48 protein-coding genes, 1 pseudogene and 1 riboswitch (1 of these 50 only partly in view) are annotated in these 56,982 nt (G+C 72.4%); of the genes and pseudogenes, 19 read left to right on the forward strand and 30 right to left on the reverse strand.

All coding sequences use genetic code 11. From position 1 onward, the window contains the following. Positions 1–59: 59 nt before the first annotated feature. The 5 genes from G3I60_RS34540 to G3I60_RS45925 form a co-directional block, all read right to left on the reverse strand. Positions 60–308: a hypothetical protein gene (locus tag G3I60_RS34540; protein WP_138354456.1), complete on the reverse strand. Its 249-nt coding sequence runs from the start codon at positions 306–308 to the stop codon at positions 60–62. A gap of 162 nt (positions 309–470) precedes the next feature. Then, positions 471–1,217 carry a GntR family transcriptional regulator gene (locus tag G3I60_RS34545; protein WP_164297080.1) on the reverse strand — a complete coding sequence of 249 codons (747 nt, stop codon included), beginning with the start codon at positions 1,215–1,217 and terminating at the stop codon, positions 471–473. A 362-nt stretch (positions 1,218–1,579) separates the two neighbouring features. After that, positions 1,580–1,828, reverse strand: coding sequence for a hypothetical protein (locus G3I60_RS34550; RefSeq protein ID WP_164297078.1), 249 nt, complete (start codon positions 1,826–1,828; stop codon positions 1,580–1,582). Between the two features lie 34 nt (positions 1,829–1,862). Further along, positions 1,863–2,333 carry an Asp23/Gls24 family envelope stress response protein gene (locus tag G3I60_RS34555; RefSeq protein WP_164297082.1) on the reverse strand — a complete coding sequence of 157 codons (471 nt, stop codon included), beginning with the start codon at positions 2,331–2,333 and terminating at the stop codon, positions 1,863–1,865. 121 nt (positions 2,334–2,454) lie between these two features. Beyond that, positions 2,455–3,009, reverse strand: a complete 555-nt coding sequence (locus tag G3I60_RS45925; protein ID WP_343241787.1) for a CAP domain-containing protein — start codon at positions 3,007–3,009, stop codon at positions 2,455–2,457. Between the two features lie 108 nt (positions 3,010–3,117). Here G3I60_RS45925 and G3I60_RS34565 point away from each other — a divergent pair, with 108 nt between their 5' ends. Next, positions 3,118–3,567, forward strand: coding sequence for a DUF5990 family protein (locus tag G3I60_RS34565; protein ID WP_203674633.1), 450 nt, complete (start codon positions 3,118–3,120; stop codon positions 3,565–3,567). Between the two features lie 16 nt (positions 3,568–3,583). On the opposite strand, the gene G3I60_RS34570 is transcribed toward G3I60_RS34565, so the two are convergent. From G3I60_RS34570 to metE, 3 genes are all read right to left on the reverse strand, one after another. After that, positions 3,584–3,778 carry an antitoxin gene (locus G3I60_RS34570; protein ID WP_138354461.1) on the reverse strand — a complete coding sequence of 65 codons (195 nt, stop codon included), beginning with the start codon at positions 3,776–3,778 and terminating at the stop codon, positions 3,584–3,586. Between the two features lie 113 nt (positions 3,779–3,891). Then, positions 3,892–4,302, reverse strand: coding sequence for a hypothetical protein (locus tag G3I60_RS34575; RefSeq protein WP_138354462.1), 411 nt, complete (start codon positions 4,300–4,302; stop codon positions 3,892–3,894). 222 nt (positions 4,303–4,524) lie between these two features. Next, a complete protein-coding gene (gene metE, locus G3I60_RS34580; RefSeq protein ID WP_164608133.1) occupies positions 4,525–6,843 on the reverse strand; it encodes a 5-methyltetrahydropteroyltriglutamate--homocysteine S-methyltransferase in 2,319 nt (772 codons plus the stop codon). Between the two features lie 183 nt (positions 6,844–7,026). Next, positions 7,027–7,216, reverse strand: a riboswitch (cobalamin riboswitch). A 65-nt stretch (positions 7,217–7,281) separates the two neighbouring features. Between metE and G3I60_RS34585 the strand changes: the two are divergent. Beyond that, positions 7,282–7,527: pseudogene (locus G3I60_RS34585) on the forward strand (DUF4430 domain-containing protein); the annotation flags it as partial. 81 nt (positions 7,528–7,608) lie between these two features. Continuing rightward, positions 7,609–8,397 (forward strand): precorrin-6A synthase (deacetylating), encoded by a 789-nt coding sequence (cobF, locus tag G3I60_RS34590; RefSeq protein WP_164297090.1) that lies wholly within the window; start codon positions 7,609–7,611, stop codon positions 8,395–8,397. A gap of 12 nt (positions 8,398–8,409) precedes the next feature. Here cobF and G3I60_RS34595 read toward each other — a convergent pair whose 3' ends face one another. The 7 genes from G3I60_RS34595 to G3I60_RS34625 form a co-directional block, all read right to left on the reverse strand. Further along, positions 8,410–9,156: a cobalt-precorrin-6A reductase gene (locus tag G3I60_RS34595; protein WP_164297093.1), complete on the reverse strand. Its 747-nt coding sequence runs from the start codon at positions 9,154–9,156 to the stop codon at positions 8,410–8,412. A gap of 118 nt (positions 9,157–9,274) precedes the next feature. Next, positions 9,275–11,278 (reverse strand): ABC transporter permease, encoded by a 2,004-nt coding sequence (locus tag G3I60_RS34600; RefSeq protein WP_164608135.1) that lies wholly within the window; start codon positions 11,276–11,278, stop codon positions 9,275–9,277. 105 nt (positions 11,279–11,383) lie between these two features. Then, the gene (modA, locus tag G3I60_RS34605; RefSeq protein WP_164297097.1) at positions 11,384–12,196 is read right to left on the reverse strand and encodes a molybdate ABC transporter substrate-binding protein; all 813 of its coding nucleotides are present in this window, start codon (positions 12,194–12,196) and stop codon (positions 11,384–11,386) included. A 108-nt stretch (positions 12,197–12,304) separates the two neighbouring features. Next, on the reverse strand, positions 12,305–12,700 hold the full coding sequence (locus G3I60_RS34610; RefSeq protein ID WP_164297099.1) for a molybdopterin-binding protein: 396 nt from the start codon (positions 12,698–12,700) through the stop codon (positions 12,305–12,307). 98 nt (positions 12,701–12,798) lie between these two features. After that, positions 12,799–13,323 (reverse strand): hypothetical protein, encoded by a 525-nt coding sequence (locus G3I60_RS34615; RefSeq protein ID WP_164297101.1) that lies wholly within the window; start codon positions 13,321–13,323, stop codon positions 12,799–12,801. 6 nt (positions 13,324–13,329) lie between these two features. Continuing rightward, positions 13,330–13,830, reverse strand: a complete 501-nt coding sequence (locus tag G3I60_RS34620) for a molybdopterin-dependent oxidoreductase (RefSeq protein WP_164297103.1) — start codon at positions 13,828–13,830, stop codon at positions 13,330–13,332. 185 nt (positions 13,831–14,015) lie between these two features. After that, positions 14,016–14,453 carry a response regulator gene (locus G3I60_RS34625; protein WP_138354472.1) on the reverse strand — a complete coding sequence of 146 codons (438 nt, stop codon included), beginning with the start codon at positions 14,451–14,453 and terminating at the stop codon, positions 14,016–14,018. Positions 14,454–14,864: 411 nt separating this feature from the next. Here G3I60_RS34625 and G3I60_RS34630 point away from each other — a divergent pair, with 411 nt between their 5' ends. The 8 genes from G3I60_RS34630 to G3I60_RS34665 all read left to right on the forward strand — a co-directional run bounded on the left by G3I60_RS34630 (position 14,865) and on the right by G3I60_RS34665 (position 30,796). Beyond that, the gene (locus tag G3I60_RS34630; protein WP_239070621.1) at positions 14,865–16,391 is read left to right on the forward strand and encodes a CHASE3 domain-containing protein; all 1,527 of its coding nucleotides are present in this window, start codon (positions 14,865–14,867) and stop codon (positions 16,389–16,391) included. Positions 16,392–16,441: 50 nt separating this feature from the next. After that, entirely contained in the window at positions 16,442–17,650 is a 1,209-nt protein-coding gene (locus tag G3I60_RS34635; RefSeq protein ID WP_239070622.1) for a PP2C family protein-serine/threonine phosphatase, read from the forward strand. Positions 17,651–17,826: 176 nt separating this feature from the next. Continuing rightward, positions 17,827–18,681 carry a DUF4132 domain-containing protein gene (locus tag G3I60_RS34640; RefSeq protein WP_164297107.1) on the forward strand — a complete coding sequence of 285 codons (855 nt, stop codon included), beginning with the start codon at positions 17,827–17,829 and terminating at the stop codon, positions 18,679–18,681. After that, a complete protein-coding gene (locus G3I60_RS34645) occupies positions 18,678–23,648 on the forward strand; it encodes a hypothetical protein (protein ID WP_164297110.1) in 4,971 nt (1,656 codons plus the stop codon). Before G3I60_RS34640 ends, G3I60_RS34645 begins: the two co-directional genes overlap by 4 nt. Continuing rightward, positions 23,645–24,832 carry an AAA family ATPase gene (locus G3I60_RS34650; protein ID WP_164297112.1) on the forward strand — a complete coding sequence of 396 codons (1,188 nt, stop codon included), beginning with the start codon at positions 23,645–23,647 and terminating at the stop codon, positions 24,830–24,832. Before G3I60_RS34645 ends, G3I60_RS34650 begins: the two co-directional genes overlap by 4 nt. A 43-nt stretch (positions 24,833–24,875) precedes the next feature. Beyond that, a complete protein-coding gene (locus tag G3I60_RS34655; RefSeq protein WP_239070623.1) occupies positions 24,876–28,472 on the forward strand; it encodes a DUF5682 family protein in 3,597 nt (1,198 codons plus the stop codon). After that, positions 28,469–30,259 (forward strand): hypothetical protein, encoded by a 1,791-nt coding sequence (locus G3I60_RS34660; protein ID WP_164297114.1) that lies wholly within the window; start codon positions 28,469–28,471, stop codon positions 30,257–30,259. The genes G3I60_RS34655 and G3I60_RS34660 overlap by 4 nt, the downstream gene beginning before the upstream one ends. Positions 30,260–30,346: 87 nt before the next feature. Next, positions 30,347–30,796: a VOC family protein gene (locus G3I60_RS34665; RefSeq protein ID WP_164297116.1), complete on the forward strand. Its 450-nt coding sequence runs from the start codon at positions 30,347–30,349 to the stop codon at positions 30,794–30,796. Between the two features lie 45 nt (positions 30,797–30,841). Here G3I60_RS34665 and G3I60_RS34670 read toward each other — a convergent pair whose 3' ends face one another. From G3I60_RS34670 to G3I60_RS34695, 6 genes are all read right to left on the reverse strand, one after another. Beyond that, the gene (locus G3I60_RS34670; RefSeq protein WP_164297118.1) at positions 30,842–32,383 is read right to left on the reverse strand and encodes a cell wall metabolism sensor histidine kinase WalK; all 1,542 of its coding nucleotides are present in this window, start codon (positions 32,381–32,383) and stop codon (positions 30,842–30,844) included. Between the two features lie 6 nt (positions 32,384–32,389). After that, a complete protein-coding gene (locus G3I60_RS34675) occupies positions 32,390–33,121 on the reverse strand; it encodes a response regulator transcription factor (RefSeq protein ID WP_164297120.1) in 732 nt (243 codons plus the stop codon). A 96-nt stretch (positions 33,122–33,217) separates the two neighbouring features. Next, the gene (locus G3I60_RS44765) at positions 33,218–34,012 is read right to left on the reverse strand and encodes a hypothetical protein (RefSeq protein ID WP_203674635.1); all 795 of its coding nucleotides are present in this window, start codon (positions 34,010–34,012) and stop codon (positions 33,218–33,220) included. 98 nt (positions 34,013–34,110) lie between these two features. Next, on the reverse strand, positions 34,111–35,322 hold the full coding sequence (locus G3I60_RS34685; RefSeq protein WP_164297122.1) for an ABC transporter permease: 1,212 nt from the start codon (positions 35,320–35,322) through the stop codon (positions 34,111–34,113). Beyond that, the gene (locus G3I60_RS34690) at positions 35,319–36,254 is read right to left on the reverse strand and encodes an ABC transporter ATP-binding protein (RefSeq protein WP_164297124.1); all 936 of its coding nucleotides are present in this window, start codon (positions 36,252–36,254) and stop codon (positions 35,319–35,321) included. The genes G3I60_RS34685 and G3I60_RS34690 overlap by 4 nt, the downstream gene beginning before the upstream one ends. After that, the gene (locus G3I60_RS34695; protein WP_164297127.1) at positions 36,251–37,669 is read right to left on the reverse strand and encodes an efflux RND transporter periplasmic adaptor subunit; all 1,419 of its coding nucleotides are present in this window, start codon (positions 37,667–37,669) and stop codon (positions 36,251–36,253) included. Before G3I60_RS34695 ends, G3I60_RS34690 begins: the two co-directional genes overlap by 4 nt. Positions 37,670–37,968: 299 nt before the next feature. Here G3I60_RS34695 and G3I60_RS44770 point away from each other — a divergent pair, with 299 nt between their 5' ends. Continuing rightward, complete coding sequence (locus tag G3I60_RS44770; RefSeq protein ID WP_203674637.1) at positions 37,969–38,610, forward strand: hypothetical protein; 642 nt, start codon at positions 37,969–37,971, stop codon at positions 38,608–38,610. 92 nt (positions 38,611–38,702) lie between these two features. Further along, complete coding sequence (locus G3I60_RS34705; RefSeq protein ID WP_203674639.1) at positions 38,703–39,218, forward strand: hypothetical protein; 516 nt, start codon at positions 38,703–38,705, stop codon at positions 39,216–39,218. A 55-nt stretch (positions 39,219–39,273) separates the two neighbouring features. Here G3I60_RS34705 and G3I60_RS34710 read toward each other — a convergent pair whose 3' ends face one another. The 4 genes from G3I60_RS34710 to G3I60_RS34725 all read right to left on the reverse strand — a co-directional run bounded on the left by G3I60_RS34710 (position 39,274) and on the right by G3I60_RS34725 (position 42,052). Next, positions 39,274–39,570 (reverse strand): hypothetical protein, encoded by a 297-nt coding sequence (locus G3I60_RS34710; RefSeq protein ID WP_203674641.1) that lies wholly within the window; start codon positions 39,568–39,570, stop codon positions 39,274–39,276. A 168-nt stretch (positions 39,571–39,738) separates the two neighbouring features. Then, on the reverse strand, positions 39,739–40,185 hold the full coding sequence (locus G3I60_RS34715) for an ATP-binding protein (RefSeq protein WP_164297129.1): 447 nt from the start codon (positions 40,183–40,185) through the stop codon (positions 39,739–39,741). Positions 40,186–40,301: 116 nt separating this feature from the next. Then, positions 40,302–41,063 carry a L,D-transpeptidase gene (locus G3I60_RS34720; RefSeq protein ID WP_164297131.1) on the reverse strand — a complete coding sequence of 254 codons (762 nt, stop codon included), beginning with the start codon at positions 41,061–41,063 and terminating at the stop codon, positions 40,302–40,304. 110 nt (positions 41,064–41,173) lie between these two features. Next, positions 41,174–42,052 (reverse strand): RNA polymerase sigma factor SigF, encoded by an 879-nt coding sequence (locus G3I60_RS34725; RefSeq protein WP_138354487.1) that lies wholly within the window; start codon positions 42,050–42,052, stop codon positions 41,174–41,176. A 171-nt stretch (positions 42,053–42,223) separates the two neighbouring features. Here G3I60_RS34725 and G3I60_RS34730 point away from each other — a divergent pair, with 171 nt between their 5' ends. The 3 genes from G3I60_RS34730 (at position 42,224) to G3I60_RS34740 (ending at position 46,221) form a co-directional block, all read left to right on the forward strand. Continuing rightward, entirely contained in the window at positions 42,224–42,394 is a 171-nt protein-coding gene (locus G3I60_RS34730; RefSeq protein WP_138354488.1) for a hydrophobic protein, read from the forward strand. A gap of 208 nt (positions 42,395–42,602) precedes the next feature. Then, positions 42,603–44,636, forward strand: a complete 2,034-nt coding sequence (locus G3I60_RS34735; protein ID WP_239070618.1) for a hypothetical protein — start codon at positions 42,603–42,605, stop codon at positions 44,634–44,636. 49 nt (positions 44,637–44,685) lie between these two features. Next, positions 44,686–46,221 carry an ABC transporter substrate-binding protein gene (locus G3I60_RS34740; RefSeq protein ID WP_164297133.1) on the forward strand — a complete coding sequence of 512 codons (1,536 nt, stop codon included), beginning with the start codon at positions 44,686–44,688 and terminating at the stop codon, positions 46,219–46,221. A gap of 54 nt (positions 46,222–46,275) precedes the next feature. Here G3I60_RS34740 and G3I60_RS34745 read toward each other — a convergent pair whose 3' ends face one another. Together G3I60_RS34745 and G3I60_RS34750 are read right to left on the reverse strand one after the other, a co-directional pair. After that, positions 46,276–48,108, reverse strand: coding sequence for an alpha-L-fucosidase (locus G3I60_RS34745; RefSeq protein WP_164297135.1), 1,833 nt, complete (start codon positions 48,106–48,108; stop codon positions 46,276–46,278). 206 nt (positions 48,109–48,314) lie between these two features. Further along, positions 48,315–49,271, reverse strand: coding sequence for a LysR family transcriptional regulator (locus G3I60_RS34750; protein WP_164297137.1), 957 nt, complete (start codon positions 49,269–49,271; stop codon positions 48,315–48,317). Positions 49,272–49,383: 112 nt separating this feature from the next. Between G3I60_RS34750 and G3I60_RS34755 the strand changes: the two genes are divergently transcribed. Both G3I60_RS34755 and G3I60_RS34760 read left to right on the forward strand, forming a co-directional pair. Continuing rightward, entirely contained in the window at positions 49,384–50,079 is a 696-nt protein-coding gene (locus G3I60_RS34755) for a type 1 glutamine amidotransferase domain-containing protein (protein WP_164297139.1), read from the forward strand. 7 nt (positions 50,080–50,086) lie between these two features. Further along, positions 50,087–50,626, forward strand: coding sequence for a TetR/AcrR family transcriptional regulator (locus tag G3I60_RS34760; RefSeq protein ID WP_138354494.1), 540 nt, complete (start codon positions 50,087–50,089; stop codon positions 50,624–50,626). Between the two features lie 28 nt (positions 50,627–50,654). Here the strand turns inward: G3I60_RS34760 and G3I60_RS34765 are convergent, their stop codons facing one another. The 3 genes from G3I60_RS34765 to G3I60_RS34775 all read right to left on the reverse strand — a co-directional run bounded on the left by G3I60_RS34765 (position 50,655) and on the right by G3I60_RS34775 (position 55,468). Further along, on the reverse strand, positions 50,655–52,886 hold the full coding sequence (locus tag G3I60_RS34765; protein WP_239070619.1) for an AAA family ATPase: 2,232 nt from the start codon (positions 52,884–52,886) through the stop codon (positions 50,655–50,657). A 159-nt stretch (positions 52,887–53,045) separates the two neighbouring features. Then, on the reverse strand, positions 53,046–54,122 hold the full coding sequence (locus G3I60_RS34770) for a hemolysin family protein (protein ID WP_164297140.1): 1,077 nt from the start codon (positions 54,120–54,122) through the stop codon (positions 53,046–53,048). Continuing rightward, positions 54,119–55,468: a hemolysin family protein gene (locus G3I60_RS34775; RefSeq protein ID WP_164297142.1), complete on the reverse strand. Its 1,350-nt coding sequence runs from the start codon at positions 55,466–55,468 to the stop codon at positions 54,119–54,121. The genes G3I60_RS34770 and G3I60_RS34775 overlap by 4 nt, the downstream gene beginning before the upstream one ends. A 371-nt stretch (positions 55,469–55,839) precedes the next feature. Here G3I60_RS34775 and dnaE point away from each other — a divergent pair, with 371 nt between their 5' ends. After that, positions 55,840–56,982 carry the 5' portion of a DNA polymerase III subunit alpha gene (gene dnaE, locus G3I60_RS34780; RefSeq protein WP_138354497.1) on the forward strand. The gene runs 2,415 nt beyond the window's last position, so the window shows 1,143 of its 3,558 coding nt (coding positions 1–1,143); the start codon lies at positions 55,840–55,842; its stop codon lies beyond the right edge, outside the window.

The raw sequence follows: 56,982 nt of genomic DNA on the forward strand, positions 1-56,982 counted from the left end.
CTGAAATCAGCATCGCCTCGTCGGGGGCGGGAACGCGATAACCGAACATTTCGTCTCCTTTAAGGGGCGTCGGTGACGCCGCCCAACGCATCCAGGGGATCTGCCCACTCGATGACGCCGACCTGCCGGGTCCCGCGGGACTCGATGACGAGCACGGTCGTCCCGCGCGGCAGGGGCTCCTCGGACCAGGCGAGGAAGGTCTCGGTTCCTCCTCTGACGCGCACCAGGATCTCGCCGGGTCCGGCGGATCCACGCGTGGCGATCAGAAGTTCCCCCGTGCAGCCGATAACGGCCTCGTCCTGCGCCATTGCCGACTGCCCCTTCGTCGTAGTGGTCCTGGGATATCGACCATAGTCCTCATGCCGGCGGCGGCCTATCCTCGGGGACCCGGTGGGTCGCATACGGGGAGGTCCGAGCGGGTCGGGGCCCCTGCGGAGGGCGTCCGGGACGGAGCTCGTGGTGGCCGCCGGTCAGGTGCCGGGCAGGGCGAAGTCGTAGACGAGTTGGGCCGGGCCGGGTGGCAACTGGAGGTCGGTGACTTCCAGGACGCGGCCGTGCTGATCCGCGATGGTCCGGCGAATGGTCAGCTTCGCCTGGTCCGGGGCGGCGGGCCGGGGGTTGTGGACCGGGGTGAGATCGATGGTGTCGCGCCGGTGGGGGCGCAGATCGGCGTCGATCATCCACTGGTACAGGCCGCGCAGGTTGCCGCGGTGGGGCTCGGGCGAGGCGCGGCGGTGCTCGGCCAGTCGCGGTATCTCGGCGAGCGCGACCGGTGAGAAGTACGACGTCGCGTTCGCCAACTGGGCCCCGGGCGCCTGCTCGACCCGCTGGTGGACGAGGGTGGGGGTGCCGGGGGTGAGGCCGAGCAGGCAGGAGATGTCGACCGGGGCGGGCGCGGTGCGCAGAACGCCGAAGTCGTCGTCGATCCCTTCGGGCGTGACGGGCGCCGTATCGATCAACTGGCCCGGCAGCGCAACCGGGACGACCGCGGCGCGGGTGCCTCTGCGTCCGGTGGTGACCATGCGGCGGTCGCGCAGGAGCTGCAGGGCCTGGCGTACGGTCTGCCGGTTGACGCCGAAGCGGTCGGCCAGCAGACGCTCGGCGGGCAGTCGGTCTCCCGGGGCTATGCGGCCCTTGTCGAGCTCGGCCTGGAGCTGGTCGGCGATCCGCTGGTAGAGCGGACGTGCGGGCGGGGCGGAGCGGGAGGAACGGGGCACAGCGGGTGATCCCTTCCCATCGGGAGTGACGCATGGTGATCGCACATGTGAGATCCGTTCCCCATATCTATCATTGGTCTATACCTGTCGCGAGCATTACTCGTCAGTACGCCAGGTATTGGCGCGAACTCGCAGTTACCGGACCCGATCCGCGGCGCCTCGCGGTTTGTCAGTGATTGAGCATGGCGAAGCCGGACCCCCGCAAGGTGACCAGCACATTGCCGAGGGCGTAAGGGACGGTGCGCCTCCGGACGCAGGTCCGGCCGTGCGCACGTTCCGTAAGGTTCGCGGCTGGGGTTGAGAGCGCTTGCCGGCCGGGACGGCGCCGGGGAACCCCTCGGCGCCGGCCCGTACCGAACCGTTCAGCGCAGGCGGTCGCCGTCCCGGTCGCGGGTGCGGCTGCGGGTACCGGTGCCGCTGCGGTCGCGGCTGCGGTCGCTGCTGCGGCTCCGGAAGAACTCGTCGGGATCGAGGTCTCCGTCGATGAACTTCCCTGCCACGAAGCCGATGGCGCCGAGCGCCGCCACGAGCAGGAACGCACCGAACCCGCCGAACCACCCGGCGAACGCCAGGGCCATTCCCACGCCCAGGCCGACCAGTGCCGTGTTCATCGTCCGCCCACCGTCTCCCGCGCCGGTCCGCCGCTCACTGGACCCGCTGCTCCCGCTCGTCCTCGTCGTCCTCTTCGTCCGGCAGCTTGACGTCGCCGATCGCGATGTTGACCTCGACGACCTCGAGCCCGGTCATCCGCTCGACCGCGGCGATCACGTTCTCCCGCACCGCGTTGGCGACATCGACGATGGACACGCCGTAGTCGACGACGAGGTCGAGGTCGAGAGCGGTCTGCGTCTCGCCGACCTCCGCCTTCACCCCGCGGGTGACGGACTTGGCGCTGCCCGGCACCCGGTCGCGCACGGCACCGAAGGTACGGGAGAAGCCGGTGCCCAGGGCGTGCACGCCCACGACATCGCGGGCGGCCAGACCGGCGATCTTCTCCACCACGCCGTCGGCGATGGTGGTCCGGCCGCGTGATCCCGCATCGCCGCGCGGTGGCGTCTTGCTCCCGGGGTTGGGGCGATCCGGTTCGGGCTTGGTCCGCGCTGTGCTGTCGCTCATGATGAGTCGTCCCTTCGTTGGGCTGCTCTACGTCCCACGCTAAGCACGGGTCACCGCCACCGCGCGCGGAGAACGGTCGGGGGACAGCCGGGGGGCGTCGCTCCGGGGGTGCCGGACCCGGTCAGCGGGCGGCGAAGTCCTGGGTCCACCATGGACCGTTCGGGCGCATGCTCACGCCGACCCCGATCTCCTTGAACGCGCAGTTCAGAATGGTGGAACGGTGGGCGGCGCTCTTCATCCACGCGGCCATGGCCGCCCGCGGGTCCTTGGCGCCCTTGGCGATGTTCTCGCCCCACCGCGTCCACGGGTACCCGGCGGAGGTCAGCCGGGCGCCGGGGTCCTTGCCGTCGGGTGTCGCGTGCTCGTAGTAGTCACGGGCGGCCATGTCGTCGGAGTGCGCCTGGGCGGCCGCCGCGAGTTTCCCGTTCGCCGTGACAGGCCCGCAACCGTGTTTCAGGCGTTCCACGTTGACGATCCCCACGACCTGCTGGGCCCGCCGGTCCGTGCCGGCCAGGGCGGTACCCGTGACGGCCGGGCGCGGGGCCGCCGCAGCGCTGTGACTCCCCACCGCGACGACGATGAGGCCCGCGGCCACCAGCCACGCCGAGGTGTGTGACCGGCGCCGCCGGGGCGGTTCGACGGGAGGCGACGGCGGGGACCCGGAGTCGGGGTTCACGGGGCGTACCTTCCGGGGTCTGTCAGTGGCTCGCCGTACGGTGGACACGTCGTGTCCGGGACGCACGGACGAGGATCCGGTGAGGGCCGAGGACTGAGGGCTGAGGCGATGGCAGAGGTACTCGTGCGGATCGTGGGCCGGGAGCTGCCCGGGGCCGCCTGTGGCGACCACAAGGACGTCCACGTCGGGATCCAGCGGGGGTCGGTACCGGACGCCGTGGTGTCGGCGGACGCCGCTGAGGTGGTCTTCGAGACCGCCGTCACCCTGCTCACCGCGCCGGACGGAACGGCCGACTTCCGCGGGCCCCATGTCCAGGGCCGCCGCGGCGGCCGGTTCCTCTATCTGACGTGGGGCGAACAGCCGCCCGGCGGAGCGTTCGCGATGTTCCGCCGGGCCAAGCTCCACCTGGGCGACATTCCGGCCGAGAACCTGGCGGCCGCCCGCGACGGAGGGGGCTGCCTCCGGGCGGACCTGGGACTGACCGACGGCTTCGGCCTGCCCCTGTGCGCCTCGGTTCACCCGCCCCGGGTGACCTGGAGCGTGGTCGCCGGTCGCTGACAGGTGCGCCGGCCGGCTACTTGCCCGCCTCGTCGGTGGGCGGACGCGTGCCGCCGATCTGCTCGTTCAGTTTCTCCTGAGCCATGTCGACCTGGCCGCTGTACTTGTTCTGGGTCTTCTGGTCGACGACGTCGCCGGCCTTCTCGACACCCTGCTTCGCCTGATCCTCGTGACCCTTGAGCATGCCTTTGATCTTGTCGAGCATGGACATGTCGGACCTCCTCGCGTGATGGACAACACCTTCAGGATCTACGCAGAGGACAGGGTTCGCATTACGGGCGATCTACGGCGGGCCGGCCGGCCCGCCCGGCCCGGCTCCGGCGCTCAGGCCGAGTGGACCGCCACCGCCAGCACCAGCAGGACGGTGACGACCGCGCAGATGCCGTGGGCGACGACCGCCGTCACGGGAAAGTGCCGCTCGGCGGTCCGCTCGGCGTGCGCATGGCGCCCGGGGCTGGGCAGCCAGCGGAACAGCATCATCAGGCCCAGGGACGCCACGACGAGCACGACGCCGCAGGCCGCCCACGCGGAAGCCATCAGGTCGCCGAAGAGGAAGACCGTCCACGCGGCCAGGCCGACCACGGCCAGGAGGATGTGCCCCAGGATCAGCGAGACCGGTAACCGGGTGATGCCGGCCTCGCGCTGCCGCAGGCCACCGTGGCGCAGCCAGATCGTGAACAGGTACGCCCCCAGGGAGGCGGTGAGCAGCCAGACGCCCAGAGCAACAGAGCCCATTCCCCCGCACCTCGTTCGATCGCTGTCCCGTGCCGCGTCCACGACGGTCGGCGCGGCGCCGCGCCCCCATCAGAGCGCCCCTCCGGATGCGGCCCGGGACAAACATTCCTTGCTTAACCCGAAAGGATGAACCGGGACGGTCCCGCACGGACCGGCGGGCGGCACTGCGCTAGCGCGTGGCCGGGCCGGACACCAGGGGCGCCCGGCCCGGCCACGGCCGCGTCAGGAGGACGCGCCGGGCAGCGTGCTCCGGACCTCGCGGGCGGCGGTGACGAGGTTCTCCAGGGAGGTTCTGACCTCCGGCCAGCCGCGGGTCTTCAGACCGCAGTCCGGGTTGACCCACAGCCGCTCGGCGGGAATCGCCTCAAGGCCCTTGCGGAGCAGGGCCGCCGCCTCCGCCGCGCTGGGGATCCTGGGGGAGTGGATGTCGTAGACACCCGGACCGACCTCGCGCGGATAACCGGCGGTGGCCAGTTCGCCCGCGACCTGCATGTGGGAGCGGGCGGCCTCCAGGCTGATGACGTCGGCGTCGAGATCGTCGATGGCCTGGAGGATGTCACCGAACTCCGCGTAGCACATGTGGGTGTGGATCTGGGTGTCCGGACGGACCCCGCCGGCGGTGAGACGGAAGGCCTCGGTCGCCCAGCCGAGGTACTCGGCATGGCCGTCGGCGCGCAGCGGCAGCGTCTCGCGCAGCGCGGGCTCGTCCACCTGGATCACCGAACTGCCCGCCGCCTCCAGATCGTTGACCTCGTCGCGCAGGGCGAGCGCGACCTGGCGGGCGGTGTCGCCGAGCGGCTGGTCGTCACGGACGAAGGACCAGGCCAGCATGGTGACGGGCCCGGTGAGCATGCCCTTGACCGGGCGGGCGGTGAGGGACTGGGCGAACCGTGTCCAGCGGACCGTCATCGGCTCGGGGCGGGAGATGTCCCCGGCGAGGATCGGCGGCCGGACGTAACGGGTCCCGTAGGACTGGACCCAGCCGTGCTGGGTGGCGAGGTAGCCGGTCAGCTGCTCCGCGAAGTACTGCACCATGTCGTTGCGTTCGGGCTCGCCGTGCACCAGGACGTCGATGCCGGCCTTCTCCTGGAAGGAGAGGACCTCGCGGATCTCGGTCGCGATACGGGCGTCGTACGCGGCGGTGTCGATGCGCCCCGCCCGCAGATCGGCCCGTGCGGTGCGCAGTTCGGTGGTCTGCGGGAACGAACCGATCGTGGTCGTCGGCAGCAGCGGCAGCCCGAGGTGGGCGCGCTGGGCGGCGGCCCGCTCCTCGTAGGGCTGGGAGCGGCGGGCGTCGCTGTCGGTGACGGCCGCGGCGCGGGTCCTGACCGCCGGGTCGTTGGTGAGGGCGGAACCGGCCCGGGACGCCAGGTCGGCGCGGTTGGCGGCGAGTTCGGCCGCGATCGTGTCGGTGCCCTGGGACAGCCCGCGCGCCAGGGTGACGATCTCGGTGGTCTTCTGCCGGGCGAAGGCCAGCCAGCGGGCGATCTGCGGGTCGATGTCGCGCTCGGCCGTGGCGTCCAGCGGGACGTGCAGCAGGGAGCAGGAGGAGGCGACGTCGACCCGTTCGGCCAGCCCGAGGAGCGTGCCGAGGACGGACAGCGACTTCTCGTAGTCGTTGATCCAGATGTTGCGGCCGTTGACGACGCCCGCCAGCAGGCGCTTGCCGGGCAGCCCGCCGACGGCCGCGAGGTCGTCGAGGTTGCCCGCGGCGGGACCGGTGAAGTCCAGCGCCAGCCCGTCGATGGGCGCCTTGGCGAGGATCGGCAGGGCCTCGCCCAGCCGGTCGAAGTAGGACGCGACCAGCAGTTTCGGCCGGTCGGTGAGGCCGCCCAGCACTCGGTAGGTGCGTGCGGCGGCGTTGAGTTCACCCGGGGTGCGGTCCTGGACCAGGGCCGGCTCGTCGAGCTGCACCCACTCGGCTCCGGCGGCGAGCAGATCGCCGAGCACCTCGGCGTACACCGGCAGCAGCCGGTCGAGGAGCGTCAGCGGTTCGAAGTCCGCCGCGACGCCGGGGGCGGGCTTGGCGAGCAGCAGATAGGTGATCGGACCGACGAGCACCGGGCGCGCGGTGAGGCCGAGCGCGAGTGCTTCCTTCAGCTCGGCGACCTGCTTGGTGGAGTCGGCGCTGAAGACGGTGTCCGGGCCCAGTTCGGGCACCAGGTAGTGGTAGTTGGTGTCGAACCACTTGGTCATCTCGAGCGGCGCGACGTCCTGCGTGCCGCGGGCCATGGCGAAGTAGCCGTCCAGGGCGTCGGCGGCGACCGCGGCGCGGTGCCGCGCGGGAATCGCGCCGACCATGACGCTGGTGTCCAGGACGTGGTCGTAGTACGAGAAGTCGCCGGTCGGGACCTCCTGGATGCCGGCGTCCGCGAGCTGCCGCCAGTTGGTGCGGCGCAGCGCGGCGGCGGCGTCCCGCAGGGCGTCGGCGCTGACGTCGCGCTTCCAGTAGCCCTCGATCGCCTTCTTCAGCTCCCGGTTCCGGCCCTGCCGGGGGTAGCCGTGCACGGTGGAACGTGCGGTGTCGGACGTGCTGGTCATGGAACTCTCCTTCGCGAGTGTCTCCCATAGGACCCCGGGAGAATCGACGGCGCGAAGGGACCACAGACCGGACGGATCACGTCGCTGAAGCGCCGGAACGCCGCACGTGCCCGTCTGATGTGTACTCCGACCCGCCCTCGAGGTCTCCGGAATCACCGTGCGCCGTTGGGGGCGCGCGGGCAGTGGCAGGTCTTCGGACTCGCGGGCACGTCTCGTACGGACACGAGACACCTACTGGCCGTCGCTTCCCAGATCCCGGCTCGGGTCCCAGTGCGTATGACGGCGGTCGTTCCCACTCACCGCTGCGGGGCAGTCCCGGAATTCCACCGGGTTCCCTCTTACGACGCACCTGTCTGGCGGACAGGGCGAACCAGCTGCACCGTCCAGCCTATGGCCAAAAGGGCGGCCGGGTCAGCATTGTTCAGCCACCGGACGGTGAGCCCGAGCCGGGTCGCGACCCCGACCGCGGCGCTCGACGACGCGGCGAGACGGGCGCACTTCTCCTGGGACGGCACCTGGTACCCCTCGTTCGACGACTACGCGGTCAGTCGCACAGCCGCCGGCACGGCGCGTGCCAGTGAGTACCGGAACATCTCCGTCAACGGCACGCCGACCCCCGTGGGCGGCTGCCAGTTCCGTATCAGGACCGGTGACAAGGTCATCTTCACCCTGACCGCGTTCTGACCCCCGGCCCGCCGGGGGCGGCAGCCCGCAGGCCGCCCCCGGCGGCGTCACGCCCCGACCGCATGGTGCAGACTCGATGCCGTGAGGAAGATCTTTGTCATCGGTATCGGCGCGGGCGACCCGGACCATCTGACGCTGCAGGCGGTCAAGGCGCTCAATCAGGCCGACGTGTTCTTCGTCCTGGACAAGGGCGAGGAGAAGTCGGACCTGGTCCAGCTGCGCCACGACATCATCGAACAGCATGTGACGCGTCCGCACCGGCTGGTGTCGGCCCAGGACCCGGACCGGGACCGTACGGCGCCGTCACCGGTCTACGCGTCGGCCGTCGGTGACTGGCGCCATCGCCGGGCCGACATCTACGAGCACTTCATCACCTCGGAGCTGGCGGACGACGAGTGCGGCGCCTTCCTGGTGTGGGGCGACCCCGCCCTGTACGACAGCACTCTGGGCATCCTGGAGGAGGTGCTCGGCCGGGGGACGGTCGCGTTCGACTACGAGGTGATCCCCGGCATCAGCAGCGTCGCGGCGCTGGCCGCCAAGCACCGGACCGGGCTGAACCGGCCCGCGCGGCCCGTGCAGATCACCACCGGCAGGCAGCTGGCCGCGGGCTTCCCCGAGGGTGCCGACGACGTCGTCGTCATGCTCGACGCGCACCAGGCCTTCGCGCACCTTCCGGACGGCGGTGACGACGTCACGATCTACTGGGGCGCGTACCTGGGCACACCGGACGAGATCCTCGTCGCGGGACGGCTGCCCGACGTCTCGGAGCGCATCCAGACGCTGCGCGCCGAAGCCCGTGCCCGCAAGGGCTGGATCATGGACACCTATCTGCTGCGCAGGACGCCCGCCGGCGACCGGGACGACGCCTGACCCGGCTGCGGGCTACATCAGCACGGCGCGCACCCACGCGGCCGCTTCCTCCGGGGTCGCGGCCACGGGCACCCCGCCGGGCACCGGCGGGCGGCGGACGACGACGACCGGAATGCCGGCCTCGCGGGCGGCGGTGAGCTTCGCCTCGGTGGCCGGTCCGCCGCTGTCCTTGGTGACGAGGACGTCGATGCGGTGGCGGCGCAGCAGTTCCGTCTCCCCTTCGAGGGTGAAGGGCCCCCGGTCGAGCAGGACTTCGGAGTGCTCCGGAAGCGGTGGCTCCGGGGCGTCGACCGAGCGGACGAGGAACCACAGACCGGTCGGTCCGGCGAAGGCGGCCAGCCCCGACCGGCCGGTGGTCAGGAAGATCCGCCGGCCCAGTCCCGGGAGCAGCGCGGCGGCCTCGGCCAGGGATTCCGCGGGATGCCAGTGGTCGTCCGGGCCCGCCACCCAGCCGGGCCGCCGCAACGCGAGCAGCGGGAGCCGGGCGGACGCCGCCGCCTCCGCGGCGTGGAAGCTGATGGTGCCGGCGAACGGGTGGGTGGTGTCGATCAGCGCGTCCACCGCGTGCTCGGCCAGCCAGCGGCCCAGCGCCTCGGTGCCGCCGAACCCGCCGATCCGTACCTCGCCGGCGGGCAGCCGTGGTTCGGCCACCCGCCCCGCCAGCGAGCTGGTCACCCGCAGCGCGGGATCGGCGGCCAGCGCCGCCGCGAGCCGGCGCGCTTCCGTGGTGCCGCCCAGGATGAGCACATGTCGTGTCACGTTCGCCGTTCGCTTCCCTCGCGGGGCTGGTGGGCCCGCCGTGCCGCGGTGGGTCCGGCGGGGGACGGCGTCGCAGTTTATCCGTCATGCAGGGCACTGCCGGGCGGCGCGGTCGGCCTCAGAGGGTGACGAGGGTGACCTCGGTGGCCTTGACGCTCGTCCAGACCGAGGTCCCGTCGGTGAGGCCCAGTTCGGCGGCGGCCTGGTGGGTGATCTCGGCGACGAGATCGGGTGCCTGGTCGGAGGTGATGAGAAGGCGCAGCCGGCTGCCGGAGGAGGTGATCTCGCGGATCGTGCCGGGCCAGACGTTGCGGGGGCTGCCGGCGGGTCGGTCGCGGTGCACGGAGACCGCCTCCGGCGCGATGATCGCCAGCGCCCGTGCCCCTTCGGCGAGGGTGTCGGCGACGACGAGCTGTCCGCCGCCGGCCAGCGCGAGGCCGCTGGCGGTCGCCGTACCGGGCCACGCGTTGCGGCCGAGCATCCGGGCCACCCAGGGGGAGCGGGGGTGGCGGGTGACGTCGGCGGGCGACGCGTCCTGGAGGGCGCGGCCGTCTTCGAGGACGAGCACCCGGTCGTCGAGGGCGACCGCCTCGACGGGGTCGTGAGTGACGATCAGACAGACGCCGCCGAAGCCGTCGAGGTGGGTGCGCAGGGTGTGCCGGACATGGGCACGGGTGGTCTGGTCGAGGGCGGCCAGCGGTTCGTCGAGCAGCAGCAGCCGGGGCCGGGCGGCGAGTGCGCGGGCGAGGGCGACGCGTTGGGCCTGGCCGCCGGAGAGCTGCGCGGGCCTGCGGTGGGCGAGATGGCCGACGCCGAGCCGGTCGAGCCACTGCTGGGCGGTGCGGCGCGCCTCGGCGCGCGGGACGTGATGGGTGCGCAGACCGTAGGCGGTGTTGGACAGCGCCGTCAGATGCGGGAACAGCGCGCCGTCCTGAGGAACCCACGCGACACCGCGCTTGTGCGGTGGCAGGTCGGTGACGTCGGTGCCGCCGAGGCGCAGTTCGGCGTGCGCGCGGGGAGTGAGGCCGAGCAGGGCGCGCAGCAGCGTGGTCTTCCCGGCGCCGTTGGGACCGACGATGGCGATGGTGGTGCCGGGCTCCGCGTCCAGGGTCAGCTGGTTGAACCCGGTGACGTCGGTGTGCAGCGACCAACGGTCCGGTGCGGCCGAGGACTTCGGGCCGGGAGTTCCGTCCGAAGGGGAACCGTCCGCCGGAGATCCGCCCTTGAGGAGATTCGGCGCTGCGGGGGAGTCCGTCAACGGATCGGCCGGCGGTGGGCCGTCGTCCACGGGTCGCTTGGAGCTGCTCTCCCGGGTCACCGCCCCGCCGGCCCAGCGGCCGCGCAGCGCGATCAGTACGGCCATGGCGATGACGAGCAGCAGCAGGGAGACGGACGTGGCCGCTTCGGGCGAGTCCTGCAGCAGCAGGTAGACCTCGAGGGGCAGGGTCTGGGTGGTGCCGGGGAGGTTGCCCGCGAAGGTGATGGTCGCGCCGAACTCGCCCAGGGCGCGCGCCCAGGTCAGCGCGGCGCCCGCCACCAGGCCGGGGGCGACCATGGGCAGCGTGACGGTGAAGAACACCCGCACCGGCGGGGCGCCCAGTGAGGCGGCGGTCTCCTCGTAGCTGGGGCGTAGCCCCGCCAGGGTCCCTTCCAGGCTGATGACCAGGAACGGCATCGCCACGAAGGTCGCCGCGACCACCGCCCCGGAGGTGTGGAACGGCAGCACGATCCCGAACGTGTTCTCCAGCCACGGCCCGAGCAGCCCCCGCCGCCCGAAGCCGAGCAACAGCGCGACACCGCCCACGGTGGGCGGCAGCACCATCGGCAGCAGTACGAGGGAGCGCACCAGCGACTTGCCGGGGAAGTCGACCCGGGCCAGCAGCCATGCCAGTGGCACCCCGAGCACGAGCGACAGGCCCAGCGCCCAGAACGACACCAGCAGTGACAGCCTCAGCGCGGTGGTGACGTCAGGGCTGGTCAGATCGGTCCCGATAGCACCCCAGTTGGTGCGGTACAGGATGCCGACCAGCGGCATCAGCAGGAACGCGATCGCGATCAGTGCGGGCAGCGCCAGCGCGACCGGGGTGCGCGCGCCGCGTGCTCGGCTGCGGATGCGTCTCATCGGCGGTTCCTGGGATCGGGGCAGGCGAAGGCAGTGACAGGGCTGTCCGGTCCCCCGATCCGGACAGCCCTCACGACAGGGGGAGCAGCCGCTTCCCGCACAGGACTACGGCTGCTGGAAGCCCGCCGCCTGCAGGATCTTCTGCGCTTCGGGGGTGCTCAGCCATGCCACGAACGCGGCGGCGGCCTCGCTGTTCTTCGTGGTCTTCAAGGTAGCGGCCGGGTACGAAGCGACGGCGTTCTGCGCGTCGGGGATCTCGATGGCGTCGACCTTGTTCGTGGCGGTCGCGGCGTCCGTCGCGTAGACGATGCCGGCGTCGGCCTCGCCGAGCTCGACCTTGCTCAGGACGGCGCGGACGTTCGGCTCCTGCGAGACCGGCTTGACCACGATCTTCTGCGCGTCCAGGACCTGCTTGCTGTACCGGCCGACCGGGACGGTGGGCGCGGCGAGGACGACCTTGAACTTGGTGTCGGCCAGGTCCTTGAGGGCCGTGATCTTCAGCGGGTTGCCCTCACCGGTGGCGATCACCAGGCGGTTCTTGGCGATGATGGCCGGGGTGCCGGTGTCGGACTTCAGGCCGTCCATGGTCCTGGCGTCCGCGGTCACCAGGGCGTCGGCCGGCGCGCCCTGCTTGACCTGCGCGGCGAGTTCCTGCGAGCCGGCGAAGGAGAACTTCACCGTCGTGCCCGGGTGGCTCTTCTCGTACGCGGCGCCGGCGGTCTTGAACACATCGGTCAGCGAGGAGGCGGCGAGCACCGTCAGCGCGGCCTTGGGCGCTCCGGAGGTGCTGGCGGACGGGGTCGCCGTGGAACCGGCGTCCTTCTTGTCGTCACTGCCGCAGGCCGCCACGAGCGGAACGAACAGGGCGGCGGTCACGATCGCGGCAGCGGCGCGGCGTCTGTCGAAGGCAAAGGACATGAGGGTTGAACTCCCTGGTGACGTGGCTGTTCGGGCCGACCGGTGTCGCCCGAGCGGTTGGTGGAGGCCGCGTCGGGGACGGACGACGCCGCTGGTTGGAGCGGTGGGTCAGGTGCGGTCGATGTGCACGCTGGTGGACTTCACACGGGCGGTGGCCCGCATGCCGACCTCCAGGCCGAGTTCCTCGACGGCTTCACGGGTCAGCAGCGACACCAGCCGGTGCGGACCGGCCTGGATCTCCACCTGTGCGGCGACGTCGCCGAGCGTGACCGCGGTGACGATGCCGGGGAACGCGTTGCGGGCGGAGGTGCAGGAGGTGTCCTCCTCGCCGGTGCCTGTCTGGGCGATCTCGGTGGAGAACGCGGCCAGGTCCCGGCCGTCGATCAGTCGGCGGCCGCCTTCGTCGCGGTGGGTCGTCACCCGGCCGGCGTCCGCCCAGCGGCGCGCGGTATCCGGGCTCACACCCAGCACGCGCGCCGCCTGACCCATCGTGTAGGACTGCATGTGCGACACGGTAGGGGAAATTCCCTGGCATTTGCAATTCATGATGCGAATCTCCATGGCAACTGCCCCGCCCTTAGTGAAAGGTCCAATGGCGGTGGTCAGGCGGTGAGAAGCGCCAGTCCGATCCGGCTCTGGAAAACACTCCAGGTGGAGATCTCCGCGCCGTAGACGCCCGGCACGGGAATGTCGTCACTCATGGGATGGCAGAGGGCGACGACCACATATCCCCTCGGGGTGCCGCCCATGACCCCGACATTGAGGCCGGTGCGCTCGCAGATCAGCGGCGTCGCCCACAGGTCGGCGTCACCGGCGATCGGGCCGATCGTCACCCGGCGCCCGCTCAGGGCGAAGGGCTCGGCGACCGGGGGTCCGCCGCGGGCCGCGTCCCGCACGGACCGGGCGGCTGCGGCGTCCTCCTGGCGGAAGTACCCCGACCCGTCGTCCCCGGCCGACGCCGACGCGGTGTGCAGATATCGCCCGTCCGGCCCCAGGAGCGCGGCGGCGTAGGCCACGCCCGGCTCCTCGATGATGTCGGCCCGCAGGAATTCGTCCCACGCCTGGGTGGCCTTGTCGTTCTGCGCGGCGGCCCCGTCGCGGGGTCCGGCGCCGTTCTCCGGCGACACCCGGCCCTATCCCGTGGCCGCGGATGCGCCGGGAGGCGGGCAGGCCCCGACCCATACGCTGCTGATGGCGCTGATGTAGCGGGCCCCGCAGCGGTCGGAGGGCGCCACCAGCTTGCTGCCGGACTCGTCCAGCGCCCCGCCGTCCAGGAGCGTGGCCAGCAGGATGGGCGTGTCCCCGAAGTCGGCGTCGATCTCCGCCCAGGACAGCACCGTGTGGTGCCCGTCCCCGCCGGTGACCGTCAGCAGGAAACGCGAGCGGTCCTTACGCCGCCGGGCGTCGAAGGCGGGCTCCGCGGCGGTGACGACCTCCCGCAGCAGCGGCCCCTCGAAGCGGTGGTGCTGCGGCCCGTTCGTCGCGCAGTCGAAGACCACGTCGGCCCGGTGCTGCTCCCAGCCGTTCCGCAGATCGGCGACGGTCAGGGTGGCCGGCCGGTGCACCTCGCCGCGCAGGAGGAAGGACCGGGTGCGCGGCGGCGCGGCGCGCTGCGGCGTACTGGGTCGGCTCATCCGATTCCCCCTCCGGGCGGTGCACGCGGCGGCTGCTCACAACGTCCTGCCCAATCGTCCGTCCGGAGAATCGTAGATGCAACCTAAAAGTGCTCCTGTTCCTCGTGTATACGAGGTGGGAATGGTGTCTGGACCGGCAGGCGCGGTGTTTCCGCTACGGGAGGCCCGCGGGTGCCGCCTCCTTCTCAGTCGCGGGGCACGTGGGTGGCGATCTCGAGGAAGAAGGCGTCGATGCCCCGCACGGAGTGCAGGAAGTCGTCGAGGTTGACCGGCTTGGTGACGTACGCGTTGGCGTGGTGCTGGTAGGCGTCCGCGATGTCGTCCGGTGTGGACGAGGTCGTCAGGACGACCACGGGGATGGTGGCCAGGGACGGGTCGTCCTTGAGGACGGCCAGCAGTTCGCGGCCGTTCATCCGGGGCATGTTCAGATCCAGCACGATGAGATCGGGGCGGTCGTTGGCCGGGTCCCGCAGGTGTTCCAGGGCGGCGACACCGTCGTTGGCGCGGGCGATGGCCCGGGTCATCCCCTTTTCTGCGAGGGCTTCCTCGATGAGCATCGCATCGGCGGCGTCGTCCTCGACGAGCAGGATGCTGTAGGAGCGGGGAGAGGCGAGGGCGTTCACGGGTTCGCTCCTGCGGAGGTCGGCGGGACGGAACTGAGGGGGTGCCCGCGGCGGAGGGTCTCCGTGGCCGGGCGGTGGGGGAGTGCCGTCCCGCCCTGCTCGGCCGGTGCCGTCAACTGGGCAGGGCCGAATTGGACGGTGGACTCCTCGCGGCGCATGCGCCCACCCTACGGTCGTGTCGATGAGGCGACAATCATGGTCGGCGCGCTGGGTACGATGGCGCGGCTGTACCCCGGGGCGGGAGCGGTTGGCCCTGCCGCTGCCGCGGCGGGGCGGGGTGATCGAGGAGTCGCAGTGACAGGCCTTGCAGGGGCGCGCAGCCACGAGGATCCGGCCGAGCACCGACGCTCCGGAGCGGCTGGGGCCGGCCGGGCCGGCGGTCCCACCGCGGACTGGACGACGCGGCGCTGGCTGACGGCGGGCGCCTGCGCCGCGCTCGTGGTCCTCGCCGTCCTCGCGGCGACCGGGGTGTGGGTCTTCGCCCGCTCCACGGCGATCTCGGACCGGCTGGTGGACGGCAGCACCCCGGCGCTGGTGGCCTCGGTGCGGCTGGAAAGCGCGCTGGTCAACCAGGAGACGGGGGCGCGCGGCTACGGGCTGACCGGGGAACCGGGCTTCCTGGAGCCCTACCGCTCGGGCCTGCGACAACAGAAGGACGCCACCGCGCAGTTGCGGACCCTGCTGGCCGGTGATCCGTCAACGGCCGCCGACCTGGACGAGGTGCTCGCGCGCGCCGAGACCTGGCAGTCCCGGTTCGGCCGGCCGGTGGCCACCGCGCCGGCCGGCGCCCCGGTGGCCCTGGCCACCGAGCGGGCGGACGAAGGCCGGCAGGACTTCAACGCCATCCGCGTCAGCACCTCCCACCTGGAGAAGGACCTGGAGGCCGCCCGCGACCGGGCGCGCACCGAACTGCACCGCGTACGGTCCCAGCGCAACTGGATCTTCTCCCTCATCGCCGCGGTCATCCTGGCCCTGACCGTGCTGGTGTTCGCTGGGCTGCGCCGCGGTGTGACGCTGCCGCTGGGGCGGCTGTCCGAGGACGTCCGGCACGTCGCCGGGGGGAACTTCGGCCACCCGATCACGGCCAGCGGCCCGGCCGACCTGCGCCGGCTCGCGGTGGACATCGAAGGGATGCGAGGCCGGCTCGCCGACGAACTGGCCTTCTCCGACTCGGCCCGCGAGCGGCTGGACGTGCAGGCCGGCGAGCTGCGCCGCTCCAACGCCGAGCTGGAGCAGTTCGCCTACGTGGCCTCCCACGACCTGCAGGAGCCGCTGCGCAAGGTCGCCAGCTTCTGTCAGCTGCTGCAGCGCCGCTACGCCGACCAGCTCGACGACCGCGCCGTGCAGTACATCGACTTCGCCGTCGACGGCGCCAACCGCATGCAGACCCTCATCCACGACCTGCTGGCCTTCTCCCGGGTGGGGCGGCTGCACACCGACAACGAAACCGTCGACCTGGAGGAGCTGTTCTCGCGCACCACCGACGCGCTGAGCATCGCCATCGAGGAGTCCGGCGCGCAGGTCACCCGCGACCCGCTGCCCGCGGTGTCCGGCGACGCCACCCAACTGGGCATGCTGCTGCAGAACCTCGTCTCCAACGCACTGAAGTTCCGCTCCGCCGAACGGACACCGGCGGTGGAACTGAGCGCCCGGTTCGAGGACGGGCTGTGGCACTTCGCGGTCACCGACAACGGCATCGGCATCGGAGCCGAGTACGCCGAGCGGGTCTTCGTGATCTTCCAGCGGCTGCACACCCGGGAGGCCTATCCGGGCAACGGCATCGGGCTGGCCCTGTGCAAGAAGATCGTGGAGTTCCACGGCGGTACGATCGCGATCGACCCCGGACACGCCCCCGGCGCCCGCATCACCTTCACCCTCCCCGGACTGCCCCTTCCCCAGGCCGAGCCGGCCGCGGACACCGAGAGAGTCTCGCCATGAACGTGCAGGACGCTCACGGGAACGCCGGCGGGCACCGGACCGCGCCGACGATGCCGCCTGCTCTCCCCGCGCAGCGGGCGCCGGGCCGCTACGCCGTCCTGCTCATCGAGGACGACGCCGGTGACGCGGTGCTGGTCGAGGAGTATCTGGCCGACACCGGTCTGAGTGTCGACCTGGAGTGGGCCCAGACGCTCGCCGAGGGGCTGGCGCGGCTGAAGCGGCGGGCGCCGGACTGCATCCTGCTGGACCTCCATCTTCCCGACGCGTCGGGAACCGGCGCCGTCCACCAGCTGCAGACCGCCTGCCCGGCGGCGGCCGTCATCGTCCTCACCGGTATGGCCGAGAGCAGCGCCGGCGCCGAGGCCGTCGCCGCGGGAGCCCAGGACTACCTCGTCAAGGGCGCCGTCACCAGCGAACTCCTCGACCGGGCGCTGCGCTACGCCGTGCATCGCAAGCACGCCGAGCGCACCGCGACCGAGCTGCGCGAGAACCATCTGCGGGCGCAGGAGAACACCCGGCTGGAACGGGGTCTGCTGCCCACCCCCATGCTCACCACCCGGGCCGTGGTCCCCACCTGCTGCTACCTGCCAGGCCGCGAAGGCGCGCTGCTGGCCGGTGACTTCCTCGACGTCGTGGAGACCGCGGACGGCGTCGTCCACGCCGTCATCGGCGACGTCAGCGGCCATGGACCCGACGAGGCCGCCATCGGGGTGTGTCTGCGCATCGCCTGGCGCTCGCTCGTCCTGGGCGGCCACCGCGAGTCCGGCCTGCTGGCCCTGATGGAGCAGGTCCTCGTCGCGGAACGCCCCTACCCCGCGATGTTCGCCACCGTCGCGATGATCTCGCTCCACCCGGACGCCTGCCGGATCGATGTCACGCTGGCCGGTCACGACGAACCGCTCCTCGTCCAGCACGGCACGGCCCGCCCGCTGCCGTCCCGGCCGGGCCTCGCCCTGGGCATCGGTCCCGGCGGCGGCGGCCGGCACACCACCCGGACCGAACTCCCGGCCGCCGCCTCGCTGCTGCTGCACACCGACGGTCTGGTGGAGGGACACAGCGGGCCCGGGCACGAACGCCTGGGGACCGACGGCCTGCTGTCGATCATCGACAGCGCACCGCGGACGACCGGGCGGGCGCTGGTGGACCATCTGACCACCGTCACCCGGAAACTGGACGCCGGACGTCATCTGGACGACCTCGCCATCCTGTTGCTCAGCTGGGACTTCACCGCCCCGGAGGGCACCGGACGCACCGTCTGAACCCCTCGCGATCCGGTTGTCCACAGGCCCGCCGGTGCTGCCGGAGGCATTGTCCGAGCCTCCCCCTAGAGTCGCACCAACGTGATCGCGGCGGCGCTGCGACCGGGGGTGTGGCGTGCGGTGTGCCATAGGTGTGCCATGCCCCGGAACAGGCCGTCTGACCAAGGAGACAGCACATGGGGTGGGTTCCGGCCGGCGACTACGAAGTCGCCCTCGACGACGGGAAAGTGGTCTGCCGCAACGCGGCGGGGCGCCGGCTGAAGACGGTACCGCCGAAGCTGGCCGACGATCCGGCCGTGGTCGGACTGCGCCAGCTGGTGGAGTGGCTGGACCGGCACGAACGGCAGTGCGTCGCCGACGTGGAGCGGTGGATGGTGCGCTCGCTGCCCGTCCCGGTCGCCGCCGTCGCCCAGGTGTGGCAGGACACCGCCTGGCGGTCGGCCCTGCGCGACCTCGTCGTCATGGGGGAGAACGGCGACGTCGCCGGGTTCCTGCGGGACGCCGACCCCGTCCGGGGCCTCGGTCTGGTGGACCTGGACGGTGACACCGTGCGCATCAGCCCCGAGCTGGTCCGCATACCGCACCCCGTGCTGCTGGAAGACGTCGAAGAACTCCGGGAGTTCGCGGTCGAGCTCACCGTGAACCAGCGGGTGCAGCAGCTCTTCCGCGAGGTGTGGCGCCGCCCGGCGGGTCTGGACGCGGAGACCGCCTCGGTCGACGACTACGCGGGCGGCACCTTCAAGGAACTGCGGTTCCTGCACGGCCGTGCCACCCAGCTCGGGTACCGGGCGCGCGGCGGCCAGGCGGTCTGCCCGGTGGTCGAGGACGGCAGAACCGTCGAGGCGCGGATCTGGATCGGCGACTACGAGAGCTACGAGCAGACCGAGACCGGCTCGCTGACCTGGACCGACGGTGCGGGACGGGCGTTGACGGCCGGCCAGGTCGGCCCGGTCGCCTGGTCGGAAGGCATGCGCATGGCGGCGGCCCTGTACGCGGGACGCGACATCGAGGACGAGGAGCAGGCGGCATGAAGACCGACGACATCACCCGGGCCGCGGCGCTGCTCGACGCCGGCGCGATCCTGCGCCCCGGCACCGTCACCCGTGACGACGCCGACGCGCTCACCGCCCGCACCTACACGCACCCGGCGCTCGACGACCGGCGCGTGGTACGCCTGGTGGCGGGCACCCTCGGCGAGGCCGAGGATCTGGCGCTGGACTTCCTCGGGCTCGTCCGTGAACCCGATGCCCCCGAGGTGGGACAGGTCCGCCGCGAGACGCTGGGCTTCCCCGCCTGGGCGCTGGTCAACGACCCCGCCAACGGCCACCACGCCCTCGCCCTCGTCAAGGACATGGAGCGGCTCGCCCGCCAGGCGAAGTCCCGTGCCGGCGCGGCGAAGGACGGCTTCGAAGCTCTCGCCACCCGGCTCGGCCGGGCCGTACCGCACTTCCTGCCGACGTTCTACGAGCAGGCCGCCCGGGTCTTCCTCCAGCACGACAACAGCACCTACGCCGCGACCCTCTTCGGCAAGGCCCGTGCCGCCGAGCGCGTTCACGGCCTCGCGGTCGACGAGGACCGGCAGCGGGCGGTCTTCCTGGAGTTCGCCTTCGCCGGCGCGCTGACCGTGAAGGCGCTCAAGGACCATGTCCAGGACCTATCCCGGCGGCTCGACCCGGCCGAGGCGTGGGCGCAGTTCCGTCAGCTGGCCGTCGAACGGTGTGCGGCCGGGATGCCGCCGTACGCCGCCCTGCCGCAGGACGCCCGCGGGCTCATCAAGGCCGCGGGTCTCGACCGGGTGACCGAGGAGTCGGCGTTCGTCGCCGATCTGCTCGCCTCACCCAGCATCGTCCGCGCACCCGCATCGTTCTGGACCGCCTACCGCGCCACCCTCGTGGTGCTCGCCACCGGTGAACCCGCCGTCCGGGCCCGGCTGCTGGAGATCATGCCGACCGGCCTCGGGAGCGGCCGGTCCGCCGACGAGTCCTGGCTCGCGCTGCTCGCCGAGACGGGCGCCGACACCCTGCTCACCGAGGAGACCGGTACGGCGGGCGCCGATCCGGCGGACTGGCTCAGCCGCTGGGCCCTGCACCGCAAGCACGGTTCGTCCAGCTCCCAGCGGTGCCCGGCCACACTCGCGCTCGTGGAGCGGATGGCCGCCCGGCTGCGCTCCGACGGACGTCCGGTCGACCTCTTCCAGGGGCGCTGGCACGCGGGCGCCGACCTCGACCTGCTCGACGGCTGCCTGACCTGGGGTATTCCGCTCACCGAGCCGGCCCCTGGCGCCTCGGTCCATCTCCCGCTGGAGGGCTGGCTCTCCGACGACGTGCCCGGCCGCCGCGACCTGACCGCCGTCGCGGGCCGCCCCCGTTTCCGCGAGCTGCTGTACGACGCCCTGAGCGGCCTCAACGGTCACCGGGCGGAGACCTCCGTGCTCGAAGCGATCGCCGGCCACCCGGTCCTGAGCGACGTGCTCCACGACTGGCTCCGGGACCGCGCCGAGGAGTTCACCGGAGCGACCGGACTGCCCGGCTCGCGCGCGGCACTCAGCCGGATCGCACCGTTCCGCCCGGTGGCCGCCCAGGTCAACGCCTCGGCCGTCGCCCAGGTCGCCGGACACGACCTGGCCCCGATCCTCGCCGCCACCCTGCGCGCGGGCATCGTGGACGAGCTGGGCTGGCCGGCCCTGGAAGGGGCCTACCAACAGCTCAACGCCGGTCAGGCCGACCAGAACCACTGGATCGTGGTCGCCGAGGCGTGGCCCGCTCTCATCGTCGCGAACCGGCACCGGGCCGTCGTCGTCGGCCCCGAAGGGGTGCTGCTGGAACACGAGCTGCGCCTCCCGGCCGACCTCGACCAATGGCGGCGCCCGCACTTCCGCTACACGGACGGCGAACTGCTCGTCATCTGGCAAGAGGGCAGCAAACAGCGCGCCTACTGGTCGGCCCGCCCCTCCGAGGTGTTCACGCTCGGCGGGGAGCAGCTGCCGTACTGGTGGAACGCGCAGTCGGCCGGCACCCCGTCGCTGCCGTTGCCCGGCGGCGGCCGCGCCACCGGCGGCCGGACCCTGCACGCGGGTGACACGACCCTGCCGTCCTCCCGGCCCGTGCTGGGCGACGGGACCGGACACTGGCGCCAGGGCAAGCAGGGCCGCGAGCACATCTGGGTCGAGTACGATCCGGCCGGCGGCACGCACGGACGCGCCTCGCTGCCCGCTTTCCTGCAGTCCGGGATCCGGGAGGACGCCCGGCTCTCGCCCGCGGACTGCGAGGTCCTGCCGTTGCTCCCCGGCCTGGAGAACACGCCGTTCGGCACCGACGGCACCGTCCTGGGCCGCTGGGTACGGACCGAGGGCCGCGACCACGAGCGGCGGGTCACCGCCGGAACACCCGACGGGCGCACCGTCACCCTTCCCGTGGCCCCGGGCCAGGGCCACCACCCCGTACCGCTGGGCGTGCTGCGACTGCCGGGCGGAGCGGGCCCCGTCGCCGCCCTGGTCGGCAACATGATCCAGCTCCACCCGGCGGACGCCACATCCGACACGGGTGTGCTGGGCTCCGTCGCCGTCTCCGACCAGGGCGGGGAGTACGCGGCAGGCACCGGATACGTTCCGCCGCCGGCGTTCTGGCACGCTCTGCGCCCGCGCGACGAGCAGGGCTCGGCAGCCCTGCGCGCGGTCACCGACGCGGAGATCGCGTCCCTGCTCAGCGCGGCCATCACCGCTCTGGCGGAGCGCCGTGCCGCGGCCGCAGGACAGGAGAAGTACACCGGTCCGTCCGCGGACGAAGTGGCCAGGACGGCCGTCGCCGCGGCACTTCCCGCGCTGTCCGACCCGCGGTTGCTCACGGGAGTGACCGCGATCGTGCGGGCCGCCGTCAACCATGTGCTCGCCACCGCCTCGTTCGTCGCACCCGTGCAGCCCAAGCAGCCGAAGACACCGCAGACCGAGGGCATGTACGCCCAGCACCGGCCCCCACACGGCGACGACACGACGCTGCGGGCCGCCACCGCCGGCATCGCCACGCCCGGTGGCTACATGCGGTGGGGACAGGGCGAGGAGTGGACCGCCCTCCAGCAGATCCTGTCGGTCAATCACGTCCTGTCGGGGAAGCCCGCCGACGGCAGGCTGCTGCCCGAACCCACCCCGCTGCCGGTCCTCGGCGACGGCTGGAGCGGCGAGGCCCACACGGTGCCCGCTGTCGGGATGGTCTGGCTGCCCTTCCTGGACACCCTGCGGCAGCTCGCCTACCGCGCGGCTTCCCCCAGCACCTCCGACGAGCACCGGGAGGCGCTGCTCACGCTGCTCGAAGCGGTCTCCACCGGCCCTCTCGCCGACCCCTCGGGCGCCCTGCGCCAGGTCGTCCTGTGCGAGGAGGGCACCAAGCGGGAACGGGTCGGCCAGGTGCTGCGCCGCGGTGGCCGCACCGTGGTGATCCTCGGCCGGCAGAACGTCAACCGGGGCAACGGCCGCGTGCACTGGCTCGCCCTCGACCACGACCCGGAGGGGACGTTCGGCCGGATCGCCGACTTCACCCTCCACGAGGAGCAGCGCCACGAGCCGGCGTTCCCGCACGAGCGCCTGCTGCCGCTGATCCGACTCGTCCGTGAGCGGGGCGCCGTCCCGTGGCGGCCCGAGGCGGCCGTCGCGCTCGACACCGCCACCGGCATCGGGCCCGTCCAGGCGGCCCTGCTGGTCGCGGCCGGCACCGGCGAGATGGAGACGGCCGGGCTCTCCCTGCTCGGCCTCAAGACCCGCCAGGCGGAACGCGCGAACCACCGGCTGAACTCGCTCGGCCGTGCCAACCGGCTGGCGCTGCTGGACGCACTGCTCCCGGCCGACCCGGCCGGACTGTGGGCGACAGGACCGGACATCGAGGCAGCGGCCCGGGTCTGGGCCGAGCGCCTGGGGTCGCTGGTCCGGCTGCCGGAGGATCTGGCGGACGTGCTGCACGGCGTCGGCACGGACGCGGCGGAGGCCGTCCTCAACCCCGCGCGGACCGCGTGGCTGAGCCGCACCACCGCCATGCGCCGCGACAAGGACGGCGATCTCGTCCCCGACGATCCCTCCGCCCTCCCCAGCCGGGGAGACCTCACCGGTGCCGTCGCCGCGCTCAGCGGGCTCGCCTACGGGCTGCCGTACGGACACCCGCTGCGCGCCCGTCTGCCCGCCGGACTCGCCGCCGTCCGCCGGCGGCTGACCGACCCCGGACTCGTCCTCGACCTGGACGTGGAGTGGACCGAGAAGGGCACCCCGACCGCTGCCGCGCTGCGCACGGCGTACGGCCTGCCCGCGACCGGCGGAGCGGGACCGGACGGTCTCACCCGCGTCGGGGAGAGCCTCGTGCTGCGCCCCTGGTACGGCGACAACGAGATGACCCTGGTGCGCACGGCAGGCATCACCGGCGCCGACGATCCCGTCTTCGGGCTGCTCGAAGGGCTTCTCGGCTCCGGGCGGATCAGCACGCTCGCCTCGGTGCGGGCGCTGTTCGGCAGCGACCTGGAGCAGGCCGTCAACGCCGGAACCGGACCCGACGACTTCACCGGACACGCGCAGGACCCCACCCGGTCGGTGCCGGGACTGGTCGCCGAGGTGGCCGCCGCCCACGCGCTGAGCGAGGACGCGGCCGCGATCTATCTCCAGCTGCTGGCCCTGCCCGACCCGACGGACCGCGACTGCGCCCGGTGGACCGGCTGGAAGCCCGCCCGGCTGAAGAAGGCACGGGCCGAACTCGCCGCCACCGACCTGGTCCTGGAGGCCAAGCGGTCCCGCGCGGGCCGGACCCTGTTCCTGCCCTGCGGCTGGCACGAATTCAAGTCGTCCGCCCTGCCGGTGGAGACCTGGAAGGAAGGGCTCTACCCGCTGCGCGATCACGTACGGGCCGTGCCGCTGTTGTCGGTGCCCGCCCTGTTCGCCCTCGCCTGGGGGCGCGTGAAGGACGGCGACGCCCCCGCCTTCGAAGAACTCACCACCCGTGCCACCCGGAAGGGCCGCCGTCGATGACCACCGACATCCGCACCGAGACCGCATCCTCCGCAGCGCCGGGCCGCCAGGTCAGCCCGCCCGAGGACCGCCACGCCACCGAACTGGCCTTCCTCGCCGCCTACGACAGCGGCCCCCGGCCGCCCTCCTGGCGGCTGACCCCGCGCGCCGTCGTCACCTTCGTGATGGGCAGCAACGGCGAGTCCCTGCGGCTGCCGGAGAGCGCCGCGGCGCCCGAAGGGCTCCCGCGCCGACTGGTCGTCGAGCAGAAGTTCGTCGGCGACCGCGCTCTGGTGGAACGCTGCGTCGTCACCCTCGCAGGAGAGCGCGGGCTGCTGCTCGTCGGCGAGCCCGGCACCGCCAAGTCCATGCTCTCCGAGCTGCTCTCGGCCGCTGTGTGCGGCACCAGCGGCCTGGTGGTGCAGGGCACCGCGGGCACCACCGAGGACCAGCTCAAGTACGGCTGGAACTACGCGCTGCTGCTGGCCCAGGGCCCCACCCGGCAGGCCCTGGTGCCGTCCCCGGTGCTCACCGCCATGACCCGCGGCGCCGTCGCCCGGGTCGAGGAGATCACCCGCTGCCTGCCGGAGGTCCAGGACGCGCTGGTCTCGCTGCTGTCCGAACGGCGCATCGCCGTCCCGGAGCTGGCCGGCGGTGAGGACGCCCTCGCGCACGCCGCACCCGGCTTCACGCTCATCGCGACCGCCAACCTCCGCGACAAGGGCGTCTCCGAGATGTCCGCCGCCCTCAAACGCCGCTTCAACTTCGAGACTGTCGGCCCCATCGGCGATCTCGACGCCGAGACGGCCCTGGTGCGCCGCCAGGCCCACGCGGCCGTCACGCGGGCCGGCGCCCCCTTCCAAGTGGACGACGCGATCCTCGAAGCCCTCGTGACGGCCTTCCGCGATCTGCGGGACGGGCGGTCGGCCGAGGGCTGGGAGGTTGAACGCCCCTCCACCGTGATGAGCACCGCGGAGGCCGTGTCGGTGGCCGGTTCGCTCGCCCTGGCCGCCGCGTATTTCCCCGGCGACCGCGACGTGCTGTCCCTGCTCCCGGGCCATCTGCTCGGCGTCGTCCGCAAGGACGATCCGGCGGACGCCGCCCGGTTGCTGGGTTACTGGGACGGCGCGGTGCGCCGCCGGGCCGAGCAGGGCTCCGCGACCTGGCGCACGCTGTGGGACCTGCGCTCGGTCCTGGAGAGCTGACACCATGACCGTTCCGCCCACGACCGATTTCGTGCCGCCGCCCATGACTCCGCCCCTGACACCGTCCATGACTCCGGACGAGGCGGTAGCGGCCATGACCGGCCCCGCCGCCCCGTACCTCATCGGCGTCCGCCATCACGCGCCGTCGCTCGCCGCCGTCATGCCGGAACTGCTGGACGCCGCAAGGCCGGAGGTGCTGCTCGTCGAGCTGCCCGCGGACCTGCAGGAGTGGCTGCCCTGGCTCGCCCATGCCGACACCCTGGCTCCGGTCGCGCTGGCCGCCGTCCCCGCCGCCGGCGGCGGGGACGGGCGCGGCCCCGCCTTCTATCCGTTCGCCGACTTCTCTCCCGAACTCGCCGCCCTGCGCTGGGCCGCGGGCCACGGCGTTCCCGTCATCGCGTGCGACCTGCCGCTGTCCGACCCGGCCTGGCACGAACGCCGCGCGCCGGGCGGCCAGGGCAGCTCCGACGGCGAGGGGCCCGGGCTGCGGGACGCGCTGAACGCCCGCCTCACCGGGCGTCCCGGAGAGGATCTCTGGGACCGCCTCGTGGAGGCCGCCGCCCCCGGCTCCGCACCCGAGGCGCTGCGCCGCGCCGCCCTGCTCACCGGCTGGGCGCTGCGGCACGACGCCGAACGGGGCGGCGGAGTGGAGGCGTCGGACCTGGCCCGCGAGCGGTGGATGCGAGCCCGGATCGACGAGGTCCTGGCCGCCGGCCGCCGGGCCGCGGTCGTCGTGGGCGCCTTCCACACCCCGGCGCTGCTGAGCCCGGACACCGGCCCGGTCCCGCCGGCCGACCCGGCCCCCGACGGCCCGGCGTGGACGGTGTCGCTCATTCCGTACACCTATCCGCTGCTGGACGAGCGGTCCGGCTATCCGGCCGGCATCCGCGACCCCGAATGGCAGCACCTCGTCCTGCGGGCGGCGGGCAGCCCGGCCGCGATCGACGAGGCACTCCTCGGGACCGCGGTGCGGATCTGCGCCGAACTGCGCGCGCAGGACCACCCGTCGGGCCCGGCGGACGCCCGCGAGATCGTGCGGCTGGCGGGCGACCTCGCGAGGCTGCGCGGTCTGCCCGCGCCCGGCCGCGGGGAGCTCATCGAGGCCGTGCAGACGGTGCTCACCCAGGGCGAGCCCCTCGGGCGGGGGCGCGCTGTCGCCCGAGCGCTGGAACGGGTCCTGGTCGGCACCCGCTCCGGCCGGCCCGCCCCCGACGCGCCGCGCAGCGGTCTGGCACCGGCCGTCGAGGAGGAGGTCGCCCGCCTGGGCCTGCCGGGCCCCGGCGACGCGGGGACCACAGCCGCCCGCGATCTGCGGCTGGACCCGCTGCGCTCGGACCTCGACCGCCGCCGGGAACTGCTGCTGCGCCGGCTGACGGTCTGCGGCATCCCCTACGCCTCGGCGACGGCCGTGACGGGTGCGGGCGGCAGCGACGCCGTCACCACCCGGTGGGAGGTGCGCTGGACGCCGGCCACCGCCGCCATGCTGGCCGCTGCCGGTGTCCGCGGCGTCACCCCGGGCCAGGCCGCAGAGGGGCTGCTGCGCGAACGCCGCCGCGCAGAACACGACGCGGGCGGCCCCACCGCCGACCAGACCATCGACGGTCTGGCGGAGGCGGCCTCGTGCGGCCTGCCCGGGCTGGCGGACGAACGGCTCGAGGAACTGGGCCAGGGCGTGCCCGTCACCGGCACACTGCCCCAACTGCTCACCGCACTCGCGCTGCTGGATCGCATCAGGGCCGGCCACGTCGCCGGACTCAGCGTGGACGCGGATCGCGGTGAGCGAGCCACGGGGGTCAACGAACTGCTGACCGCCGCCGCGGTCCGCCAGGTCGACGGCCTCACCGGTTCCGACGATCCGGCGGACGCCCGCGCGCTGCTCGAACTCGCCCACCGCGCGGACGCTTTCGGCGGCATCCGGCTCACCGACTCCCTCACCCGGCTGGCCGCCGACGGCTCACCGCTCATGTCCGCCGCGGCCGGAGCCGTACGCGTTCTGCTCGGACACGAGGACGCGCACGCCTTCGGCACCCGCGCCGCGTCCTGGGTCGACGCGGCCGCGGACGCCGGCTCCCGGGGCGCCCTGACCGCCCGTCTCACCGGCCTGCTCACCGCGGCGGGCCCGCTCCTGGAGACCATGGCACCCGTCCTGGACCCCCTGCTGGGCCGGATCACGGACCTCGGCGACAGCGCCTTCCTGGACCGTCTGCCCGCGCTGCGCGGCGGCTTCGACACCCTCAGCCCGGCCGCCCGCGACCGGTTGCTGACGACCGTGGAGGCACGACTCGGGGACGACGCGGGCCACATCACCGACACGGACGGCATCGACCCGGCCGCGCTGGCGCGGTGGACCCGGGCCGATCTCACCGCCCGCGAGACGCTGGGCCGGCTGGGTCTGCTGCCCGCCGCGCTCCCGGCCCCGCCCGTCACCGAACCGGCCGAAGCCGCCGAACCCTCCGACCCGGCCGGGGCGGCGGATCCGGCAGCCCCAGCCGCCCCCTCGCCGCCGCTTCCTGCCGCCGAGGACCGGATCCTGGCCCCGGCCGACCGGTGGCGGCTGGTACTCGGCCGCCGCACCGATCAACTGCCGCCGTCAGCGGCGCCGTTGGCCACCGCCCTGGACGAGCTGTACGGCAGCGGTCGCGGCGAGGGCTCGCGCGGTGACCTCACCGGCAGTGCCGGGGGCAACCGCGGTGGCCGCCAGACCCCGTACCCGGGGGTCCGGGAATGGTCCGAGGAACTGGCCGCGCTGTTCGGTCCCGGCATCCGCGAGGAAGTGCTCGCGGCGGCGGCCGCGTCCGGGCGCCGCGATGTACTGACCGAACTCGATCCCAGCAGTGTCCGGCCCTCCGTGGATCTGCTCAAGACCGTCCTGCAGCACGCCGGCGGGCTGCCCGAGGCCCGGCTGGGCGCGCTCCGCCCGCTGGTGCGCCGGCTCGTCGAGGAACTCACCCGGCAACTCGCCACCCGACTGCGGCCCGCCATGACCGGCATGACGCTGCCCCGCCCCAGCCGGCGCCCCGGCGGACGGCTGGAACTGGCGCGCACCCTGCGCGCCAACCTCGCGACCGCACGCCGGGCCCCCGACGGCAGCGTCCAGGTCATCCCCGAGCGGCCCGTCTTCCGCTCCCGCGCTCGGCGTGCCGCCGACTGGCGGCTGGTCCTGGTCACCGATGTGTCGGGTTCGATGGAGTCCTCCACCATCTGGTCGGCCCTCACAGCCGCGGTGCTCGCCGGAGTACCCACCCTGTCCACCCACTTCCTGGCCTTCTCCACCGAGGTCATCGACCTCACCGACCAGGTGCACGACCCCCTCTCGCTGCTCCTCGAGGTCCGCGTCGGCGGCGGCACCCACATCGCCGCCGGACTGCGCCACGCGCGCACGCTGGTGACCGTGCCGTCCCGCACCCTCGTCGTCGTGATCAGCGACTTCGAGGAGGGCTATCCGCTCGGCGGACTGCTCTCCGAAGTCCGTTCCCTCGTCGGGGCCGGCTGCCATGTACTCGGCTGCGCGAGCCTGGACGACGCCGGACGTCCCCGGTACTCGACCGGTGTAGCCGGCCAGCTCGTCGCCGCCGGTATGCCGGTCGCCGCCCTCAGCCCGCTCGAACTCGCCCGCTGGGTAGGGGAGAAGATCGCATGAGCCAGGACCTCCCCGCCGTCGCACCCGCCGTGACCGCCGAGATCGTCGGTGCCCTCTCGCCCCGGCTGCGCAAACGCCTCGACGCCGCCGCGGTCAAGATCGCGGCCAGGCCCGCCGTCCGTGACGGCGACACGGTACGGATCGCGGTCGACGACGAGATCAGCCTGGAACTCCACGCCCCCGCCGGGGTGGTAACCACCCAGGGCGGGATCCGCTGCGGCTGTCTGCTCGCCCCGGACTGTCTGCACCGCGCGGCCGTCGCGTCCGCGGCGCCCGTGGCCGACGACGAACCGGCGCCTTCGCCCAAGGACACGGCCACGGACACGGACAGCGGGGCCGCTCCGGCCCCGGAAGCCGCTACCGAGGACGTTGCGACGCCCGAGCAACGGGCTGCCGCCGGCGCCCTGTGGGCGGCAGGGGCCGCCGTTCTCGACGCGGGTATCGAGGGTGCCGGGGCCGTCCTGCAGGCCGAGTTGCTGCGGGCGGCCCACGCGGCCCGGCTCGGTGGGCTGCCCCGCCCGGCCGCGGCGGCCGTCTCGGTCGTCAACGGGCTGCGCGCCGCGCGCTCCGCCGACCCGGCACACCGGCTGGGGGACCTGACCGCTGCGGTACGGGAACTGCTGGCCACCGCCCACCGGTTGCCCGACGCGAAGGACTCCGAACTGGCCGCCCTGCGCGGTACCGCCCGGCAGGCCTATGTGCCCGACGGATCCCTGCGGTTGTACGGGCTGTTCACCGAACCGCTGATCACCGCGGGCGGTTACGCCGGCGCCACCACCTGGGCCGCGGCCGCCGATGGCCGGCTCTACACCGTCTCGGACATCGCACCCGGCGGCCCCGGCCGGGCCGCCGCCGCGGCCGACCGCACCGTGCGGCTCGGCGACACCGCCCTCACCCACCGGGAGCTCTCCCACGCGGGGCTCGCCCTGTCGGGGGCCACCGTCTCGCCGACCGGCCGGCTCGGCGCGGGCGCGGCGGTCAAGGCGGTGCGGGCGGCGGGAGCCGCCTGGACGGCGGAACCCCTCGGGGCGCTGTGGGCGGTACCGGCCGCCGAGCAGGTCGCCCGCGCCCTCCGCGCCCGCGCCCCCGGCGCGGAGACCTCGCACGCGGGAGCCGATCTGCTCTTCCTCGACGTCACGATCCTGGGAGCAGCCCGCGAGACCGGCGGGGACTGCCTACTCGCCGCGTGCGACGATCTGACGCTCCGGCTCACCGCGGCCCATGACCACCCCGCACTGGCCCACCGGGACAACCTCCGGATGCTGGCAGCGCTCCCCGGTGCGCGACTGCGGATCGTCGGCCGCCTCGTCCCGGCGCCCCAGCCCCGGTTGCACCTGCTGGCGATCGCGCACCCCGCCGATCCCGAACGCCGCATCGACATGGGCCTGGACCGCCTCCAGCGCGCCGACCTCCCCACCCTGCCACCGCAGCCGACCGGGCCCGGCCCCGGCGCCGAACCGCTGGACCGGGCTCCGCTCCATCTCCTGCGCCGGCGTCTCGAACAGGCCGTCGCGGCAGGGCGGCGCATTCTCGCCGTTCCCGGATCGCTGTCGTCCGACGCCCACCGCCTGCGCCGTTCCGCCCTCCCCACCGCCGCCGACCTCTTGGCCGCACTGCAACAGGCCGCCACCGAACGCGCCCGCGACCCCTTCGGCCGTCTGCTCCCGGCCGACACGACCCACTTCGCCCGTGCCTGGCTGGGCGCCGCGCTGTACGCAGAAGTGGCGGAGAACTCACTCTGTGCCGCGGCCTGGCAGGCTCCCGATGCCGCAGCCGGGACAGGGTGAGCCCGTCGGCCGGTCACCGCATCCCATAACTGGTTACATCGAAGCGGGACCGGACATGTCCTGGTCCGCCCACTCAAGGAGGAACGTATGGCCTTGCACTGGAAACTCGTCATCGACTGCGCCGACCCCCACCGGCTCGCCGGTTTCTGGGCACAGGCACTGGGCTACGAGGTCGAGGACCACACCGCGCTCATCGAGCGGCTGCTGGGCGTCGGCGCGATCGCCGAGGCCGATCTGATCGATACCGAAGGGCGCCGGGGCTGGTCGACGCTGGCGGCCGTGCGCCACCCGGAGGACCCGTTCGATGCCGCCACCGGCATGGGCCTGGACCGGCGGGTGCTCTTCCAGGGCGTCCCGGAGCCCAAACAGGGCAAGAACCGGCTGCACATCGACCTGCACGTCGGTGCGGAGGCCCGCGAGGCGGAGGTCAAGCGGCTGGAAGGGCTCGGCGCCACCGTACTGAACGTCGTGTCCGAGCCGGGGGGCAGCCACGTCACCATGGCCGACCCGGAGGGCAACGAGTTCGACGTCCAGTAGCCGGAAGCCGGCCGCCGCGGGCCGGCCGTCGTACGGGTGCGGCCCTCAGAGCTCCGCGGCAGAGGGCAGCAGCACCCGGAAGACGGCTCCCTCGCCGGGGGAGGTCACCAGTTCCACCTCGCCGTGATGGGCCGACACCAGCGCGGAGGCGATCGCGAGGCCCAGCCCGGCGCCGCCGCCTTCCTGGCGGCTGCGGGAGGCGTCCACCCGGTAGAAGCGCTCGAAGACCCGGGCCGCCTGCTCGGGCGTCAGCCCGGGCCCCGAGTCGGCGACTTCGATGACGCCGTCGGCGCCGACGGTCCCCACCCCGATCCGGACCGCGGTGCCCGGCGGGGTGTGGGCGACGGCGTTCCCGACGAGGTTGGCGACGACCTGGCGCAGCCGTGCCTCGTCGCCCAGCACCAGCGCGGCGCCGGGGGGCGTCCCCGCCCCGCCGGGCCCGGTCAGGGAGACGGAGCGGGTCGGGTCGAGCGCCGTGGTGTCGTGCAGCGCGTCGACCGCGAGGGTGCGCAGATCCATCGGGGCGAGCTGGACGGGACGCTGTTCGTTCATCCGGACGAGCGTCAGCAGGTCCTCGACCAGGCCGCCCAGCCGTACCGCCTCGCTCTCGATGCGCGCCATCGTGCGCTTGACGTCCGCCTCGTCCGGCAGCGCGCCCATCCGGTAGAGCTCCGCGAAACCGCGGATACCGGCCAGTGGTGTGCGCAGTTCATGGCTGGCGTCGGCGACGAAGCGGCGCATCTGCTCCTCGGACCGGGCGCGGACCGCGAAGGCCGACTCGATCTGGGCCAGCATGCCGTTGAGCGCGCTCGACAGCCGCCCCGCCTCGGTGCGCGGGGAGGCCGCGGGCATCCGGTGCGACAGCGGGCGCCCCGCGGCGATCTCGGCGGCGGTGGCCTCGATTCGGCGCAGTGGCCGCAGCCCGGCGCGCACCGCGAACCAGCCCGCCAGCCCGAGCAGCGCCACCACGACCCCGCCGATCAGCAGGAACGCGTCGCTCAGATGGTCGACGGTCGAGGAGACCTCGTCCAATGAGGCCGCCACGACCACGCCGGACGGCAGAGCACTCGCGGTGGACGTCGCGGCACCGTTCTGCGCGGCGCCGGTCACCGGCACGATCAGCACCCGCCAGCTGCCGCCGCCGTGGTCACTGGGGATGTCGAACGGCTTGTTCAGGTGCGCCCGGAGCGCGGCGGCGTCCATCACGGGCCACAGCGGGCGCGGGTCGCCGGCGGCCACCGGCAGCCGGAACTGTTCGGAGACCTTGCCGTCGGCCGCCGCGAAGCCGACGACGTACTGGCTGGGCAGCCAGGAGCGGGTGCTTCCGGCGTGCGCATAACGCGGCTGGGGAGTGCCCTCGGTGCCCAGCCGGCGGGCCACGGTCTCGCCGTACCGCCCGAGTTGCTGGTCGACCCGCTGCACCAGCCGCCCCCGGACCGAGCCGAGCACGACCGTGTCGCTGACCGTCAGGCCGAGCGCGACCAGCGCCACGGAGAGCAGCACCAGCCGGGAGCGCAGGGACAGCGCGGACGGCCGCAGCACGGTCAGCCGCCGGGCCGCCTTCGTCAAACGGGCGCGCGCACGCATCGCGGCTCAGCCCTGCGGACGGCGCAGCACGTAGCCGATGCCGCGCACGGTGTGGATGAGCTTGGGTGCGCCGTCCGCCCCGGAGTCCACCTTGCGGCGCACGTACGAGATGTACGACTCGACGATGCTCAGGTCGCCGCCGAAGTCGTAGGCCCAGACGTGGTCGAGGATCTGGATCTTCGACACCACCCGGTCGGCGTTCGTCATCAGATAGGCGAGCAGCTTGAACTCGGTGGGGGAGAGCGACACGGGCCGGCCCGCGCGCAGCACCTGGTGGCCCACCGGGTCGAGTTCCAGATCGCCCGCCACCAGGCGCCCGTCGTCGGTGGGGCCGCCGGTGCGGCGCAGGATCGCGCGGATCCGCGCGATCAGCTCCTCCAGGCTGAACGGCTTGGTGACGTAGTCGTCGCCGCCCGCCGTCAGCCCGCTGATCTTGTCCTCCACGCCGTCCTTGGCGGTGAGGAAGAGCACCGGCAGACGGTCCGGTCCCGACGCGGTCCTGGCGTACGGGCCGGACTCCTCGCGCAGCCGCCGCACGACGGCGAATCCGGTCATGTCGGGCAGCATCACATCGAGCACCACCAGGTCCGGCCGCTCGCGGGCGACGGCCGCCAGCGCGTCCTCACCGGAGGCCGCGGAGACCACTTTGAACCCGACGAAGCGCAGCGACGCCGAGAGCAGTTCCCGGATGTTGGGCTCGTCGTCGACGACCAGCAGGCTGGCTTCAGGTGTGTCCATGGACTCTCGGCCCCTCGTGCGATGCGTACGGTTCTGCGGTTCCGGTCGTGCGGGGTCGGCCGATGCACCGTACGCCTTCCGGGCGTAAGGACGGAATCAGCCCCGGCCGGCCCCGAAGCCGCCGCCGCTCGCGCCGCCCTCGGTGACGGTGGTCGCGGCGATGTCGCCGGTGGAGGTCTGGCTGCCGCGCACCGTCACGGTCTGGCCGGGCTGCAGGTCGGACACCTTGCCGCTCTTGGCCTCGGTGACCTTCGTGGTGCCCGCGGTGGTGACCTTGACGATGTTGCCCTGGGCGTCGGTGACGTAGATCGTGCTGCCGTCGACGAGCTTCACCGTGCCGATGGTCAGACCGCCGCCCGCGGCCGGGCCACCGGTACCACCGGCCCCGCCCTGACCGCCGGTCTGGCCGCCCGCCTGGCCGCCGCCGAAGGTGCGGCCGCCGGTCCCGGTACGGCCCGCGGCGGCGCCCGCTCCGGCGTTGAAGCCGCTGCGCCCGGCCGCGGCCGGATTGTTCTGGACGTGGTTCTTCTCGACCAGCGCGCCGCCGGTGAAGGCCGCCGCGGCCACCACGCCGCCGGAGAGCAGCAGCGTCAGCCAGGGCAGGCTCCGCCGGGGCGGGGCGCTGAGTTCCGCCGAGATGTCCCGGGCGTCCGGCGGCTCGGCGAGGATGTCCTCGGGCCGGGCCGCCGGCCGGCCACCGGAGCTCTCGAGGATCTCCGCCCGGCCCGCCTCCGCGAAACCGTAGGGTTCCGCTGCCGAGGTGCCGGGGACCACCGGCAGACGGGTGGTGCCGTCCGGGTCGCTGAAGCCGGGGTCGTACTCGGTGTAGGTGTCGGACGGCGCCGGATCCTGGGCGTCGGCCTTCACGAGATCGGTGCGGCGTCGGGCCATGTCCGCTTCTCCTGTCCGTGCTGTCGAGGGGGAATGATCGAGGCGGGGTGGGCGAGTGGGGGAGCGATCGTCGCCGGGAAGGCGTCGCACCCGCCGTCTCACTCGTGCCGCAGGGCCTCGATGGGCCGCAGGCTCGCGGCGCGGTTGGCCGGGTAGCTGCCGAAGAACAGCCCGATCGCCACGGCGATGGCGAACGCGCCGACGACCGACTCCGGGATGACCACCGGTTTGATGCCGACGATCGTGAAGTGGGAGCCGATGAGCCCCACCGCCACCCCGAGCCCGCCGCCGACCAGCGACAGCAGTGTCGACTCGGCCAGGAACTGCCCCAGGATGACGCCCCGCGGGGCGCCGATCGCCTTGCGGATCCCGATCTCCCGGGTCCGCTCGGTCACCGTCACCAGCATGATGTTGGTGATGCCGATCCCGCCGACCAGCAGCGAGATCGCGGCCACCGCACCCAGCAGCACCGTGAAGGTCTTGTTGGTCGACGCCTGGGTGGTCAGCAGCGACTCCTGGCTGCTCACCCGGAAGTCGAGCGCCGACGGGTCCTTGAGGCCGTGCTGCCCCATCAGTACGGCGGTGATCTCGTTCTGCGCCGGGGTCGTGGCGTCGGCCGACTTCGCCTCGACCAGGATCTGGTTCAGCGAGCCGAAGCCGGTGAACGCGTTCTGCACGGTCGTCAGGGGGGCGATCACGACGTCGTCCGGGTCCTGGAATCCGGTGCCGCCCTTGGCCGCCAGCTCCCCGACCACGGTGAACGGTGTGCCGCCGAGCACCACCGACCTGCCGATCGGGCTGGCGGTCCCGAACAGGTCGGTCGCCGTGGTGGCACCGATCACCGCCACCTTGCGGGAGTTGAGCACATCGTCGGCGCTGAAGTAGTCGCCCTTGACGACCTTGCTGTTCGAGGCTTCGAAGTACGCCGGGTAGGTGCCCACGACCTGGCCGACCGTGTGCGAGGTGCCCTGGTACAGCGCCGTCTGGGAGGTGGTGACCTCCGGCGCGACGGCCTGGATGCTGGGTGCCTGGGCGGGGTCGGCGAGTGCCTTGGCGTCGGCGACCGTCAGCGGTTTCACGGTCGACGAGGCGCGCCCGCCGCCGAAGCCGGCGCCCGACGAGATGGTCAGGGAGTTGGTGCCCAGCTTCTCGATGGAGTCCTTCACCGCCTGCGAGGAGCCGTTGCCCACCGCGAGCAGCAGGATGACCGCGGCCACCCCGATCAGCACCCCGAGCATGGTCAGCGCGGACCGCACCTTGTTCGCCGCGAGTCCGCCGAAGGCGAAGCGCAGCGTCTCGAACGGGTTCACCGGCTGACTCCACCGGTCAGCGCCCGCGAGGAAGGCGAGGAAGACGAGGACTTCGGTGCGTGCGGTGCGTGCGGGGAGGCGGCCGCGAAGGCGGCGGGATCCCGCAGCGCGGGCGGCGGACCGTCCGCCGGCGCCTGCCGTACGTCCTCCACGACCTGGCCGTCGACCAGCCGCAGCACCCGCTTGGCGTGCCGGGCGACCTCGTCCTCGTGAGTGATCAGCACGACGGTGCGCCCCGAGGCGTTGAGCCGGTCGACGATGGCGAGCACCTCCTCGGTGCTGTGGCTGTCCAGGTTTCCGGTGGGCTCGTCCGCCAGCAGCATCGCCGGCGCCGTGACCAGCGCCCGCGCCACCGCCACCCGCTGCTGCTGCCCGCCGGACAGCTCATTGGGGCGGTGGTCCATCCGGTCGGCGAGACCCACCAGCTCCAGGGCCGCCACCGCGCGGCGGCGCCGCTCGGCCGTCTTCACCCCGGCGTACGCCAACGGCAGTTCCACCTGCGCGAGCGCGGACGTACGCGGCACCAGGTTGAAGGACTGGAAGACGAACCCGATCTTGCGGTTGCGGACCAGCGAGAGCTGGTGCTCGTCCAGGCCGCCCACGTCGATCCCGTCCAGCAGGTACCGGCCGGAGGTGGGCACGTCCAGACAGCCGAGGATGTTCATCAGCGTCGACTTGCCCGACCCCGAACTGCCCATCACGGCCACCATGTCGCCCTGTCGCACGACGAGGTCGACGCCGGGCGCCGTGCCGCTGTCCGGGTCCGGCGGGCCGCCGAGCGCGCGCACGACCGCGTCGCCGTGCCCGTACGTCTTGAGCAGCGACCGCACCTCGATCACCGGCGCGGGCCCCCAGGGGCCGTCCGCACGTGGTTCGGGCCCGCTCGCCGCCGCCTCGCGGCGGCGCAGCCGGAGCCCCAGAGCCGGGTTCATCCGCGGCCACCCCCGCCGCCGGTGCGGAACCCGCCGCCACCGGTACCGCCGCCACCGGTACCGCCACCGCCGGTGGCGCCGCCGGTGCGGGTCCGCCCGGCACCGCCGAGACCGCCGGGGAACGCGCCGCTCGGGAAACCGCTGGTCCCCGACGAGGAGACGGTGGTGATCTGGACCTGCTCGCCCTCGGTGAGGCCGGAGGCGATCTGGTCCTCGGTGTCGCCCTCCACACCGACCGTCACGCTCGTCCGCTGGGTGCTGCCGTCAGGCCTGACCACCGTCACCGTGCGGTTCGCGCCGGTGCCGGACACCGCCGCCGTCGGCACGTACAGCGCCCCGGAGGCCTCGCCCGTCACGACCTGGATGTTGGCGCTGAGCCCGGTGCGCAGGCCCTCGGTCGGGCTGGTGATGGAGAGGGTCGCCGCGTACTGCACGGCGCTTCCCGAACCGCTGCCGCCGCTCGAGCCTGACCCGCTGCTCACGGGCAGCGAACTGACTGAAAGCACCTTGGCGTTGAGCACCGTGCCCGACTCGGCGTTGAGGGTGACCGTGGCCGTCTGGCCGGGCTTCAGCTTGAGGGTGTCGGACTCCGAGAAGTTGGCCGTCACCTGCATACCGGTCGGATTGGTGATCACGACGAAGCCGGTGGGCGTGGTCGACGAACCGGTGGCGCTGCTGCTCCCCGACCCGGATCCCGACCCGGAGCCCGAGCCGGAACTGCCGGACGAGCCGCCCGCCGTGGAGTTGCCCGTGCCGGACACCGACTGTCCGGTCTTGCCGGACACCGAGGCCACGGTGCCGTCGACCGGGGACCTCAGCACCGTTCCGTCGACCGCGCGCTGCGCCGCGTCCACGGTGTTCTGCGCCTGGGTGAGCTGGGCCTGGGCCTGGGCGAGCTGGGCCGGATCCACGGTGGGCGTCGGGGTGGGGGCCGGTGTCGGGGTCGCGTTGCCCTGGGAGCGGCCCGAGCCGCCGGAGGACCCGCTGGACGACCCACCGCCGGAACCCGTCATGGTGGAACTCGGCTGGCCCTCCTCCACCTTGGTGAGGTCGGCCCGCGCCGCGATCAGCGACGCCTGGTCCTGGGCGAGTGCCTCTTCGGCCGCTGTCGCGTCCACCTTGGCGAGCACCTTGCCCTTGGCTATCTTGTCGCCGGGTTTGACGTCGACCTCGGTGAGCTGGCCGCCGGTGGTGAAGTTCACCCCGGCGTCACTGGGCGAGGTGAGCGACCCGGAACCGGAGACCGTCGCCAGCACCGTGCCCTTGGCGACCGTCACCGTCCGCGTGCCGGCCCGTGCGGGGGTGTCGCTGCCGCTGTTCACCGTCGCGTAGGCGCCACCGGCACCCGCGAGGACCACAACGCCGAGCGCCGAGTTGATCAGGACGGCCCTGCGCCGTCGTGGTAGCACCTTCATGGCGGCACATCCTGGCCGTCCGCACCTTTGAATTCCTGGGAGAAGTCTGGGAGTTCCCTGGGAGCCCGAACGACCTCATACCGCGCGATAGGGACGATATCCCACCGAACGGACCGCGATCCGCGCTTCCCCGGCCCCGCAGCGAGGCCGACTGCCAGGGAACTCACAGCCAGTCCCCTGGCGGCCCCCACCTGCGTGCGGTTCAGTCATGGGCCGCCGGCACCGCGGGTCCCCGGCCCGCGCCCGACCTGACGTCGCAGACCACCGACCCCGTCCAACGCTCCGAGGAGACAACGGCCATGACCTGGACCACCGACGGGCCGTCCACCGCTCGGCCGTCCACCGCGCGACCGGCCCTCCGGGCCGCCGCGGCGGCCGCCGTTCTCGCCTCCGGCGTCCTGCTGCTCGCCGCCTGCTCCTCCTCGGCCGCTTCGAGCGCCGCGGCCAAGCCGTCCGCCTCCGGGTCGGCGTCCGGGGCAGCCCGGATGGACGCCTACCGCCAGTGCCTCGCGCAGCACGGCGTCACCCTGCCGACGCGGCCGAGCGGCAGCGCGCGGCCGGGAGGCGGCAAGGGCACGCCGGGAGCCGGCGGGGGCAGCCGCCGGCCCGGTGGCGGTTTCGGCGGCTTCGGGGGTGGCGGCGCTTCCGCCGATCCGGCCCGGCAGCAGGCGATGCAGGCCTGCGCGTCCCTGCGACCGAAGACCGGCGGCCAGGGCGGGAACCGGGGCGGTTTCGGCGGCGACAGCACCGCGATGAAGGCCTTCACCAGCTGTCTGAAGGACCACGGCGTCGTGCTGCCCTCCGCGTCCCCGGGCAGCGGCGGCCCGCGCGGCTTCAACACCTCGGACCCCAAGACGGCCCAGGCCTACCAGACCTGCCGGGTCCTGCTCCCGCAGCGCCCCTCCGGTGCTCCCACCGGAAGCGCCGGCCCCTCCGCCTGACGCCGGGTGCGAGGCACCCGTCCCCCGCGCGGGGGACGGGGTCCGTTCCCGGGCATGATCCGGTGCGGCGGCCGTCGGGACAGTCTGGTCACATGGTCACTCACGAGATTCCCGCAGCCGTCCGCCGCAGCCCGCTTCCCGCCCGATGGGTGGTCGTCGCCGCGCAGGTCGCGGCACTGACCGCCGTCCCGTCCGGGATATGGCGGATCACGATGGGGTTCGGCATCCCGGTGGGCTTCGACACCACCGGCCTGGGAGCCCCCGGCTGGTTCAGCGTCGTGTGCGTCGTGATGGGCCTGGGCATCGAAGGACTGACGATGCTCACCCTGGGACTGGTCAGGCCCTGGGGCGAGACGGTTCCGCGCTGGATCCCGGTCGTGGGAGGCCGGCGGGTCCCGCCGCTCGCGGCGGTGATCCCGGCCGCGCTCGGCTCGATCGCCCTGATGCTGCTGTCGATCCCCAACGCGAAGGGCTTCGGAGGCGCGGAGCGAGCGCCGACGGGACTCGCCCTCGTGGTGATGGACGCCTGCTACGCGCCCCTGCTGCTGTGGGGTCCGCTGCTCGGCGTGGTCACGCTCTCCTACTACCGGCGCCGCCGCGGGCAGTAGGCGCGAGCATCGCCCCCGAGCCGCCCGGACCTGTCCCGGGCGGCCGCCCGGGTGCTCAGCCCTTCCGTACCGCGGCAAGCCCCTTCTGCAGGTCCTCGCCGTTCATCACCGGCTGGATCTCGATCCTCGCGCCGAGTTCCTCGAAGAGCGGTTCCGCGATGGAGGGCAGCAGCGAACTGTCCGTCATGTCGAAGACGAAGGTGCACGACCGGTCGCCCTCGCTGGGGCCGAAATAGGCCGCCTCGGGCTTGAGGAGCTCCGACAGCTGCTCCATGACCTGTCCCAGCCTGCCGCTCTTGAACGCCGCGTTCCCGGCCTGGGTGTCCAGATGCGCCCTCAGCATGACCCTCATAGGACTCGCTCCTTCCGTCCACCACGCCCGGCGCGGTCACGCCCGCGCTCACGGAGACCTGGTGACGTCGAGCTCAGCCTCTCCTCGGGTGATGGGGGCTGCAACATCTCATCGCCCGTCCGTGCCGACCCGGAAGGCCCGGCGGTGCCAGGGCGAGGGGACGCAGGCCTACGTGAGGTCGAACCGGGCGCTGACGCGCTTGCCCACCGGTACGAGTTCCATCGTCAGACCGTCGCAGAGCCGCAGCACGATCTCCATGCCGTGCCCGCCGATCCGCAGCGGATCGGGGGCGAAGACCCGCGGCAGGGTGCTGCCGCTGTCCCACACGGTGACGTGGACGGACTCGGCGTCGCCGGCCAGCTCCACCAGGTAGGGGCCGCCGGAATGCCGCTCCGCGTTGGTGGCCAGCTCGCTGACCACCAGCAGGATGTCCTGCATCTGTTCCGCGCCGACCGGGGCGTACCACTCGGCGGCGAGCTGGTGCAGGAAGTCGGCCGTCAGCCGGCGGGCGGCGCCGATGGTGCCGACCGAGCCGTCGTAGTGCGCGGCCCGGTGGTGGGTGGCGGCCTGCACCGGCGGCGGCATGGCCGGCGTACGCCGTTTGATCCCGATCATGTCGCTCCTGCCGCCGTGATGGCCCGCGGGCCCGAACACTGAGGCCTCTCCTACCCTGGGGACACCGACCTATACCTGCCAGTAGCAAACCGCCGGTCGGCAGAGCAGGCCGCCGGTCACCCGATCGCGATCACCGGGTGCTGCGCCGGGTCGGCCCAGCGCAGCACATTGGTGAGGACGCTCTGCGGAATCGCGACACAGCCCGCGGTGGGCCCGGCCTTCGGACCGAGCGCGTGCAGGAAGATCCCGGCGCCGCGGCCCGGAACCGCGGGGTTGGTGTTGAAGTTGATCACCAGCGCATTCCGGTACTGCACGGGGTAGTTGACGAGGTGCTCGCTGCCGTGGTCGCCGGCCTCCGTCAGCGGGAAGCCGCCCTGCGCGGCCTGGCGCATCCGGTTGTAGTAGCGGGAGTCCGGGTCCTCCACCCACCAGTCCGCCGCGGTGACCCGGTGGTACGGCATCCGGGTGCCGGGGTTGGCGTCGACGCCGAAGCCCTGGGTGAGGGTGTAGGTGCCGCTGGGTGTCGTGTACGTACCCTGCTTGCGCGTGGCGCCGTCGGTGATGCCGTGCGAGCCGACCCGCGCGCCGGTGGTCACGTACTTCTTGATCCAGATGGCGCCGGTCTGCTGCCAGGCGATGACGGTCGCGTACGAACCGTGGGCCTGCACGCTGATCACCTGGTGGGCGGAACCGACCGTCACCGGCACCGGGAAGCGGGGCGGGGGAGTGGCCGCACCGTGGGCCGGTACCGACCCGAGCAGGGTGCCGGTGACGGCCCAGACGGTGATCGCGGCCACCGCGGCGGCCCGCCGCGAGCGGGACCTGAGTGATATGACGCGTCGTCCGACAGCGGTCCCGCCGAGGTGTGTGAGTCCCATCGGATCACTCTAGAGCGACATCGGGGCGCCGGCGTCACGAGTTCGGCCGGCCGGGTCGGCGACGGTTCGACGGACGCGGCCCGGAAGGACATGTTCCGGCGGCACCCGGCTCAGCAGGTGCCGGCGAGCATGCCCTCGCGCAGCCTGGCCAGCACCGAGCTGAGCAGCCGGGAGACGTGCATCTGCGAGACACCGAGCTCCGCGCCGATCTGGGCCTGCGTCAACTCGTCGCCGAAGCGCATCTGCAGGATGCGGCGGTCGCGCTCGTTGAGCTGCGCCACCAGCGGCTTGAGCGTCTGCAGGTTCTCGACGCCCGCCATGGCGGGGTCGAGATCGCCGATCAGGTCGGCGAGGCCGCCGCCCCGCTCGTCGTCCTCGGAGGCGGGCATGTCCAGCGATCCGGCGGTGTAGCCGTTGCTGGCCATCAGGCCGTCGACGACCTCGTCGGTCGTCAGGTCCAGATGGGCGGCCAGCTCGGCGGTGGTGGGGGAGCGGTCCAGCCCGGCGGACAGCTCGTCGATGGCCTTCGCCAGCGACAGCCGCAGTTCCTGCAGCCGGCGCGGAACGTGCACGGCCCAACTGGTGTCGCGGAAGAACCGCTTGATCTCACCGATGATGTACGGCACCGCGAAGGTGGGGAACTCCACCTCGCGTGACAGGTCGAAGCGGTCGATGGCCTTGATCAGCCCGATGGTCCCGACCTGGACGATGTCCTCGAAGGGCTCGGACCGGTTGCGGAAGCGCCGGGCGGCGAACTTCACCAGGGCCATGTTCAGCTCGATCAGGGTGTTCCGCGCGTACTGGTACTCGTGCGTGCCCTCTTCGAGCACCTGCAGCTGATCGAAGAAGATCTTCGAGAGCGCCCGTGCGTCGGTCGGGGCGACCTTGCCGGCGTCCTCCACCCAGGGCAGCTCCGGCACCGTTTCCGGCGCCGTACCCGGCGCGACGGCGGTGCGCGATATGCCTTGTGCCCTGGCTGCTGCGCCCATGAGGTCGTATCTCCCTGTGATTCGCGTTCGCCGGTCCCGACGACACTCCGTCTGCCCGGGATCCCGCATCCCATGCCTGCCAAGGGCCCACGGCTTCTCCGAGAGAGGTCGGAAATCCGGAAGCATGAGCGGTTCACCTGAGGGCATGCGCTGGTCAGGAGGTTGATAACCATGGGTCCACTGCTTCTGGTCCTACTGCTCGCGCTGATTCTTTTCGGCGCCGGATTCGCCCTGAAGATCCTCTGGTGGGTCGCGGTGATCGTCCTGGTGGTCTGGCTGCTCGGCTTCGTGATGCGCGGTACCGGGGCATCCGGCAGCCGTGGCCGCTGGTACCGCTGGTAGCCGTGACGCACGAGGTGACCAACGAGTACCCGCACAGGTAGACGTACGGCAGGGGGCCCGGCAGTGACAACTGCCGGGCCCCCTGCCGTACTCGCCGTGCCCGGATGGGCACTGGGTGTATCCGGGAACGGTCAAAGCCCATGCCCCGCAAGGCTCTTCATGGCACGATGCTGTCTCCGCGATCACGCGCACCGCGAGGGGGACGGGCATGGTGCAGGCGCCGCCCCCTGGGTTGGGCGAGATCGACGCATTGGTGCATGAATGCTGGTCACGGCCGCCCCGGGCACAGGACCGCGCACTGCCGCTGATCGCCCTGCTGGGACGGCCCGGCAGTGGCAAGACGTTCGCGCTCGACCACTTCGAGGCGGTGACGCGCGGGGCCCCCGCCGCCCGGGTCGACTTCGCGGCGGCGGACGAACAGCGGCCGTACGAGGTGGCCGTGCATCTGGCGTTCCTGCTGGCGCGCAAGCACACCGGTATCAAGCCGCTGCGTTTCCCGCGGCTGCTGCTCGGGCTGCTCGCCGTGCAGCCCGAACTGTCGCTGACCGACCGGGAACAGGCCACCCGTGAACTGCGCAAGGCGTTACGCCAGGCCCGCAGCCGCGGCGCCGCGGTCGACGCCGGCGAGGGGATCAGCTCGATCGTCGACTCGCTCGGCCTGTCGCCGATCCCCGGCACCGACCTGATCATCGGCGTGCTGCTGCGCGGGTTCGAGTACATGCCGACCCGCACCTTCCTCAACCAGACGTACCACTGGTACGGCTCGCTCGGGCCGCCCACCGCGATGGACGAACTGGTCGAGCTGAACCTGCGCAGCCGCAGCACGGCGGAGGAACACCGGGAGGCGGTGGACCGGCGGCTGTGCGAGGCGTTCCTCGCCGATCTGCGCGCCGCGTACGGGCACGCGCGCCGGGACCACAACTGCCTGGTGCTGCTCGACAACATCGACCACAGCCACGGCACCCGCTTCCTGGACCTGCTGGTACGGCTGCGCGCCGAGCACGCGGTGTCGCAGCCGGGCAGGTACGACCCGCTGCTGATCGTGGCGACGAGTGCCACCACCCGCGCGGTGCCCGGCCCCGCCGACGGACGGCCCGGCGACCCGTACATCCAGGTCGCCGACCGTGCCTCGTACGCCGACTGGCGGCCGCGCACCGACGCCCCGCCCGCCGACTGGTGGTATCCGGTGCGGCTGCGTGACCTGTACGAGGTCGAGGTGTCGCTCGAGGCGGGACGCCATCCCGTGCACGCCACCCGGCTGGCCCGTGCCACCCCGCTGGTGCACCGGCTCACCTACGGCCACCCCTGGAGCGTCCAGCAGGTGCACACCGCCATCGGCGGGCTGCTCGCGGCGGGCGTCTCCGACCGAGATCTGTACGGCCTGCTGGACACCCCGGTGCCCCGGGACGGCGGCGATCCGGTGCGCAGGCCGCCGCTCGGCGCCGTCGTCCGCGACTACCTGCTCGACGGGCTGACCATCGACCAGCGGGCCGCCGCCGTACCGGTCGCCGCCGCCAGGACCCCGGCGGCGGCCGTCAACTCCGGGCTGCTCAACGAGCTGTCCGAGCACGCCCGGGACACCGTGATGCTGGAACTGCGCAACCAGCTGTGGCTGTTCGCGCCCATCCCCGAGGACGCCAACACCCGCGGCGGACGCGGCCCGTCCGGCTATCTGGTGGCGCCCGGTGCCCCCGAGGAGCGCCCGGTCCTGCACCCGTGGCTGCGACTGCTGCTGCTGGAGGAACTCGCCGGGCGGCCGGCTCCGGCCGGCGGACCGGCCGCCTGGCAGCACGCGCACCAGGCGCTGTGTGCGTGGCACGAGCGGCTCAGCCGTCCGCTGGACGCCCTCTACCACCGGCTCGCACTCAACGAACTCGACACGGTGGTCATGCATTTCGCGCGTGGCTTCGGCGCCGCCGACGCGGTGCCGTGGCTGCGCGAGCTCTATCACGTCACCGCGGCCCCGATGCACCGCGCGCAGCTCACGGACGATCAGCCGTCGCACAACGCGGGACAGCTGGCCCGTGAGCACGCGCCGGCCGCGTACGCCGATCCGGTCACCGGCCGTCCGCTGGCCGAGCTGGCGGCCGCCCTGTGGCTCGCGGGCGATCCCCGTAACCGGCTGCCACCGGGCCGCCCCGAACTCAACTACAAGATCAGCGCCATGTTCCGGCAGCTGGCGCTGGCGGCGGACGCCGACACCGACACGCTGTTGGACGAGGCCGCCCGGTTCACCGACTGAGGACCGAAGCCGGTCCGTCCGATCGATCCCTGCTGAGGAGGAGCGCGTGATGTCGACCCGGGGCCATTGGGTGACCGGCCGTCATCTGTGGATGCGGTGGCCGTTGAACGTGGTGCTGGCCGTGCTGGTGCTCGCACTCGTCGGTGGCACGCTCACCTGGACGCTGTGGCCGGAGGACACCTCGTGCGCCGACGGGGTCAGACACGTCGGGGCCGACCGCAGCTGCGTCGGGGTGACGGACGGCTCGTTCCACTTCTCCGACAACCTGGCGGCGGTCTCCGACCTGATCCGCACGCAGAACGCCGCGGTCGACCAGGACAACCGTTCCTTCGTCAGCATCGTCTACCTCATGTCCCTGGTCCCCGGCCCCAAGGACACCAACACCCCGGACTCCGTACGGCACGAGATCCAGGGCGCGTACGCGGCCCTGTACGAGAAGAACAACACGCTCGGCGGAGGCGACGTCCCCCGTATCCGGCTGCTGCTGGCCAACTGCGGCAGTACCGACGAGCAGCGGGACGCCACGCTGGAGGAGATCCGCAGCCGGGTGGGCCCGCAGCACATCGTGGCCGTCGCGGGGCTCGGCACCAGTACGGACGCGACCGCGCGGATGATAGGGAAGGTGACGGGCAACACGGACTCCGGCGGGCTGCAGCTCGGCGCGGTCGGCTCCGTCCTCTCCGCCGACACGCTCGCCGGGATTCCGGGACTGGTGCGCGCCGCCCCGACCAACACCGACGAGGCGGCGGCCGCCGCCTCGTTCCTGAAGCAGCCGCCGTACTCCGCGCTGAAGGTGATGGTGATACAGGACGCCCGGCCGGACGACCAGTACAGCCGCACCCTCGGCAAGGCGTTCCTGGCGGCGTTCCCGGAGGAGCGGCTGGTCGGCCAGGTCGAGCAGTACGACTCCTCGCAGGAAGGTGTCGCCACCGCGTTCGCGACCCGGATGGCGAACCTGTGCGCGGTCAAGCCCGATGTCATCTACTTCGCCGGGCGCGGGGTGAACCTGCCGAGCTTCCTCGCGCCGCTCAAGAACCGGCCGTGCTCCGCCCGCAAGCTCATCGTGCTCTCCGGCGACGATGCCTCGCAGGCCGCCCAGGCCGCCGGTTTCGACGAGATCAAGGAAACCCTGCGCAGCGGCACCGTCCGGCTGCTGTACACCGGTCTCGCCCACCCCGAGGCCTGGGAGAGGCGCCCCGACGCGTACTCGGCCGCGGTGCGGGACGACGTCGCCGTTCTCGGCAAGCACGGCTACTACCATGCGACGTTCCCGCTGGAGGGGCTCGACGACGGCCAGGCGATGATGGGCTACGACGCGGTCAGTGCGGCGGTCAAGGGTGCCCGTACGGTGGGGCGCTCCCCGGGAGCCAATGGCCGGGTGACCGGCTCGCAGATGATCCAGATCTGGCAGTCGCTGCACGGGGTCGACGCGGTGATGGGGGCGAGCGGGTACATCTCCTTCGCCAATGACGGCTCTCCGACGGACAAGGCCGTACCCGTCATCGAGATCGGTGCCGACGGCAAGGTCCACACCCTCGCCGTCTCCTCGCGCACCGGTACCCCGTTCATTCCGCCGAAGGACTGAGGGGGACGGGTGCGGCGGCCACCGGTATGGTGCCCGCCGCACCCGGTCGTGCGGTCAGGACGGGTAGAGCTGACCTGCCGGCACGATGCGCTGTGCCTCGTCGGGCGCGTACCAGAGCAGCTTCATGGCCGCCTCGCCGGTGCGCTCGGTGAAGTCGATACGGATCGAGTACTTCTTTCCGGCCTGCAGGGTCACGGTGCCGGTGTTGACGGCGGCATCGTGCGGTGTGGTGTTGCTGATGATCGGCTTGCCGTCGACCCAGACCTGCACCGTGTCGTCGGAGACGGTCAGGAAGGTGTACGTCTCGCTGTAGCGGGGCTGGACGGAGCCGGTCCACCGTGCCGCGAAGTTGTCGGTCGGGACGGCCGGGTCCGGTGAACCGAGGTAGCGCCAGGCGAAGTTGATCGTCCGGTCGGTCCGCGTCACCTTCGGCGCCCCGCTGAACGAGGTGTTGTCCCAGTACTGTGCGGTCAGCCCGGTGCCGGTACCGTTCGCCGGCTGCGGCGGGGCGTAGGTCAGCTCGATGACGGTGGCGGTCGCGTTGACCGCCGCTCCCGACGGTGTGATGTCGTAGCCGTCACCCGCGGCCTTCACGGTGACCTGCTGGCTGCTGCCCAGCACCCGCGCCCCGGTGATGGTCAGCGGCGCGGTGGCCTTCAGATGCAGCGGCTTGCCGGCGCCCGGCCAGGTGTAGACCGACGCCTCCAGCTTGTTGCCCGGTGCCGAGGCCACGGCTCCCCAGGCGGGAGTGGCCACGTTCCTGGCCGCGCCCGCGCCGTACACCGCGGCGCCCTGCCCGTTGGCGGAGAGCCAGGAGCCCATCGAGCGCAGCCGGTCGACCGCGCCCGAGGGCACCGCGCCGGTCTTGTCCGGGCCGATGTTGAGGAGGTAGTTGCCGCCGCGCGAGGCGATGTCGACGACGTTACGGGTCAGTGTGGTCGCGGACTTCCAGTTGGTGTCGTAACCGGCGTACCCCCAGTGGTCATTGAGGGTCATGCAGGACTCCCAGAGCTGCCCGCCGACCGGGGCCGAGGGGATCTCCTGCTCCGGAGTGCCGTAGTCGCCGTCCACGACCCGGCGCTTGTCGACCCGGTTGTTGATCACCAGGTTGGGGTCCAGGCCGTGCAGATAGGTCTGCAGCGCCTCGCCGTCGGCGGTCGACCACGGGTTCGTCGGGTTGTCGGTCGTCCACTCGCCGTCGAACCACAGCACCGCCGGGTGGTAGTTGTCGACGAGCTCCTTGAGCTGGGCGTACATGTCCTTCTTGTACTGCGGGAAGTCGGCCGTGAAGTTCGGGTTGTGCCAGTCCCAGATCGAGTAGTACAGACCGAACTTGATGCCCTGGGAGTCGGCGGCGGCCTTCATCTCGGCCAGGATGTCGCGGCTCTTGCTGAACGACGAGTGGTCGCGCAGATTCCAGGTGTTGACCTTTGTCGGCCACATCGCGTAGCCCTCGTGGTGCTTGGCGGTCTGCACGATGTAGCGCTGGCCCGCGTCCTTGGCCAGTTTCACGATCGCGTTCGCGTCGAAGGACGCCGGGTTGAACTGTGCGGCGATGTCCTCGTACTGCGCCTTGGGTATGGCGCAGTTGCGCTCGATCCACTCGGCGTCCCGGCAGACCGAGCCGTCCGGGCGGGTGTACGTCCCCTGGAGCTGGGAGTAGGCGCCGTAGTGGATGAACATGCCGAAGTGGTCGTCGCGCCACCACTGGGTGCGGGCGCTGGTGAAGGGGTCGTCGTAGGCGTAGTTGGTGCCGGGGCCGGCGGCGGCCGGCGCGGCGGTGGGGGTCGCGGCGGCGGTGGCCGGGCCGCCGGTCAGGCCGATGGCTGTGACCAGGGCGACCACGAAGGCGAGTGCCAGGTGGAGGGTGCGTGCTGAGCGGCTCATGGGCATCTCCGTTGATGCGGGGACAGGGCTCATTCGCTGGACAGAACGATGGCAGGGCTATGACAGAACGCGAAGCTTTCATCCGATGTCTAGTGGTGGTTGACGACAACCGTCAAGAGAAGTTGCCGGATACACGCCGCTCCACGGCAATTCCCCACCACTCGCCCGCACATGAAGCGGGAAGTCATCCAATCTTTGGTGGGTGGCTACCAGGTACGCCCCGCCCGCAGCAGCTGGTCGCGGACCAGCGCGACATGCGGGAGTTCGCCGGACCCGGGGCGCTGGGCGAGGTAGGCGGTGTTGATGGGCGGGTCCTCGGGTTCGAGGAGTGCGACGAGGGCACCGGAGGCGAGTTCGGCGGCGCAGAGGTAGCGCGGCAGGACGGTGACACCGGCTCCCGCGACGACCGCGGCGAGAACGCCGCGAAGATCCGGGACGGTGATGGCGGCCTGGGCGGACAGCCGGGTGCCGAACACATGGCGCCAGTAGCGGCGGGCGATCGGCAGGTCCTCCGCGTAGGTGATCAGCGGAGCGGCGCGCAGCGCGGCCGGTCCCTCGGCAGCGACGGCGCCGGAGCCGATCCGCTCCGCCCAGGAGGGTGCCGCGACGAGGACGAACTCCTCGTCCATGAGCGGGACGGCGGTGACGCTGCGGCCGCGCGGCCGGACCGTCGAGATGACGAGGTCGTAGCGGCCGGCGCGGAGCCCTTCCAGCAGGTCGTCGGTGAGACCGGTGGTGATCCGCAGCCGCACTCCCTCGCCGGTCAGCGGAGCCAGCGCCGGGAGCGCCCGGAGGCAGAGCAGCTCGGCGGGCCCGGCCAGATGCACCGGCTCTGCGGGTATCCGCCGGTCCGAGTGGTCCCGGCCGGTGATCCCCGCGAGGGCGTCCAGCGGTGCCGAGACATCGGCCGCCAGCTGGTCGGCGACCGCTGTGGACGCGACGCCGCGCGGCAGCCGGTCGAAGAGCTGACGCCCCAGGCGCTCCTCCAGGGCCCGCACCTGGGCGGTCACCGTCGGCTGCGACAGGCCGAGCAGCCTCGCTCCCGCGGTGAAGGAGCCGGCACGGTGCACGGCCAGGAAGGTCCGCAGCAGGGTGAGGTCCAGGGGAGCGGGTACGGGCCCCGGGCCTGGTAGCTCCGATCCATCGGGATTCCTATGGCTCATGGTGGTGATTCTATTGGATTTCGATGGATCGGCGGCCTACGTTCGAGATCGACAGCGATCTGACACTCCACGTACGGAATGTCGGACCGTCGCCCCCACCGAGAGATGTGACATGGCAAAGATCCTGTTCGTGATGACCGGCGCCGACCACTGGACGCTGGCCGACGGCACCAAGCACCCCACCGGATTCTGGGCCGAGGAGGCCGTGGCTCCCTACCGTGCCTTCACCGGTGCCGGCCACGAGATCGTGATCGCCACCCCCGGCGGAGTCGTCCCCACGGTCGACCGGGGAAGCCTCGCGCCGGAGGTGAACGGCGGCCAGGAGGCGGCCGACGCGATCGTCGCCGAGCTCGCCGCGATGACCGCCCTGAAGAAGCCCGTCAAGCTCGAGGAGGTCGAACTGGCCGACTACGAAGCGGTCTTCTACCCGGGCGGCCACGGCCCGATGGAGGACCTGGCCGTCAACGCCGACTCGGGCCGGCTGCTGACCGCCGCCCTGGACTCCGGCAAGCCGCTCGGTGTGGTCTGCCACGCCCCCGCCGCGCTGCTCGCCGCCACCCGCCCCGACGGCACCTCGCCGTTCGCCGGCTACCGGCTGACCGGCTTCACCAACGTCGAGGAGACCCAGGCGGGCTTCGCCGACAAGGCGAAGTGGCTGCTCCAGGACCGGCTCGTCGAGATCGGCGCGGACTTCCAGGAGAGCGACGCGTGGGCGCCGTACGTGGTCGTCGACCGCAACCTGATTACCGGTCAGAACCCGGCCTCGTCCGTGCCGCTCGCCGCCGAGCTCCTCAAGGCGCTGGGCTGACCGTACGATGCCCACCGACCGGCTGACCGAGGTGCTCGACGCCACCTACACCTGCCTGACCAGGTACGGCGTACGGCGCACCACCATGGACGACATCGCCTCCACGATGGAGGTGTCCCGGTCGGCGGTCTACCAGTACGTCCGCGGCAAGGACGACGCCTTCCGCCGGCTCGCCGAGCGCCTGCACATCCGGGCGCTTGAGCGGGCCCGGCGGGCGGCGGCCGCCGACGCCCCGGCCCCGGAACGGATCCGCGGCATCCTGGCGGCCAAACTCGACCTGGTGCTGGAACTCGCCGGGGACTCCCCGCACACCGCCGAACTGCTCGACGAGAAAGCCCGGCTGTTCGGCGACATCTGCCACGGCTTCACCGCCGACCTGCGCGCCCTGCTGATCGGGGTGTTCGCCGAAGCGGGCACGGGTCCGCCCGACCCGGCCGACGCCGCCGACATCTGCCTCGCCCTGGTCATCGGACTGGAAGCCACCGAGGACGGTGCGCGGCTGCTCCGCCCGGCCACCGACGCCCTGCTGGCCGGGCTGCCGTCCTGACGTCCCGGCCGACCCCGCTTCCGGGCGGTCACTCCTCCAGGCCCTCCGGAAGGCCGCCGGTGTGCACCACGGCCAGTGACCGGGTGGCACGGGTCAGGGCGACATAGAGATCGCTGGCTCCGCGCGCGGAACCGGAGACGATGAGCGCCGGCTCGACGACGATCACCGAGTCGAACTCCAGCCCCTTGGCCTGGCGGGGTTCGAGCAGCACGAGAGACTGCGTCAGATCGGGCTCCTCGCCCGCCATCACCCCCGGGAGCTTCCCGGCCAGTGCCTCGTGCAGTGCCCGCGGCGCGATCACCGCGAGCCGGCCGTCGTCCGGGGTCTCCCGGGAGGCGGCCTCCGCGACCGTACGGACGAGGTCGTCCGTGACGCACACCCGGGGTCGTACTCCTGTCGAACGCACCGAGCGCGGCGGCTCGTACGACGGGTCGGCGGCCCTCGCCACCCCGGCCGCCAGCTCCATGATCTCGGCGGGCGTGCGGTAGTTGACTCCCAGCCGCACATGGCTCCAGCGGTCCCCGACGTACGGGTCCAGGATCTGCCGCCAGGAGTCGCAGCCCGCCGGATCGCCGGTCTGGGCGGGGTCGCCGACCAGGGTCAGCGAACGCGTCGGGCAGCGGCGCATCAGCAGCCGCCACGCCATGGCGGACAGCTCCTGCGCCTCGTCCACGATGATGTGGCCGAAGGCCCAGGTACGGTCGGCGGCGGCGCGTTCCGCGGCGCTGCGGCGGTCGGTCTCCTCGTGCCGGTCGGCGAAGCGCTCGGCGTCGATGAGGTCGTGGGCGGTCAGCACCTCGGACTCCCCGTCCTCGAACTCGAAGGAGCGCGAGCCGTAGGACAGTTCCAGTACCCCCTGGGCGTAGGCCACCTGCTCGCCGCGCTCCCGCGCCGCCGCGGCCCGCGCCGCCCGGTCGTCCTCGCCGAGCAGTTCGGCGGCCTCGTCCAGCAGCGGGATGTCGCCGACGGTCCAGCCGCCGCCGGTGCGGCGGATCAACTCGGCGTCCGCGTCCGGCAGCTGGACCGGATCGGTGAGGAAGTCTCCGACCAGCTGCTGCGGGGTGAGGTAGGGCCAGTACGCGTCGATGGCGGCGTGCACCGCGGGGTTGTCGTTGAGCTCGCGGCCCAGCTGCTCGACCTCCGCCGGGTCGAGGAAGTTCTCCCCGTCGTACGGGTCCGTGCCCAGCCGGTCGGCGAGCTGTGCGGTGAGCGCGTCGAGGACGAAGCGGCCGAAGTGGGCGCGGGCCAGGTTGTGCGGCAGCCGGGTCTGGCGCGCGCAGTGCCGGGCGTCCTCGGCGACGGCCCGCTCCAGCAGCAGCGTCTCGCGCTCGTGCTGGATGGGAAGGGCCGGGTCGGGGACGGTCTGCCGGTCGCGCAGCACCTTCGCGAGGACATCGGCCATGCCGGCCCGCCCCTTGACGGCGGCGGCCCCGGGGCTGTCCGTCCCCGTGGCGGCGACGCCGGGGAAGAGCTCTCCCACGGTCGACAGCAGCACACCGGTCTCGCCGAGTGACGGCAGTACCTCGCCGATGTAGCCGAGGAAGGCCGGGTTGGGCCCGACAATCAGCACCGCGCGGCGGGCCAGCTGCTCGCGGTACGCGTAGAGCAGATACGCCGCGCGGTGCAGCGCGACGGCGGTCTTGCCGGTGCCGGGCCCGCCCTCGACGACGAGCACGCCCCGGTGCGGGGCGCGGATGATCTCGTCCTGCTCGGCCTGGATGGTCTGCACGATGTCGGCCATCCGGCCCGTGCGGGCGGCACCGAGCGCGGCGAGAAGCACGGCGTCCCCGCGCGGGTCCTCGTGTCCCGTGCGCACCGCGTCGGTGAGGTCCAGGACCTCGTCGTGCAGTGCGGTGACGGTGCGGCCGACGGTGGTGAGGTGCCGGCGACGGCGCAGGCCCATCGGGGAATGCCCGGTGGCGAGATAGAAAGGACGTGCGACAGGGGCCCGCCAGTCCACGACGAGCGGGGTCCGGTCGGCGTCGTCCTGCCGGATTCCGATACGGCCGATGTGATGGCGTATGCCATCGGCGAAGTCGATTCGCCCGAAGCAGAGCCCGGACTCCACGGAATTCAGCGCGGAGAGCCGGTCGGTCCGCTCGGTGGCGATCACATCGCGTTCGAGGCGGGCCTGGAGACCCTTGCCCACCTGGGTAAAGGATGCCTGGAGTGCGGCCTCGGCCTGCTCCCGGAGCGTGTCGAGGCGCTCGTAGAGCCGTGAGACGAATTGCTGTTCTTTCTGCAATTCCTCGGTTGACAATTCAGCTCCTGACGCGGTACAGTGTGCGCATAAGACTTCTCCGCGCTGTTTTGACGCGCGAAGACATGAAACACCTAATATACGCAAGGAATTACCCCGGACGTCAATACGTCCGGGGTAATTCCTTGCCCGGAATCATTTCGGGCGGCGCGGCATCCGTCAGCGGGAAGCGGGGGCGGCCCCGGCCGGACCCGGTGAACCGGGCTGGTCCGCGTCCCTGCCGGTCGCGGCCGGGCCGACCAGTTCCTTGAGGACGTCGGCCATGGTGACGAAGCCGATGCTGCGGCTCTGCTCGTCGACGACCGAGGCGAGGTGGGCCCGGCCGGCGCGCATGGCGGTGAGGACGTCGTCGAGGGGGCTGGCCGCGCTGACCGTGGTGATCGGGCGCAGCGCCGTACGGGGGAAGGGCCGGTCGCGCGGCTCGGTGAACAGGGCGTCCTTGACGTGCAGATAGCCCAGCACCCGGCCGTCGCCCTCCGCCACCGGGAAGCGCGAGAAGCCGGAGCGGGCGGACAGCTGCTCCAGATCCTCGGGAGTGATGCCGAGCGGGGCCCGGACGACGCGGTCGGTCGGCAGCGCGACCTCGCCGACGGGCCGGCGGCCCAGCTCCAGGGCGTCCTGCAGCCGTTCGGTGGCCCGCGAGTCCAGCAGTCCCGCCAGACCGGCGTCGGTCACCATGCGGGACAGCTGGGCGTCGGAGAAGACCGCCGCGACCTCGTCCTTGGTCTCCACCCGCAACAGCTTCAGCAGGGTGTTCGCGAAGGCGTTGATGGTGAAGATCACCGGCCGCAGCGCCCGGGTGAAGGTGACCAGCGGCGGGCCGAGTGCGAGCGCGCTGCGCGCGGGTGCGGCGAGGGCGATGTTCTTGGGGACCATCTCGCCGATGAGCATGTGGAGATAGGTGGCGACGGCCAGGGCGATCACGAAGGCGATCGGGTGGATGAGCGCGTCGGGCACGTTGACGGCGTGGAAGACCGGTTCCAGCAGATGCGCGATGGCCGGTTCCGCGACGATGCCGAGCACCAGGGTGCAGACCGTGATGCCGAGCTGGGCGGCGGCGAGCAGCGGGGACAGATGCTCCAGGCCCCAGATGACGCTGCGGGCGCGCCGGTCCCCTTCGTCGGCGCGCGATTCGATCTGGCTGCGGCGTACGGAGATCATCGCGAACTCGGCGCCGACGAAGAAGGCGTTGACGACGAGGGTCAGGGCGCCGATGAGGAGTTGCAGGACGGTCATCGGGTGCTCTCCCCGTTCGGTGCCGACGGGGTGTCGGAGGCGGGCGGTGCGACGATCCGGACGCGTGAGGCGCGCCGGCCGGCCGCCTCGGTGACCTCCAGCCGCCAGCCGTCGAGTTCGACGGTGTCGCCGGTGGCCGGGATCCGGCCGAGGCGCTGGGCGACGAGTCCGGCGAGGGTCTCGTACGGGCCTTCGGGCGCGTGCAGGCCGATCTCCTCCAGCTGGTCGTCGGTGCGGGTCGCGCCGTCCGCGTCGTAGGTCCGCCGGCCGTCGGCGTCCTCGCCGGTGAAGGTGAGGTCGGACAGCTCGTGCGGGTCGTGCTCGTCGCGGACCTCGCCGACGACCTCCTCGACGATGTCCTCCAGGGTGACCACACCGGCCGTGCCGCCGTACTCGTCGATGACGACCGCCATGGACTGCTTGCCGCCGAGCCGGTCCAGCAGCCGGTCGACGGTCAGCGATTCGGGCACCAGCAGCGGTTCGCGCAGCAGCGAGGTGACCGGGAAGCGCGGGCGGCGCCCGGCGGGAACGGCCAGTACGTCCTTGATGTGGGCGGTGCCGATGACGGAGTCGAGGGTGCCGCGGTAGACGGGGAAGCGGGACAGGCCGGTGGCGCGGGTCGCGTCGGCGACGTCCTCGGCGGTGGCCCGCGAGTCGAGCGCGGTGACCTGGACGCGCGGGGTCATCACGTTCTCCGCGGTGAGTTCCGACAGGTTCAGGGTGCGGACGAACAGCTCGGCGGTGTCGGCCTCGAGCGTGCCGGCCTTGGCGGAGTGCCGGGCCAGCGCCACCAGCTCCTGCGGACCGCGCGCGGAGGCCAGCTCCTCCGCGGGCTCCAGCCCCATCCGGCGCAGCATCCGGTTGGCGGTGTTGTTCAGATGCCGGATCAGCGGGCCGAACGCGGCGGTGAAGGCGCGCTGCGGGGCGGCGACGGCTTTGGCCACCGGCAGCGGCCGGGAGATCGCCCAGTTCTTCGGGACGAGTTCGCCGACGACCATCAGCATCACGGTCGACAGCGCGGTGCCCAGCACCAGCGCGGCGGAGGAGGCCGCGGAGTCCGGCAGCCCGGCGGCCCGCATCGGGCCGGTGAGCAGTTCGGTGATCGAGCCCTTGGAGAGCATGCCGATCACCAGGCCGGTGACCGTGATCCCCAACTGCGCGCCCGACAGCTGGAGCGTCAGGGTGCGGACGGCCTGCAGTGCGGCGGAGGCGCCGCGCTCACCGGCCTGCTCCGCACGTTCCAGCTCACCGCGTTCGATCGTCGTGAGCGAGAACTCGGCCGCGACGAAGACACCGCAGGCGAGGGTGAGCAGCAGAGCGACCACCAGGAGGAGCACTTCGGTCATCGGGTCACCTCCGTCCCATGATCGGGCAGAGGTGGTCGGTCCGCACGGCGCCGGCTACTGGGAGGTTCGTCCATGGAGGGACGCTCACACCTTTCCTGGAGGTCGTTCCGTCGGAGGACTCGATCACGCTCATAGTAAAGGAAAGGCAAAGGCGCGGCGTGGCGCGGGGCCTCCGGAGCGCCCGGCGGGTCGCTCCCGGCGCCACGCGCGGGCTACCCCACGGTGTTGCGCGAACTCGTTCCGTGATCGCCCCAGGTCACTGTTTCACGCCGTTTTCGATCATGTGGGAAGGGTCGCGAGGAGGCTTCCGGTGAGGGTGCCGAGGGATAGGGTGGAGGCTTCCCGCGACCCGCCCCGGAGGTGCCTGCCCGGTGTCCGACAGCTTTGTCCACCTGCACAATCACACCCAGTTCTCGCTTCTCGACGGCGCGCAGAAGCTGCCCATCCTCTTCAAGAAGATCGAGGAGGAGGGGATGCCGGCCGTGGCGATGTCGGACCACGGCAACATGTTCGGCGCGTACGAGTTCTTCCAGGTGGCGAAGAAGGGCCCGGTCAAGCCGATCATCGGCATCGAGGCCTATGTGGCGCCGTCCTCGCGGCGCAACCGGAAGCCGGAGTTCTGGGGCCCAGGCGGGCAGCGGGCCGTCTCGGACGACGGCGAGGGCAGCAAGGACGTCAGCGGCGGCGGCCGCTTCACCCACATGACGATGTGGGCCGAGCACGCGCAGGGGCTGCGGAACCTCTTCCGGCTCTCCTCGCTCGCGAGCTTCGAGGGCTTCTACGGCAAGCCCCGTATGGACCGCGAACTGATCTCCCAGCACGCCTCGGGGATCATCGCGACCACGGGCTGCCCGTCGGGCGAGATCCAGACCCGGATCCGGCTCGGCCAGTTCGACGCGGCCCTCCAGGCGGCCTCCGACTTCCAGGACATGTTCGGGCGGGAGAACTACTTCCTGGAGCTGATGGACCACGGCCTGGACCTCGAGCGCAACGTCCGCGAGGACCTGCTCAAGATCGCCAAGGAGCTGAAGATCCCGCTCCTGGCGACCAACGACTCGCACTACGTGCACGAGAGCGAGGCCGACTCGCACGACACTCTGCTGTGCGTCGGCGTCGGCAAGAACAAGGACGACCCGGGCCGCTTCCGGTTCAACGGGACCGGCTACTACATCAAGACCGCGGCCGAGATGCGGGAGCTGTTCTCCGAGCTGCCCGAGGCGTGCGACAACACGCTGCTGATCGCCGAGCGCATCCAGGACTACGACGAGGTCTTCGCCGAGGTCAACCAGATGCCGCAGTTCGTGGTGCCCGAGGGCGAGGACCAGGAGTCCTGGCTGCGCAAGGAGTGCATGCGCGGCCTGGCGATGCGGTACGGCGACCCCATCCCGGACGCCGTCATGGAGCGCTTCGAGACCGAGATGAAGATCATCGGTCCGATGGGGTTCTCCAGCTACTTCCTCGTCGTCGCCGACATCTGCAAGTACGCCCGTGACAACGACGTGCCCGTCGGCCCC

Origin of the sequence: Streptomyces sp. SID13666, from assembly GCF_010548325.1 — a bacterium.
GTDB classification, from domain to species: domain Bacteria; phylum Actinomycetota; class Actinomycetes; order Streptomycetales; family Streptomycetaceae; genus Actinacidiphila; species Actinacidiphila fildesensis.

Excerpts from the sequence above, each read along its gene's own strand:
- G3I60_RS34540 (WP_138354456.1), bottom strand. The coding sequence starts at position 308 with ATGGCGCAGGACGAGGCCGTTATCGGCTGCACGGGGGAACTTCTGATC.
- G3I60_RS34550 (WP_164297078.1), bottom strand. The coding sequence starts at position 1,828 with ATGAACACGGCACTGGTCGGCCTGGGCGTGGGAATGGCCCTGGCGTTC.
- G3I60_RS34555 (WP_164297082.1), bottom strand. The coding sequence starts at position 2,333 with ATGAGCGACAGCACAGCGCGGACCAAGCCCGAACCGGATCGCCCCAAC.
- G3I60_RS34565 (WP_203674633.1), top strand. The coding sequence starts at position 3,118 with ATGGCAGAGGTACTCGTGCGGATCGTGGGCCGGGAGCTGCCCGGGGCC.
- G3I60_RS34570 (WP_138354461.1), bottom strand. The coding sequence starts at position 3,778 with ATGTCCATGCTCGACAAGATCAAAGGCATGCTCAAGGGTCACGAGGAT.
- G3I60_RS34575 (WP_138354462.1), bottom strand. The coding sequence starts at position 4,302 with ATGGGCTCTGTTGCTCTGGGCGTCTGGCTGCTCACCGCCTCCCTGGGG.
- metE (WP_164608133.1), bottom strand. The coding sequence starts at position 6,843 with ATGACCAGCACGTCCGACACCGCACGTTCCACCGTGCACGGCTACCCC.
- G3I60_RS34600 (WP_164608135.1), bottom strand. The coding sequence starts at position 11,278 with ATGAGACGCATCCGCAGCCGAGCACGCGGCGCGCGCACCCCGGTCGCG.
- modA (WP_164297097.1), bottom strand. The coding sequence starts at position 12,196 with ATGTCCTTTGCCTTCGACAGACGCCGCGCCGCTGCCGCGATCGTGACC.
- G3I60_RS34610 (WP_164297099.1), bottom strand. The coding sequence starts at position 12,700 with ATGCAGTCCTACACGATGGGTCAGGCGGCGCGCGTGCTGGGTGTGAGC.
- G3I60_RS34620 (WP_164297103.1), bottom strand. The coding sequence starts at position 13,830 with ATGAGCCGACCCAGTACGCCGCAGCGCGCCGCGCCGCCGCGCACCCGG.
- G3I60_RS34635 (WP_239070622.1), top strand. The coding sequence starts at position 16,442 with ATGCCGCCTGCTCTCCCCGCGCAGCGGGCGCCGGGCCGCTACGCCGTC.
- G3I60_RS34640 (WP_164297107.1), top strand. The coding sequence starts at position 17,827 with ATGGGGTGGGTTCCGGCCGGCGACTACGAAGTCGCCCTCGACGACGGG.
- G3I60_RS34645 (WP_164297110.1), top strand. The coding sequence starts at position 18,678 with ATGAAGACCGACGACATCACCCGGGCCGCGGCGCTGCTCGACGCCGGC.
- G3I60_RS34650 (WP_164297112.1), top strand. The coding sequence starts at position 23,645 with ATGACCACCGACATCCGCACCGAGACCGCATCCTCCGCAGCGCCGGGC.
- G3I60_RS34655 (WP_239070623.1), top strand. The coding sequence starts at position 24,876 with ATGACTCCGCCCCTGACACCGTCCATGACTCCGGACGAGGCGGTAGCG.
- G3I60_RS34660 (WP_164297114.1), top strand. The coding sequence starts at position 28,469 with ATGAGCCAGGACCTCCCCGCCGTCGCACCCGCCGTGACCGCCGAGATC.
- G3I60_RS34665 (WP_164297116.1), top strand. The coding sequence starts at position 30,347 with ATGGCCTTGCACTGGAAACTCGTCATCGACTGCGCCGACCCCCACCGG.
- G3I60_RS34670 (WP_164297118.1), bottom strand. The coding sequence starts at position 32,383 with ATGCGTGCGCGCGCCCGTTTGACGAAGGCGGCCCGGCGGCTGACCGTG.
- G3I60_RS34675 (WP_164297120.1), bottom strand. The coding sequence starts at position 33,121 with ATGGACACACCTGAAGCCAGCCTGCTGGTCGTCGACGACGAGCCCAAC.
- G3I60_RS44765 (WP_203674635.1), bottom strand. The coding sequence starts at position 34,012 with ATGGCCCGACGCCGCACCGATCTCGTGAAGGCCGACGCCCAGGATCCG.
- G3I60_RS34690 (WP_164297124.1), bottom strand. The coding sequence starts at position 36,254 with ATGAACCCGGCTCTGGGGCTCCGGCTGCGCCGCCGCGAGGCGGCGGCG.
- G3I60_RS34695 (WP_164297127.1), bottom strand. The coding sequence starts at position 37,669 with ATGAAGGTGCTACCACGACGGCGCAGGGCCGTCCTGATCAACTCGGCG.
- G3I60_RS44770 (WP_203674637.1), top strand. The coding sequence starts at position 37,969 with ATGACCTGGACCACCGACGGGCCGTCCACCGCTCGGCCGTCCACCGCG.
- G3I60_RS34705 (WP_203674639.1), top strand. The coding sequence starts at position 38,703 with ATGGTCACTCACGAGATTCCCGCAGCCGTCCGCCGCAGCCCGCTTCCC.
- G3I60_RS34710 (WP_203674641.1), bottom strand. The coding sequence starts at position 39,570 with ATGAGGGTCATGCTGAGGGCGCATCTGGACACCCAGGCCGGGAACGCG.
- G3I60_RS34715 (WP_164297129.1), bottom strand. The coding sequence starts at position 40,185 with ATGATCGGGATCAAACGGCGTACGCCGGCCATGCCGCCGCCGGTGCAG.
- G3I60_RS34720 (WP_164297131.1), bottom strand. The coding sequence starts at position 41,063 with ATGGGACTCACACACCTCGGCGGGACCGCTGTCGGACGACGCGTCATA.
- G3I60_RS34725 (WP_138354487.1), bottom strand. The coding sequence starts at position 42,052 with ATGGGCGCAGCAGCCAGGGCACAAGGCATATCGCGCACCGCCGTCGCG.
- G3I60_RS34730 (WP_138354488.1), top strand. The coding sequence starts at position 42,224 with ATGGGTCCACTGCTTCTGGTCCTACTGCTCGCGCTGATTCTTTTCGGC.
- G3I60_RS34735 (WP_239070618.1), top strand. The coding sequence starts at position 42,603 with ATGGTGCAGGCGCCGCCCCCTGGGTTGGGCGAGATCGACGCATTGGTG.
- G3I60_RS34740 (WP_164297133.1), top strand. The coding sequence starts at position 44,686 with ATGTCGACCCGGGGCCATTGGGTGACCGGCCGTCATCTGTGGATGCGG.
- G3I60_RS34745 (WP_164297135.1), bottom strand. The coding sequence starts at position 48,108 with ATGAGCCGCTCAGCACGCACCCTCCACCTGGCACTCGCCTTCGTGGTC.
- G3I60_RS34750 (WP_164297137.1), bottom strand. The coding sequence starts at position 49,271 with ATGAGCCATAGGAATCCCGATGGATCGGAGCTACCAGGCCCGGGGCCC.
- G3I60_RS34755 (WP_164297139.1), top strand. The coding sequence starts at position 49,384 with ATGGCAAAGATCCTGTTCGTGATGACCGGCGCCGACCACTGGACGCTG.
- G3I60_RS34760 (WP_138354494.1), top strand. The coding sequence starts at position 50,087 with ATGCCCACCGACCGGCTGACCGAGGTGCTCGACGCCACCTACACCTGC.
- G3I60_RS34770 (WP_164297140.1), bottom strand. The coding sequence starts at position 54,122 with ATGACCGTCCTGCAACTCCTCATCGGCGCCCTGACCCTCGTCGTCAAC.
- G3I60_RS34775 (WP_164297142.1), bottom strand. The coding sequence starts at position 55,468 with ATGACCGAAGTGCTCCTCCTGGTGGTCGCTCTGCTGCTCACCCTCGCC.